At 37.7% G+C, this 57,671-nt stretch carries 53 protein-coding genes, 2 pseudogenes and 1 riboswitch (1 of these 56 running past the window's edge); of the genes and pseudogenes, 34 read left to right on the forward strand and 21 right to left on the reverse strand.

Annotation, left to right across the window (positions count from 1 at the left end; all coding sequences use genetic code 11):
• From FNN08_RS16550 to moeA, 3 genes are all read right to left on the reverse strand, one after another.
• Window positions 1-1,532: NmrA family NAD(P)-binding protein (locus FNN08_RS16550; RefSeq protein ID WP_260679347.1), on the reverse strand; the 1,532-nt coding region annotated here is incomplete at its 3' end.
• Between the two features lie 258 nt (window positions 1,533-1,790).
• On the reverse strand, window positions 1,791-2,321 hold the full coding sequence (locus FNN08_RS12690) for a hypothetical protein (protein ID WP_185962665.1): 531 nt from the start codon (window positions 2,319-2,321) through the stop codon (window positions 1,791-1,793).
• Between the two features lie 40 nt (window positions 2,322-2,361).
• Window positions 2,362-3,603 carry a molybdopterin molybdotransferase MoeA gene (gene moeA, locus FNN08_RS12695; RefSeq protein WP_143586368.1) on the reverse strand — a complete coding sequence of 414 codons (1,242 nt, stop codon included), beginning with the start codon at window positions 3,601-3,603 and terminating at the stop codon, window positions 2,362-2,364.
• Window positions 3,604-3,817: 214 nt separating this feature from the next.
• Here moeA and FNN08_RS12700 point away from each other — a divergent pair, with 214 nt between their 5' ends.
• The 11 genes from FNN08_RS12700 (at window position 3,818) to FNN08_RS12750 (ending at window position 11,915) form a co-directional block, all read left to right on the forward strand.
• Window positions 3,818-5,041 (forward strand): alginate export family protein, encoded by a 1,224-nt coding sequence (locus tag FNN08_RS12700; protein WP_143586370.1) that lies wholly within the window; start codon window positions 3,818-3,820, stop codon window positions 5,039-5,041.
• 62 nt (window positions 5,042-5,103) lie between these two features.
• Window positions 5,104-5,239, forward strand: a riboswitch (molybdenum cofactor riboswitch).
• On the forward strand, window positions 5,227-6,198 hold the full coding sequence (gene moaA / locus FNN08_RS12705) for a GTP 3',8-cyclase MoaA (protein WP_143586372.1): 972 nt from the start codon (window positions 5,227-5,229) through the stop codon (window positions 6,196-6,198). It overlaps the preceding riboswitch by 13 nt.
• Before the next feature lies 1 nt (window position 6,199).
• Complete coding sequence (locus FNN08_RS12710) at window positions 6,200-6,781, forward strand: molybdenum cofactor guanylyltransferase (protein ID WP_143586374.1); 582 nt, start codon at window positions 6,200-6,202, stop codon at window positions 6,779-6,781.
• The gene (gene moaB / locus FNN08_RS12715) at window positions 6,774-7,328 is read left to right on the forward strand and encodes a molybdenum cofactor biosynthesis protein B (protein WP_143586376.1); all 555 of its coding nucleotides are present in this window, start codon (window positions 6,774-6,776) and stop codon (window positions 7,326-7,328) included. The genes FNN08_RS12710 and moaB overlap by 8 nt, the downstream gene beginning before the upstream one ends.
• A gap of 4 nt (window positions 7,329-7,332) precedes the next feature.
• The gene (moaC, locus tag FNN08_RS12720) at window positions 7,333-7,833 is read left to right on the forward strand and encodes a cyclic pyranopterin monophosphate synthase MoaC (RefSeq protein WP_143586378.1); all 501 of its coding nucleotides are present in this window, start codon (window positions 7,333-7,335) and stop codon (window positions 7,831-7,833) included.
• Entirely contained in the window at window positions 7,833-8,084 is a 252-nt protein-coding gene (gene moaD, locus FNN08_RS12725) for a molybdopterin converting factor subunit 1 (protein ID WP_143586380.1), read from the forward strand. Before moaC ends, moaD begins: the two co-directional genes overlap by 1 nt.
• Window positions 8,085-8,552, forward strand: a complete 468-nt coding sequence (gene moaE / locus FNN08_RS12730) for a molybdopterin synthase catalytic subunit MoaE (RefSeq protein ID WP_143586382.1) — start codon at window positions 8,085-8,087, stop codon at window positions 8,550-8,552.
• Window positions 8,546-9,358, forward strand: coding sequence for a molybdate ABC transporter substrate-binding protein (gene modA, locus FNN08_RS12735; RefSeq protein WP_143586384.1), 813 nt, complete (start codon window positions 8,546-8,548; stop codon window positions 9,356-9,358). Before moaE ends, modA begins: the two co-directional genes overlap by 7 nt.
• Window positions 9,358-10,053 carry a molybdate ABC transporter permease subunit gene (gene modB / locus FNN08_RS12740; RefSeq protein ID WP_143586386.1) on the forward strand — a complete coding sequence of 232 codons (696 nt, stop codon included), beginning with the start codon at window positions 9,358-9,360 and terminating at the stop codon, window positions 10,051-10,053. The genes modA and modB overlap by 1 nt, the downstream gene beginning before the upstream one ends.
• Window positions 10,050-11,135 (forward strand): molybdenum ABC transporter ATP-binding protein, encoded by a 1,086-nt coding sequence (modC, locus tag FNN08_RS12745; RefSeq protein ID WP_143586388.1) that lies wholly within the window; start codon window positions 10,050-10,052, stop codon window positions 11,133-11,135. The genes modB and modC overlap by 4 nt, the downstream gene beginning before the upstream one ends.
• 36 nt (window positions 11,136-11,171) lie before the next feature.
• Window positions 11,172-11,915, forward strand: a complete 744-nt coding sequence (locus FNN08_RS12750) for a HesA/MoeB/ThiF family protein (protein ID WP_143586390.1) — start codon at window positions 11,172-11,174, stop codon at window positions 11,913-11,915.
• A gap of 72 nt (window positions 11,916-11,987) precedes the next feature.
• Here the strand turns inward: FNN08_RS12750 and rmf are convergent, their stop codons facing one another.
• Together rmf and FNN08_RS12760 are read right to left on the reverse strand one after the other, a co-directional pair.
• On the reverse strand, window positions 11,988-12,161 hold the full coding sequence (gene rmf, locus FNN08_RS12755) for a ribosome modulation factor (protein ID WP_143586392.1): 174 nt from the start codon (window positions 12,159-12,161) through the stop codon (window positions 11,988-11,990).
• Window positions 12,162-12,552: 391 nt separating this feature from the next.
• Window positions 12,553-12,765, reverse strand: coding sequence for a DUF3820 family protein (locus FNN08_RS12760; RefSeq protein ID WP_143586394.1), 213 nt, complete (start codon window positions 12,763-12,765; stop codon window positions 12,553-12,555).
• Between the two features lie 102 nt (window positions 12,766-12,867).
• On the opposite strand from FNN08_RS12760, the gene msrA reads away from it, so the two are divergent.
• Window positions 12,868-13,395, forward strand: coding sequence for a peptide-methionine (S)-S-oxide reductase MsrA (msrA, locus tag FNN08_RS12765; RefSeq protein ID WP_185962666.1), 528 nt, complete (start codon window positions 12,868-12,870; stop codon window positions 13,393-13,395).
• Between the two features lie 41 nt (window positions 13,396-13,436).
• Here the strand turns inward: msrA and FNN08_RS12770 are convergent, their stop codons facing one another.
• The 3 genes from FNN08_RS12770 to FNN08_RS12780 all read right to left on the reverse strand — a co-directional run bounded on the left by FNN08_RS12770 (window position 13,437) and on the right by FNN08_RS12780 (window position 15,281).
• On the reverse strand, window positions 13,437-14,285 hold the full coding sequence (locus tag FNN08_RS12770) for a tetratricopeptide repeat protein (RefSeq protein WP_260679348.1): 849 nt from the start codon (window positions 14,283-14,285) through the stop codon (window positions 13,437-13,439).
• Window positions 14,286-14,398: 113 nt separating this feature from the next.
• Window positions 14,399-14,902, reverse strand: a complete 504-nt coding sequence (locus FNN08_RS12775; RefSeq protein WP_143586398.1) for an LURP-one-related/scramblase family protein — start codon at window positions 14,900-14,902, stop codon at window positions 14,399-14,401.
• Window positions 14,903-14,951: 49 nt separating this feature from the next.
• On the reverse strand, window positions 14,952-15,281 hold the full coding sequence (locus FNN08_RS12780; protein ID WP_143586400.1) for a hypothetical protein: 330 nt from the start codon (window positions 15,279-15,281) through the stop codon (window positions 14,952-14,954).
• Between the two features lie 129 nt (window positions 15,282-15,410).
• Between FNN08_RS12780 and FNN08_RS12785 the strand changes: the two genes are divergently transcribed.
• The 7 genes from FNN08_RS12785 to FNN08_RS12815 all read left to right on the forward strand — a co-directional run bounded on the left by FNN08_RS12785 (window position 15,411) and on the right by FNN08_RS12815 (window position 25,035).
• Complete coding sequence (locus tag FNN08_RS12785) at window positions 15,411-15,758, forward strand: DUF2750 domain-containing protein (RefSeq protein ID WP_143586402.1); 348 nt, start codon at window positions 15,411-15,413, stop codon at window positions 15,756-15,758.
• Window positions 15,759-16,099: 341 nt separating this feature from the next.
• The gene (locus FNN08_RS12790) at window positions 16,100-19,150 is read left to right on the forward strand and encodes a TonB-dependent receptor (RefSeq protein ID WP_143586404.1); all 3,051 of its coding nucleotides are present in this window, start codon (window positions 16,100-16,102) and stop codon (window positions 19,148-19,150) included.
• Between the two features lie 303 nt (window positions 19,151-19,453).
• A complete protein-coding gene (locus FNN08_RS12795) occupies window positions 19,454-21,004 on the forward strand; it encodes a tryptophan halogenase family protein (protein WP_143586406.1) in 1,551 nt (516 codons plus the stop codon).
• Between the two features lie 40 nt (window positions 21,005-21,044).
• Entirely contained in the window at window positions 21,045-21,779 is a 735-nt protein-coding gene (locus FNN08_RS12800) for a SapC family protein (protein ID WP_143586408.1), read from the forward strand.
• 9 nt (window positions 21,780-21,788) lie between these two features.
• A complete protein-coding gene (locus FNN08_RS12805) occupies window positions 21,789-22,805 on the forward strand; it encodes a cupin-like domain-containing protein (protein WP_143586410.1) in 1,017 nt (338 codons plus the stop codon).
• Window positions 22,806-22,816: 11 nt separating this feature from the next.
• Entirely contained in the window at window positions 22,817-24,307 is a 1,491-nt protein-coding gene (locus FNN08_RS12810; protein ID WP_143586860.1) for a tryptophan halogenase family protein, read from the forward strand.
• A 20-nt stretch (window positions 24,308-24,327) separates the two neighbouring features.
• Window positions 24,328-25,035 carry a DUF6445 family protein gene (locus tag FNN08_RS12815; RefSeq protein WP_260679349.1) on the forward strand — a complete coding sequence of 236 codons (708 nt, stop codon included), beginning with the start codon at window positions 24,328-24,330 and terminating at the stop codon, window positions 25,033-25,035.
• A gap of 51 nt (window positions 25,036-25,086) precedes the next feature.
• Here the strand turns inward: FNN08_RS12815 and FNN08_RS12820 are convergent, their stop codons facing one another.
• The 3 genes from FNN08_RS12820 to FNN08_RS12830 form a co-directional block, all read right to left on the reverse strand.
• A complete protein-coding gene (locus tag FNN08_RS12820) occupies window positions 25,087-26,451 on the reverse strand; it encodes a family 16 glycosylhydrolase (RefSeq protein WP_185962667.1) in 1,365 nt (454 codons plus the stop codon).
• Window positions 26,452-26,558: 107 nt separating this feature from the next.
• Window positions 26,559-29,135 (reverse strand): glycoside hydrolase family 3 protein, encoded by a 2,577-nt coding sequence (locus FNN08_RS12825; protein WP_143586414.1) that lies wholly within the window; start codon window positions 29,133-29,135, stop codon window positions 26,559-26,561.
• Window positions 29,136-29,186: 51 nt separating this feature from the next.
• A complete protein-coding gene (locus tag FNN08_RS12830; protein WP_143586416.1) occupies window positions 29,187-30,440 on the reverse strand; it encodes a sugar MFS transporter in 1,254 nt (417 codons plus the stop codon).
• A gap of 291 nt (window positions 30,441-30,731) precedes the next feature.
• On the opposite strand from FNN08_RS12830, the pseudogene FNN08_RS16655 reads away from it, so the two are divergent.
• The 4 genes and pseudogenes from FNN08_RS16655 to FNN08_RS12850 all read left to right on the forward strand — a co-directional run.
• Window positions 30,732-30,920, forward strand: a pseudogene (locus tag FNN08_RS16655) (family 1 glycosylhydrolase); the annotation flags it as partial.
• Window positions 30,921-31,090: 170 nt separating this feature from the next.
• Window positions 31,091-32,263, forward strand: a pseudogene (locus FNN08_RS12840) (GH1 family beta-glucosidase); the annotation flags it as partial.
• A 54-nt stretch (window positions 32,264-32,317) separates the two neighbouring features.
• Window positions 32,318-33,841: an MFS transporter gene (locus tag FNN08_RS12845; RefSeq protein WP_143586422.1), complete on the forward strand. Its 1,524-nt coding sequence runs from the start codon at window positions 32,318-32,320 to the stop codon at window positions 33,839-33,841.
• A 12-nt stretch (window positions 33,842-33,853) separates the two neighbouring features.
• Complete coding sequence (locus FNN08_RS12850; RefSeq protein WP_143586424.1) at window positions 33,854-34,858, forward strand: LacI family DNA-binding transcriptional regulator; 1,005 nt, start codon at window positions 33,854-33,856, stop codon at window positions 34,856-34,858.
• 120 nt (window positions 34,859-34,978) lie between these two features.
• Here FNN08_RS12850 and FNN08_RS12855 read toward each other — a convergent pair whose 3' ends face one another.
• The 6 genes from FNN08_RS12855 to pdsO all read right to left on the reverse strand — a co-directional run bounded on the left by FNN08_RS12855 (window position 34,979) and on the right by pdsO (window position 44,005).
• Entirely contained in the window at window positions 34,979-35,755 is a 777-nt protein-coding gene (locus FNN08_RS12855) for a sugar-binding protein (protein WP_143586426.1), read from the reverse strand.
• The gene (locus tag FNN08_RS12860) at window positions 35,745-38,663 is read right to left on the reverse strand and encodes a gluconokinase, GntK/IdnK-type (protein ID WP_143586428.1); all 2,919 of its coding nucleotides are present in this window, start codon (window positions 38,661-38,663) and stop codon (window positions 35,745-35,747) included. The genes FNN08_RS12855 and FNN08_RS12860 overlap by 11 nt, the downstream gene beginning before the upstream one ends.
• A gap of 3 nt (window positions 38,664-38,666) precedes the next feature.
• Window positions 38,667-40,025, reverse strand: coding sequence for an MFS transporter (locus FNN08_RS12865; RefSeq protein ID WP_143586430.1), 1,359 nt, complete (start codon window positions 40,023-40,025; stop codon window positions 38,667-38,669).
• Between the two features lie 82 nt (window positions 40,026-40,107).
• Entirely contained in the window at window positions 40,108-40,818 is a 711-nt protein-coding gene (locus FNN08_RS12870) for a class GN sortase (protein WP_143586432.1), read from the reverse strand.
• On the reverse strand, window positions 40,808-43,003 hold the full coding sequence (locus FNN08_RS12875) for a marine proteobacterial sortase target protein (RefSeq protein ID WP_143586434.1): 2,196 nt from the start codon (window positions 43,001-43,003) through the stop codon (window positions 40,808-40,810). Before FNN08_RS12875 ends, FNN08_RS12870 begins: the two co-directional genes overlap by 11 nt.
• Window positions 43,004-43,228: 225 nt before the next feature.
• The gene (gene pdsO, locus FNN08_RS12880) at window positions 43,229-44,005 is read right to left on the reverse strand and encodes a sortase-associated OmpA-like protein PdsO (RefSeq protein WP_143586436.1); all 777 of its coding nucleotides are present in this window, start codon (window positions 44,003-44,005) and stop codon (window positions 43,229-43,231) included.
• Window positions 44,006-44,216: 211 nt separating this feature from the next.
• Between pdsO and pdsR the strand changes: the two genes are divergently transcribed.
• From pdsR to FNN08_RS12905, 5 genes are all read left to right on the forward strand, one after another.
• The gene (gene pdsR, locus FNN08_RS12885) at window positions 44,217-44,912 is read left to right on the forward strand and encodes a proteobacterial dedicated sortase system response regulator (protein ID WP_143586438.1); all 696 of its coding nucleotides are present in this window, start codon (window positions 44,217-44,219) and stop codon (window positions 44,910-44,912) included.
• Between the two features lie 12 nt (window positions 44,913-44,924).
• Window positions 44,925-47,111, forward strand: coding sequence for a proteobacterial dedicated sortase system histidine kinase (gene pdsS / locus FNN08_RS12890; RefSeq protein ID WP_143586440.1), 2,187 nt, complete (start codon window positions 44,925-44,927; stop codon window positions 47,109-47,111).
• 175 nt (window positions 47,112-47,286) lie between these two features.
• Window positions 47,287-47,580 (forward strand): isoamylase early set domain-containing protein, encoded by a 294-nt coding sequence (locus FNN08_RS12895; RefSeq protein ID WP_143586442.1) that lies wholly within the window; start codon window positions 47,287-47,289, stop codon window positions 47,578-47,580.
• A gap of 124 nt (window positions 47,581-47,704) precedes the next feature.
• Window positions 47,705-48,979 carry a glucose-1-phosphate adenylyltransferase gene (gene glgC, locus FNN08_RS12900; RefSeq protein WP_143586443.1) on the forward strand — a complete coding sequence of 425 codons (1,275 nt, stop codon included), beginning with the start codon at window positions 47,705-47,707 and terminating at the stop codon, window positions 48,977-48,979.
• 10 nt (window positions 48,980-48,989) lie between these two features.
• A complete protein-coding gene (locus FNN08_RS12905; protein WP_143586445.1) occupies window positions 48,990-50,546 on the forward strand; it encodes a glycogen synthase in 1,557 nt (518 codons plus the stop codon).
• A 33-nt stretch (window positions 50,547-50,579) separates the two neighbouring features.
• Here FNN08_RS12905 and FNN08_RS12910 read toward each other — a convergent pair whose 3' ends face one another.
• A complete protein-coding gene (locus tag FNN08_RS12910) occupies window positions 50,580-51,245 on the reverse strand; it encodes a GAF domain-containing protein (protein ID WP_143586447.1) in 666 nt (221 codons plus the stop codon).
• Window positions 51,246-51,522: 277 nt separating this feature from the next.
• Between FNN08_RS12910 and folX the strand changes: the two genes are divergently transcribed.
• Genes folX through FNN08_RS12930 form a run of 4 tightly spaced genes read left to right on the forward strand, consistent with a single transcriptional unit; the run spans window position 51,523 to window position 53,590 of the window.
• Window positions 51,523-51,882 (forward strand): dihydroneopterin triphosphate 2'-epimerase, encoded by a 360-nt coding sequence (gene folX, locus FNN08_RS12915; protein WP_143586864.1) that lies wholly within the window; start codon window positions 51,523-51,525, stop codon window positions 51,880-51,882.
• A gap of 1 nt (window position 51,883) precedes the next feature.
• Window positions 51,884-52,606 (forward strand): dihydromonapterin reductase, encoded by a 723-nt coding sequence (folM, locus tag FNN08_RS12920; RefSeq protein WP_143586449.1) that lies wholly within the window; start codon window positions 51,884-51,886, stop codon window positions 52,604-52,606.
• Window positions 52,607-52,627: 21 nt separating this feature from the next.
• A complete protein-coding gene (gene folE / locus FNN08_RS12925) occupies window positions 52,628-53,320 on the forward strand; it encodes a GTP cyclohydrolase I FolE (protein WP_143586451.1) in 693 nt (230 codons plus the stop codon).
• Between the two features lie 12 nt (window positions 53,321-53,332).
• A complete protein-coding gene (locus FNN08_RS12930) occupies window positions 53,333-53,590 on the forward strand; it encodes a DUF5062 family protein (RefSeq protein ID WP_143586453.1) in 258 nt (85 codons plus the stop codon).
• A 24-nt stretch (window positions 53,591-53,614) separates the two neighbouring features.
• Here the strand turns inward: FNN08_RS12930 and FNN08_RS12935 are convergent, their stop codons facing one another.
• Together FNN08_RS12935 and FNN08_RS12940 are read right to left on the reverse strand one after the other, a co-directional pair.
• Entirely contained in the window at window positions 53,615-54,424 is an 810-nt protein-coding gene (locus FNN08_RS12935; protein WP_143586455.1) for an acyl-CoA thioesterase, read from the reverse strand.
• 106 nt (window positions 54,425-54,530) lie between these two features.
• On the reverse strand, window positions 54,531-55,061 hold the full coding sequence (locus FNN08_RS12940; protein ID WP_143586457.1) for a DsrE family protein: 531 nt from the start codon (window positions 55,059-55,061) through the stop codon (window positions 54,531-54,533).
• Window positions 55,062-55,195: 134 nt separating this feature from the next.
• On the opposite strand from FNN08_RS12940, the gene FNN08_RS12945 reads away from it, so the two are divergent.
• Together FNN08_RS12945 and FNN08_RS12950 are read left to right on the forward strand one after the other, a co-directional pair.
• Window positions 55,196-55,822, forward strand: a complete 627-nt coding sequence (locus FNN08_RS12945; protein ID WP_143586459.1) for a DUF1326 domain-containing protein — start codon at window positions 55,196-55,198, stop codon at window positions 55,820-55,822.
• Window positions 55,823-55,955: 133 nt separating this feature from the next.
• A complete protein-coding gene (locus tag FNN08_RS12950; protein ID WP_143586461.1) occupies window positions 55,956-56,594 on the forward strand; it encodes a DUF2182 domain-containing protein in 639 nt (212 codons plus the stop codon).
• A 9-nt stretch (window positions 56,595-56,603) separates the two neighbouring features.
• Here the strand turns inward: FNN08_RS12950 and FNN08_RS12955 are convergent, their stop codons facing one another.
• Window positions 56,604-57,671: the 3' portion of an endo-1,4-beta-xylanase gene (locus FNN08_RS12955; protein ID WP_143586463.1), read on the reverse strand. 81 nt of this gene lie beyond the right edge of the window; 1,068 of the gene's 1,149 nt are visible here — the last part of the coding sequence; the start codon falls outside the window, past its right edge; it ends in the stop codon at window positions 56,604-56,606.

Here is a 57,671-nt window from a genome sequence, read left to right on the forward strand (position 1 = left end):
GCCATATCTTCACCCGTTAATAACTCTGGGCCTGTAATGTTGTAAGCTTTGTTGTCGTGACCTGATGTAGTTAATACATTAGCTGCCATTTCGCCGATATCAGCAACGTTTAATGGTGCTAAGCTACCTTCACGAATACCAAAGTATAAACCACCTTGTTTAACACCTTCAGCCCAGCCAAAGAAGTTGTCTTGGAAGAAGATAGTACGTAAGTGTGTCCAGTTAAGACCTGATTGCTCTAGGTACTTTTCACCCGCTCTAAATTGCTTACCGAATAAGATTGACTCATATTCAGAACCAAATACAGAGTAGAATAAAAATTGCTTAACAGAGCCTGCGTTTACTGCTGCATCGATTGCGTTTTTAGCATGTTGCTCTCTTTGCTCAACATTACCAGGGATCATAAATACTTTAGTAACGCCTTCATAAGCAGCAGTTAAAGTTTCAGCTTTATCAAGGTCGATTAATACAGTTTCAATTGCAGGGAATTTTGCTTTTAACTCAGCTGCTTTTTCAGAGCTGCGAACCGCTGCACGAATAGTTGCGTTAGTTTCTTTCTTAACTAAAGAATCGATAGTTGCAACACCGTTGTTACCAGCTGCGCCAATAATTAATACAGTTTCTTTTTCTGCTTCAAAAGCGGCTTTATTCGCTGTAACAAAATCTTTTAATGTTGTTAGAGGGCGACCTAATAATTTTTCACCATCAGGGCTAACCATAGCAGCTTGATTCGTTGCGAAAACTTCGAACAACTCTAACATGCCTTTTGCTTGCCACTCAGGCCAGCCTGTAGATAAAAGTGACTCTAATGTTTGCTCTGTTGTTGGTGAAACGTAAGCAACTTCTTTACCTGTAACATCAGTGAATACTTTAGCCATATCTTCACCCGTTAATAACTCTGGGCCTGTAATGTTGTAAGCTTTGTTGTCGTGACCTGATGTAGTTAATACATTAGCTGCCATTTCGCCGATATCAGCAACGTTTAATGGTGCTAAGCTACCTTCACGAATACCGAAGTATAAACCACCTTGTTTAACACCTTCTGCCCAGCCAAAGAAGTTGTCTTGGAAGAAGATAGTACGTAAGTGTGTCCAGTTAAGACCTGATTGCTCTAGGTACTTTTCACCCGCTCTAAATTGCTTACCGAATAAGATTGACTCATATTCAGAACCAAATACAGAGTAGAATAAAAATTGCTTAACAGAGCCTGCGTTTACTGCTGCATCGATTGCGTTTTTAGCATGTTGCTCTCTTTGCTCAACATTACCAGGGATCATAAATACTTTAGTAACGCCTTCATAAGCAGGAATTAATGATGCTGGCTTATCAAGATCGATAATCACAGTTTCAATTGAAGGAAATTGTTTCTTTAATTGTGCTGCTTTATCAGCACTACGAACTGCAGCTCGAATTGTTGCTTTAGTTTGTTTCTTTACTAAAGAATCGATAGTTGCAACGCCGTTATTACCAGCGGCACCAATAATTAAGATAGTTTGTTTGTTGGTTAATTTGTTCCAAAGTGTGTTTAGCATTCTATTCTCCAATATGACTTTTAGCCGTTGATTTATGGGATATCTATTTGATGGGAGAATAATAGAATAAAAATTGGACTAAAAATAACGGAATGATTTGACCGTTTAATTCAATTATTTTGAACTAAGTGTTTTTTGAATTGCTAAGCTTAACTTTAGCACTTGGCCTAGCGCTGATTGCACGCTGATAGCAGATAACAAGAAAGGTTTTGTAGTCTCGTATTTGCGAAGTGCTAAAGCTTATCTTGAGAAAGTTTTTTATTTAAAAATAACCTTACGCTCACTCGGTTTATAAGTACGTGATTCAGGTTTAGTCCATTCACCTTTTTTAAGGTAAGAGGTAGTTACGAGCATATTGCCATCAACTAAGGTGCTGGTTGACTTTACCTTGGTTATACCTTGCTGTGAGCCTTTCACATCTTCATAAGCAATGAAACTATTATCGCTAACAACCTCAATTGTACCTTTGGTATAAAAGTCTGCGGTAGTAAAATAGTAAAACACTAACGAGCTTTGAGCCTTATCCCAAAACAGCAACATTTCACCGCCGTACATGCCGTTATCGATAGAATGAGTTGAGCGAATGGCTTTGCCATTTAGCGCTCTTTCCCATAAAGCAACATCAGTTACCTTAGTTTTACCATCATCCATCAACATTTCAGACTGCCAGTTACCTAAAAAGCCTTGGAATTTCGCTAGAGGCTCAGCAAGTGGTTGTTCTGGAGTTTGCGCATTGGTATGCAAGCTTATCGATAGTAAACAAAAGACTATAATTGACAATATTTTCATGGCGTATTCCAAACGGTTGATTAAATTAAACCTAAGTTAGTTATTGAAAAACTGAAGTAAATGGCTCAACAATAACTGATTCTCCCGCTTCAACACTTCCTTGCTCAGCGGATAAAACAATAAAACAATTAGCTCGGCCTATACTTGATAGCACGCCAGAGCCTTGGCTACCTGTGCTAGTAACTTGTGCTAGACCTTGTTCATTATAGGACAATAAAGCTCGTTGGAAATCCATGCGTCCAGGTGATTTACGTAAAGGCGTTGTAGTTATAGCTGAAAATTGAGTGTTAGCTTTATAAGGCTGACCTTGCATTTTTTCGATACCAGGAACAGATAGTTTATAAAAGGTAACCAGTGCAGATACAGGATTACCCGGCAAACCAAAAAACACACTGTTAGGTAATTTACCAAAGGCAAAAGGTTTACCCGGTTTCATCGCTATTTTCCAAAAGTTAATGCTACCAAGTTCATCTAGAATATCTTTAGTGTAATCAGCTTCACCAACGGAAACACCGCCACTAGAAATAACCACATCAGCCTCTAAATCAGCTTTAATAAATGCATCTCGTATCGCTTGCTTGTCATCTGCAATAATGCCTAAATCCAGTACATTAACGTTTAAGCGAGCCAACAGCCCAAGTAAAGCAAAGCGATTACTTTCAAAGATGTCACCATCGGACAAGGTTTGCCCTGGGCTTTTTAATTCATCACCTGTAGAAAGGACTGCAACGGTGATCGGTGCAAACACTTCCACGTCAGCAATACCTAATGAAGCAAGCATGCCTAAATCAATCGCGCTAAGTTTATGACCTTTGCTAAAAACTGCCTCATTTTTGCTAATGTCTTCGCCACAATAGCGCACATTCGCCTGTGCTTTTGGTGCTTTTACTAATGCCATTGTGTTGTTATCAACACTGGTATTCTCTTGCATAACTACAGTGTCACAACACTCGGGAAGCTTAGCGCCAGTCATTATGCGGATACATTCTCCCACGTTAGTTTTGCCTGAGTAAGGCTCACCAGCAAAAGAGCGCCCTACAACTTGCATAGTTTGTTCGCCACCTAAGCTAAGAGATGATGAATGAAAAGCATAACCATCCATAGCAGAGTTATTATGAGGAGGGACATTTACCGGAGAAACTACATCGGCAGCCAAAACGCGATCGAGACAATCTTCAATTGCTAGCATTTGAGTTTTTGTCGCACTAGGCACGTTATCAAGTAACTGCTTTAAAGCAGTATTAAAGGGCATTAATCCAGGAGCAGAACAACAATCAGACATAAGAAGAAAATTTATTATTAAGTGATGAATGAATCCTAATAGATTGTCACTAAAAACTAAATTAATTTAAAAAAATAATAACTATTTATTTACAATTATATGATTTCAATCAATGTTAGTAGTCACAACTTGCAACATTATAACCACACTATAAAAACACAATTAAATAAAAACAAGCATAATACTTAAGCGAATAGAAGTATCTGGAGAGAAAATGAAAAGCGTAATTATAAATAATAACAATACCTTAAAATTAAGCTCGTTAGCTTTGGCCTTATTAGCGAGTTCTTCTGTAAATGCTAATGTTGGAGATGATTTATCCTCAGCAGTTAAATCATCGAAAGTTGATGTTTCATTGCGATACCGAGTAGAAGCAGTCGATCAAGACAGTCTACCCGAAGAAGCACTAGCATCTACATTAAAAAGTAGATTAACGGTAACTACAGGTAAAGTTTACAATTTTGGCGCTCAAGTTGAAGTCGATGATGTAACTTACCTAGGCAATGACAGTTTTAATAGCACAATCAATGGCAATACCGATCACCCAGTAGTGGCTGATCCTGAAGGTACTGAAGTTAATCAAGCATCGCTTAGTTATTTTGGTAAGTCATATACCGCAACAGCTGGTCGCCAACGCATTAATTTAGATGACCAACGCTTTATCGGTGGGGTTGCATGGCGTCAAAACGAGCAAACTTTTGATGGCTACCGTTTACAAATGACACCTACCAATAAAATCAGCTTAGACTTGAGCTATTTACATAACGTTAATCGCATTTTTGGTGAAGACAACCAAGCAAAATCTGATTTGCACGGTGCTGTAGCTTTAGTGAATGCAAAATATAAATTAAACAAAGAGCATGCTGTTACTGCATATTACTATGGTATGGAGTTTGATAGCGCAGCTACTATGTCAAATGACACTATTGGTGCAACATACAATGGTAACTTCCCAATTGGTGATAACAAACTCGTACTAAAAGTTGGAGTAGCTAGCCAATCAGATGCTGGTGATAATCCTAATTCTTACGATGCGACTTACAGTGTTGTAGATGCAACAGTGAAATTTGATAAGTTTAGTGTAGGCGCAGGTATTGAAACACTTGGTAGTGATAACGGCGTTGGTTTTCAAACACCTTTAGCAACCGCGCATAAATTCCAAGGTTTTAGCGATCAATTCTTAAGTACTCCTGGAGATGGTATTCAAGATACTTACATTAAAGGCGCAACTAAGTTAGGACCTGTTGCTTTATCTGCAGCGTATCATGTATTTTCAGCCGATGATGGTGATGCAGATTTCGGTGATGAAATTAATTTAGTCGCAGCTTACAAAGTAAACAAGCAAATATCTACTATGGTTAAAGCAGCCAGCTATAGCGCAGATGACCATAACAGCGATACGACTAAATTATGGTTTATGGTAAGCGCAAATTTTTAACCACTGCTTTACAATAACTTTACATTGCCAGTGGAGCTCACCTTAGTAAAGTGCTAAGGTTAGATACAATTAATCGCCGAGCTTTGTGTTTCTAAGCTTTTTTAGTATGAAACCTAAGCCGTGGCTATAAGCCACCAGGGCTAACAGGGAAACCGGTTAGCCTCCCCCTATTTGGAAAGGTGAACATGCTAGAAGATAAATTTGGTCGCAAGTTTTATTACTTGCGTCTATCTATTACCGACGTTTGTAATTTTCGTTGTAATTATTGCTTACCAAATGGTTATGAATGTGATCATGACCGCGACTTTTTAACTGTGCCTGAAATAAAGCGCATTGCTAAAGCGTTTGCAGAAATGGGCACGGAAAAAATTCGCATAACCGGCGGCGAGCCAGCTCTGCGCAAAGACTTACCTGAAATTATTCGTACTTGTAAACAAACTCCAGGCATAAAAACAGTCGCTTTAACAAGTAACGGTTTTAAATTACGAGAACATCTACCTCAATGGCTAGATGCAGGCTTAGATGCGCTTAATATCAGCATAGACTCTCTTGACCCAAGGCAATTTAATGCCATTACCGGTAAAGATAAACTCGATGAAATATTAGCCGGCATAGATATGGCATTTGCTCGCGGTTTTAATAACATCAAAGTAAATACCGTATTAATGCGCGAATATAATTTACATGAAATGCAGAGCTTTTTAGATTGGGTAAAAGTAACCCCTATTAGCTTACGCTTTATTGAGTTAATGCAAACAGGTGATAATAAAGAGTTTTACGATAAGCAGCATGTTAGCGGTCAATCGATAAAAGATCAGTTGTTAAAAACTGGTTGGTTACCAATTCATAGAGGCAAAACTGCAGGCCCTGCACAAGAGTTTGCACACCCTGACTATAAAGGCACGATTGGTTTAATCATGCCTTACTCGAAAGATTTCTGTAATACCTGTAATCGCCTGCGCGTTAGCTCATTAGGCAAACTGCATTTATGCTTATTTTCTGAACAAGGTTTATCACTTAAAGATCATTTACAAACAGATGATACCGAGGCGTTAAAACTACATATTAAGAGTTTAATGTTTGACAAAAAAGCAACTCACTTCTTACAAGATGGTTTTACTGGTGGGACCAAGCATTTATCTATGTTAGGAGGTTAGCATGAGCTGTATTGGTGTCGTACTCGCAGGTGGTTTATCAAGCAGAATGGGAACTGATAAAGCTAAGTTACAACTTGGTGAGCAAAGCATGCTTAGTTTCAGTCAAGATCTATTGCGCCGGGCAGGTGTAGATAAAGTGATCTGCAGTGGTGAAAATGTTGGCGGAATCAAAGATTTATACCAACAAGGTGGCCCTTTAGCGGGGATCTACTCAGTAATAAAAAGTGAACGACCACAAGCTATTTTAGCCATACCTGTTGATATGCCATTTTTAACCAGCAAACAACTAACCGAGTTAAAACTTAAAGGTGAACTAAGTCAAAGAGCGACTTATTTTAATGACAGCTCTTTACCAGTTTACCTACCGGTTAATGCGTTAGTTAGCCAATATCTAGAGCAAGAATTTAGCTCAAGCAAATTTTTAACTACTGGCAAAGGCCCTTCTTTTAAACAAGTTTTTAAACGTTGCAATGCCCTATCCTTGCCATTAAAAGATCAACAACAATTAATAAATACCAATACTCCTGAGCAATTTAAACAAGCTCAGCAGATATTAACAAAGACTAGGAGTAATTATGTCTAATAATAAAAATGGCGGTCATGGCGGCACTGTATTTCAACCATTGAATATTGCAGTATTAACTGTTTCAGATACGCGCACAGAAGAAAATGATACTTCAGGTCAAACTTTAGTTGAACGCGTACAAACTGCAGGGCATAAGGTGGCAGAAAAAGCTATTGTAATTGATGATGTTTATCAGCTGCGCGCTATTATTTCCCGTTGGATAGCTGATGATACTATCAATAGTGTTGTCGTTACCGGCGGTACCGGTTTTACTGCCCGCGATAATACGCCTGAAGCAATTATGCCTTTGTTTGATAAAAACGTAGAAGGTTTTGGAGAGCTATTTAGACATGTTTCGTATGGAGAAATTGGCACTTCAACGATTCAATCTCGTGCCTTTGCTGGCATGGCAAATAATACTGTAATTTTCTGTATGCCAGGCTCTACCAATGCTTGTAAAACCGCTTGGGATAAAATAATTAAAGAACAATTAGATGCCAGTCATCGCCCTTGTAATTTTGTGCCTCATTTAAATTTAGCGCAAAACTGTGATACTCGAGGTTAATGTTATGTCATTAACTAAAGAAGCAGATAATACTCAAGAGTTAACTCACTTAAACGCTAAAGGCGAAGCCAATATGGTCGATGTTACTGAAAAAGCAGTAACTTCACGAACAGCTCGCGCCGAAGGTTTTATCAGTATGAGCGATAAAACTTTCAGTATGATCGCCAGCGGTGAACATGCCAAAGGTGACGTTTTTGCCGTTGCTCGTATTGCCGGTATTCAAGCGGCTAAAAAATGTAGCGACTTAATTCCATTATGTCATCCTCTTATGCTTTCTAAAGTACAAGTAGACTTTGAATTAATTCACGAAACCAAACAAGTTCGTGTGATCAGCTTATGTAAATTAACTGGGCAAACTGGTGTTGAAATGGAAGCTCTAACCGCTGTTTCAGTTGCAACTTTAACCTTATTTGATATGTGTAAAGCGGTTGATCCATTGATGGTAATTTCTAATATTCGTGTATTAGAAAAACAAGGTGGAAAGTCAGGAGATTGGGTAGCGTAATGACTATTAATGTATTATTTTTCGCAGCCTTTAAAGAACAACTTGATTGTGCCGAGCTGCAAATTGAAGCAGCTACAGTGCAGACTGTTGCTGATTTACAAAGCATGCTTATTGCAAAAGGCGATACTTGGAACAAAGTACTAAATACCCCGTCATTATTAACCGCGGTTAATCACACCATGGTTGATAGCGAATATGAAATTAAAGCAGGTGATGAAGTTGCTTTTTTCCCTCCGGTAACAGGTGGATAAATGAGCATTCCATCTATCAGTACTAGCATAAAGGTTCAATTGGAAGACTTTGATTTTGCTCTGGAAGTTGATAATTTAGAAGCAAATAATAGCACCGATGGCGCTGTTGTTACTTTTATTGGTCGAGTTCGTGACAACAATGATGGTTTAAAGGTTGAACATTTATTTTTAGAACATTATTCTGGCATGACCGAAAAGTGCTTAGCTGACATAGTTGAACAAGCTAGAGCACAATGGCAAATAGGCAATGTTTGTGTCATTCACCGTTATGGCCAACTTAATATTGGCGATAAAATAGTGTTTGTTGGCGTTACCAGTAAACATCGCAAAGATGCTTTTTCAGCCGCTGAATTTATTATGGATTATTTAAAAGTCAGCGCACCATTTTGGAAAAAAGAACAAACCGAGCAAGGAGAGCGTTGGGTTGCAGCAAAACAAAACGATCAACTTGAGGCCAATAAGTGGTAAACCTGCGTTTAACAATAATAACTTTAGTCATTTTTTTAAGTATTTCTTTACCTAGCAATGCGCAAACTTTGCGTATTGCAGTATCAGCAAACTTCGCTAAGCCAGTAGAAAGACTGGCTCAGATATTTTCAAAATCAACTCCGATCAAGCCACAAATCACAGTGGCATCAACAGGCGTTTTGTACCAACAAATAAGGCATGGCGCACCATTTGATTTGTTTTTTGCTGCCGATATAAGACGCCCGCAATTACTGGAAGAGCAAGGCTTAGTCTTTGATGAATACCGTAAAACCTATGCTATCGGGCAAATAGCTTTATGGTCGGCAACAAGTAAAACCGAAATTCAATTAGAAGACTTAAGGCAATATAAGGGACGTATAGCTATAGCGGGACCGCATATTGCTCCTTATGGTTTAGCAGCCAAAGAGGCATTAATATCATCGAATTTATGGTCTAAATATGACGATCAATTAATCGTTGGCAATAATATCAATCAAACCTACCAACAAATTTTTACTGGAGCAGTTAAGTTTGGCTTTATTTCCTATAGCCAACTACTAGATTCAAAAGTAGGTAATGGTGTGTTAATCGACCAAACCTTGCACCATTCGTTAGAGCAGCAGATGGTGGTATTAAAAAATGCTGAAAATATCGATATAGCCGCAAAGTTTTTTGAGTTTGTTTTATCTAAACATGCACAAGAATTTTTAGCTACGCAAGGTTATTTGGCCGCTATTACAGTACCTAAAATAACAAATGAATCTACAACTAAGGCAAGTGATAGCTCACCGACAAAGGAAGGTTAGTGGAAAACTACAATGAATGGCTAGCACTGGCTACCACATTAAAATTAGCAGCAATAACAACCATTATTTTATTAATCATTGGCACCCCTCTGGCTTGGTATTTGAGTAAAATCAAAAGTCGCTTCAAAGTATTACTTGAAGCATTGGTTGCTCTGCCTTTGGTATTGCCCCCCACCGTATTAGGCTTTTATTTACTTATTTTATTTTCGCCAACTAGCATGCCAGGAAAGTTCTTTCAAGATGTTACAGGTTCATCATTAGCGTTTAGCTTTACCGGCATTTTAATTGGCTCGGTAATTTATTCACTACCATTTGTTGTGCAACCTCTGCAAAAAGCATTTGAACAACTTGGAGACAATTTATCTGAAGCGGGCTCTATGCTAGGCGCTAAAGGTTTAGATCGATTTTTTAATATTACAGTGCCGATGACTAAGGCTAGTTTTTTAACCGCAGCAAGCTTAGGGTTTGCCCATACCGTAGGTGAATTTGGTGTAGTGTTAATGATAGGCGGTAATATTCCTGGTGAAACACGAGTGCTATCTATCGCTTTATTTGATCATGTAGAGGCGCTAAATTACAGCACGGCTCATTGGCTAGCGGCAAGTTTACTTGTTGCTTCAGTGGCAATGTTAGCTCTGATTTATTTACTTAACTTTCAATCAGAAAAGAAAGTTAAAGCCAGAGGTATAATATGAGCCTCAAATTCAACATAGAGCTAAGTTATCCTAATTTTACCTTAGACTGTCAGCATGACCTTAACTTAGATGGGATCACAGGTATCCTTGGTCATTCTGGTTCAGGTAAAACAAGTTTATTGCGCATTATTGCCGGCCTTAATAGACACGCAACAGGCTCTATTTCACTAAAAGACACAGATTTACAAGACAGCGCCAACAAACATTTTATTAAGCCTGAGTTAAGAGACATAGGTTTTGTATTTCAAGATGCGCGCCTGTTTCCACATTTAAATGTGCTTGGTAATCTAGAGTTTGCAGCAAAACGATGCCCTTCATCTACTTTAACTATTGATGAAGTAATAGAGTTAACCCAGATAAAACACTTAGCTGTGCAACACGTTGAGTTATTATCCGCCGGTGAAAAACAACGAGTCGCACTAGCTAGAGCGCTTTTAGCTGAGCCGAAGCTATTACTACTAGATGAACCGCTAAGCGCCTTAGATAATAAAGCAAGAAGTGCAATGGTCAACTTACTACGAACCATTCATCAACGCTTAAATCTGCCGATGATTTACGTAAGTCACAGCATAATTGAAATTCAGCAACTAGCAGACGAAGTGTTGGTTATGGAAAATGGCAAAATAGTTCAGCATGGCCATGTTCATCAGGTAATAAATAATTTAAACGCCAACATTAGCGATGAATTTAGCACGCAAACCAGTTTAACTCTTAAAGTAAAACAGCATTTAATTAATTTCGGCTTAACCCAGCTCGACTTTGAAGCGCCGAGCTCAGGGCAAGTCAACTTATACAGTAACTTGCAACCGCAAGCATTAAACTCTTCTTTGCGTTGCTATATATTGGCAAGCGATATTAGTATTTCTCGGGAAGAGCCGGCAATGAGTTCCATTATGAATTCCTTAGCAGGAAAGATTACAGATATTACTCGCTTAAATAAAAATGCAGCGCTTGTTAAAGTCGATATTTTAAATCATATTTTTAGCGTTAATATTACCCGTTATTCAGTTGAACGTTTGCGCTTAGCCAAAGATGACAATGTTTTTATTCAGTTTAAAGCTAGTGCGATCCGCAGTTATTAATTGCTCGCGGCTTTATAAATAAAGTAAGAGATTTTTATGTTAACCAGTAATGAACAACTGCGCTATTCAAGACAATTACTACTAAAAGGCTTTAGCGAAACAGAGCAACTACAATTAAAACAGGCAAAAGTATTAGTTGTTGGATTGGGCGGCCTTGGCAATCCTGTTGCTATGTATTTAGCCGCAGCAGGCGTTGGCCAATTAATTTTAGCCGATGGCGACAGCATAGATATCACTAACTTACAAAGACAAGTAATGTTCCATAGTGCGCAAGTAGGAAAAAATAAAGCCGAAATAGCAAAAGAGCATTTAACTAATCTTAACCCTGAAATAGATATTGAAGTTATCGATGAAATGCTAGATTTCGAGCAACTTGATTACTACGCGAGCGAAGTGGATTTAATCATAGATTGTACCGACAACCTTAGCGCACGTTACGCCATTAATCTTGCTTGTGTTAATCATAAAACGCCTTTGATCAGCGGCGCAGCTATCCGCTTTGAAGGACAACTCTATATCGTTGATCCAAGGGTTGATAATTACACTTGCTACGAATGTTTTTATCCAAAAGATAAAGGTGAACCTGCCCTTAATTGCTCAACAGCCGGAGTACTAGGTCCCGTACTCGGCGTTATAGGAAGTATGCAAGCATTAGAGGCAATAAAGCTACTCACCAATAAACCAGTAAGTACCAATAAAATAAAAATTTTTGATGGCTTATCAGGACATTGGCAAGAATTTAACATAAGCAAACGCACTAACTGTATTTGCAAAAGTTAAACGCCTATAAACACAAAAGCCTTAACATATTAATGTTAAGGCTCTATTTTCTCATTACTTGATTTTTGTTAGCTATTTAAACAACCCTGAATTTCGGTCCGAAATGGCATCTCGCCACCCGCCTAGCCATTGTGATTTTACGTCAACATTTTGATATGGACATTGTTCTTTATTTTTACCACTTAAGCCTGCTTGATATCCCTTTGAATGCGCTCGTCCTAATGGATCACGTTTTTGTCTTTTCATAGATGAGTCTCCTATTGTGAGTAAGATAGCCGAAAAAACTGCATCGGTAGACAACATCAAATTAATCTTTAAAACTAAGATTTAGCTAGAAAATTAAATTAATGAAGTACATTTAATTTAAGACTAAGGTGACAGCTTAGCAACCTGTTTTTTGTAACCCTGAATGCATTTTAAGATGAAAATTAACGAGTGAAATGCAACTCACAAACGAGTAATTTAATGGAGATGTTTTTTTACTAAATAGATGAATAAAAATACAGACATTAATTGCTAATAAAAACATCATGTTATTATTTTAGGCTGAATCTGGGGTGGAAAAAACAAAGAAACAACTGTACGAAAATCAATCAATTATTTTTATCGAAACAAGGAATGTTAATCTAAAAAAACATTAATCTTGCACTAACGGCAACAACATATCTTCTAAACCATTAAGCTTAACTTCATACATAAGTGCTAACTGTTCACCTAGCTTGCCTGCGGGAAAGCCTTTACTGTGAAACCAGACTAAATAAGGCTCTGGCAAAAATAATAATTTTCTACCTGCGTATTTACCAAAAGGCATCACCATATTTACGGCTTCGAGAAGTTTTTGTTGATCCATGCTTTATCTAAAAATAACGATATAAATAATAAGACTATGTTCCCACATTTTGTTTTAGATGTTTATACTTAAACACTAATTAAATTAAATAAGATAAAAACAATGCAAACTGCAATATTAGGTGGTGGCTGCTTTTGGTGTTTAGAAGCGCCGTATCAAAGAGTAAAAGGTGTGATATCAGTTGTATCTGGTTATATCGGCGGTCATGTAGACAATCCGACTTATCAACAAATTTGCTCAGGAACTAGTGGTCATGCAGAAGTGGTAAAAATCGAGTTTGAGCCAAGTGTGATTAGTTTTAGCGAGCTGCTTGACGTGTTTTTTAACATTCACGATCCAACCCAATTAAATCGCCAAGGCAATGACAGCGGTACGCAATATCGCTCAGCTATTTTTTATCAAGATGAACAGCAACAACAGCTAGCTCAGCAGTACATATTACAATTATCTAAGCAGCAAGTTTGGTCACAGCCTATTGTGACCACCTTAGAGCCAAAGCAAACCTTTTATCCAGCAGAAGACTTTCATCAGAATTACTATGATAACAACCCTAATCAACCCTACTGCCAAATAATGATCAGCCCTAAATTGGCCAAACTAGAACACCTATTTGCAGACAAGCTTAAATAAAATCAAGAGGTGGATTATCAAGGTGTCTGACACCTTGATATTTAGTACATCATTGAGAAGAGTTTGCGGCGGTATTTGCTTGCTAGAGGATCACCGTCAGGTAGTGCGGCTAAAACGTCTAATAGCATTCTTTTACTATCGCTATCGTTTCTATCTTTTAGCATTAATCCATATAACAATACTAGGGCTTCTTCTTGACGGTTTACTTGGCTATATTGCACCGCTAACGATCTTGCCACCTCTGCGTTTTCTGGGTCACTTTGGTGTTGTTGCTCAAGCGCCTGGATTTCAGGAGAGTTAGATGCTTGTTGGGCTAACTCTAATTTAGCCATTAATGATTGATAATAGCTGTCTTGATCAACCATTAATATGGTTGCTAATAACTGCTCGGCATCATTTATCTTGCCAAGGCTAATGTAAGCATCAGCCAAGGCCAGTTTAATATCACTGCGTTCACTACTTAATTGCTGAGCTTGTAGTAATAAAGGTAGTGCCTCATTCGCATTTCCAGCTTCTAATAACTGTAGTGCTTGCATCAACAAACCGTCTTCGGCTTTTGGTAAATGCTTATCCAGAAACACAGATAATGTTTCGTCTGTTTGCGGACCTGAAATACCATCAACTGGCTGACCATCTTTAACTAAAACTGCAGTAGGTAAACTTTGAATACCAAATTGCTGGGCAATGGCTTGCTGAGATTGGCAATCAACCAAACCTAAGATTATTTGAGTACTGTGGGGCACGACAGCAGTAGCAAGTTTATCTCTTAACTGTACGCTTTCTGGGATTTGCTCTGCCCAAAAGGCAACTAAAATAGGCGTAGTTTTAGATTGTTCTAGGATCACCTGTTGAAAATTTTCGGGAGTGATATGGATAATATTGTCTGACATTTGCAAGCATCCTGATAATAAATGGAGATAAACGACTTATCGCTATGGCTAAGTTAATATGGGCTAACAGCCATAATTACAAGTCGATATTGGTAAAAGTGATATTTACTGGGTTAGTTTTTGTCATTACCGTGGTGAATGGCATCGATGACGATAAGTAAACTTACGATTATCTCATTTAAACTTTCATCATGTACCTCTAAGCCGTAGGTATCACGAAATGAAAACATCTCTTTACTTACTTGTGCTAGCACCTGACCATTCTCGGTAAAGCTGTATTCATGTGATAAAAAGTTACCGGTTATTTCCAGCTCCCTTGCTCCTGCTCCAGGTTGGTCAATGGTAACTAAAAAGCGGCTACTAAAAAGCGGTAGGAATGTTTTGATAATTTGCGCATGCGAACCATCATTCAATAGAATATGAAATTGTGGTCTAAAGCTGAGTAACTTTTGCTTTATTTCAGCTAAAACGTTTTCTTTATTATCAAACAAAGTAAAGCGTTTACCGATACTAAAAAACTTACCTTCAACGAGATAAACAATTTCGTCTTGTTCATTTTTTATTTCAAACTTTTCGGTGATTGATAAAAATTTTTGCTTTAACTTGAATGTTGCCATTTATTTTTCCAACTTATTATTATTCTACGCTTATTGTTCAAAGCTAAAATTAATTATGCTCGCTAGTGATTTTATCATCTATGTATTCACACCAAGCGCGACTCTCAAGATCTGGGACTTGTTCATTGTCACGTAAACCTAATTTAAATTCAATCACCGACTTCCACTCTAAACTACCTAAGTCAGGACCATGCCCTGCACCGTCACTGGTACTTATATAATCTTCAACATAAACAAACCATTGCTGTGAACAGGGCTCTAGCACAACAAGAGAGTTAAGTTCATCTTGAGTTTTACCCGGTAGGTTATCAGATGAGCATGCCGATAAATAAAACGATATCAAACAAATAGTCAAACCACGCCAAAAAGAACACTGCATATAATGCCTCTAGAATTTAAAATCACTTTAATTTTAGCAAGTTATTTTACTTAGACTAAATAATAAACGGTATAAAATTCGATTTTAGTTATATAATAAGTGCAATGAATTTTAATCTAGGAATAGTTAATGAGCGAAGTTAACCAAGATTTATCTGCTTTTGTAGCGGCAGTTAATGAAGAAGAAAAAGTGTGGGCACTACAAAATGCCGATGGTGATTGGGTTGTATGTGACTCAGCAGAATTTGAAGGCGCTGATGTTATGCCAATTTGGTCTAATGCTGAAGCTGCTAAGAAATTTTGCGTAGATGAATGGCACGATTACAATGCTGCAAGCATCATGTTAGAAGAGTTTTTAGAAGATTGGATTAGCGATCTTAACGAAGACGGTGTTTTACTTGGCGCAGAATGGCAAATCCAAGGCGAATGCCCTGAACTTGATGCCATTGAACTTGCTAAGTTAGTTGTTAATGCTTAAAAACCTTAAATATTAATAAACAAGCAAAGGCTGAAATATTTTTCAGCCTTTTTTATATTCTATAAAATACTATCCCTATCTATAAAAATGTAAGCAATGAAACATTGCTCTACCTGATAAAAACTCATTAGATACATATCAATAGCGCGTACAAATTCGAACAAACCTGTAACTTTGTGCAATCTGGTTGTAAATTTATTGTTGACCTAAAAGCCATTTTAAATTACCTTAATGGAAGCGCTTACATTTTTTCACACATAAAAATGTAAGCGCTTACAAAAAAATATACTTACATTAAACGTCACTACATAAATAATAAAACTAATCTTGGGGAGAGAAAAGTGGATTACAAAACGTTTAACAAATCAAAATTAGCGACAAGCTTGTCACTAATTTTAGGCGCTTCAGCAATGAACGTAGCCTACGCTGCAGAAGAAACAACAGCTGTAGAGCAAGATGTAGAAGTTATTGAAGTAACGGGTATCCGTGGTTCATTAACAAAAGCAATGGATATTAAACGCAGTAGTTCTGGTATTGTTGAAGCGATCAACGCTGAAGATATCGGTAAATTTCCAGACTCAAACTTAGCTGAATCACTACAACGTATTTCTGGTGTTGCTATTGACCGTAACAACGGTGAAGGTAGTAAAGTAACCGTTCGTGGTTTTGGTCCAGATCGTAACTTAGTTTTATTAAACGGTCGTCAAATGCCAACAACAACGGGTGATCGTTCGTTTGATTTTGCTAACATTGCTTCTGAAGGTGTTAGTGGTGCTGAAATTTACAAAACTAGTGATGCATCAATCGCAACTGGTGGTATTGGTGCAACGATTAACATTTTAACGCATCGCCCTATGAACAACCCAGGTATGGTTGCTACATTTGGCGTTAAAGCTGTTGATGATACTTCTGCTGATGATGGTGATCTTACTCCTGAACTTTCAGGCTTGTACTCAAATACATTTGCTGATGATAAATTTGGTATTTCAATTTCAGGTTCTTACTCAGAGCGTGAAAGTGGTAACCAACAAGCAGAAGTAGGAACAGGTTGGCGTTCATTTACCGCCCCTACTGACCAAGATTGGTCAGGAGCTCCAGGCTCTCAACCTGAATGGGGTGGCGTACCAAAAGATGGTCAAGTAAACCGCCCTACTGGCGTTGATGAGATTTACTCGGTTCCACAAACAACTATTTACAAATTTGAAGAACAACAACGTGAACGTATTAACGGTCAGGTTGTTTTCCAATACGCTCCTACAGATAATTTTAAAGCGACTTTAGATGTTACTCATATGAGTAATGAAATTGATCGTCAATACAATGATGTTTCAGCTTGGTATACGTTTGCTCCTTCTGAAAACGTATGGACTGATGGCCCGGTTTCATCACCTCTTTATTACTCAGAAAACTATGGTGCTGATAATAAGCAAGATTTATCTATGGGTGCTGGTATGTCTGGTACTAAAGCAGAATCAAACTCAATCGGTATCAATTTAGAATGGCAAGTAAACGATAACTTATGGTTAGAGCTTGATCACCACTCTTCTGAAGCTGAAGAAACACCAAACAGTCCTTACGGTAGCTCAAACGTAATATCAACGGCTGGTTTTATTCGTGAAGCAGCAGCAACTGATTTCACTGGTGACTTACCAATTTTAGCTGTACGTGGCGCAAATGGCGTAACAAAAGCGGATATGTTAGTAACAGGTTCTTGGTTTAGAAACGACGATAACCGCTCTGAAATCGACCAAACACAAATTAACGGTAAGTACGAGTTAGATGAGTACGGCAGCATTGACTTTGGTGTTGGCTTACTTACATCTAACAAGCACAATCGTGCAGTACAAGTTCAACGTAACGATTGGGGTGGTGTTGGCGCTGCAGGTGATTTAGCTGGTATTGGCGGTGATATTGATAGCGTTCAAAATCAATTTGATGATGTTGATGGTGGTAATTTTGAAAATCACCCTGATGGTCCAGACGGTTTTGAAATCGTTGATACAATTTTCATGTGGGACTTTGCCGAGCTTCGTGATTTCGCTGAAGCAAACTACACACCAGACAATGTTGTTGGTGGCGGTGATTGTGGTACATTATTCTGCCCATCTTCAGATTACAGCCGCGACACTGACCGTTTTGTAGAAGAAGAAGTAACTTCTATTTACGCACAGTGGAATTACGAGGGTGAAATTGGCGATATGCCATTTGAAGTACAAGTAGGTATTCGCTATGAAGAAACTGAGATTGATTCAACTTCTGTAGTACCTGATTACACAGGTAATAGAACAACTTGGGTTGGTGATACTGAATTTGTTATCGCACCATCGGAGTTAACTTCGGCACAGTCTAAATCAGGCTCATACGATCATACTTTACCTAACTTCAACTTCAACTTAGAAGTTACCGACGATATTATCTTACGTGCTGCGTATAGTGAAACTATTGGCCGTGCTTGGTACGGCGATTTACAAGGTGGTACAACAATTGGTACAACCTTTAATAAGTCAGGTGCAAGTGGTAGTTCAGGTAATCCTAACTTAGAACCTTTAGAATCGACTAACTATGATTTAGAAGCTTCATGGTTTTACAGTGATTCAAGCTATGTTTCTCTAGGTTGGTTCCAAAAAGACGTAACAAATTGGATACAAGCAGGCACAATTAACGATACTTTATTCGATTTACGCCATCCTGGTGACGGTCCAAAGCTTCAAGCTGCATTAGCTGCAGGTATTACTGATGCTGGTCAACAAAAAGAATGGATCTTTGATAACTACGGAGATAACCCTGAAGTATATAAAGATGAAAATGGTAACATTTTAATCGATGGTATTGCTGAAGATGAATTAGTTGAGTTTTTAATTGGCGTTAAAGTTAACGATGATATTGAAAACACTTTTGATGGTATAGAGTTTGCTGTACAACACATCTTTGGTGATACAGGTTTTGGTACGTTTGCTAACTATACAATGGTTGATGCGGGTGATGATTACAATAACCTATTATTAACAGGTGGCACTGCTACAACTGGTAACCAAGACATTATCGGTGGTTCAAATGATGGCGTGCAAACAGGTATATCAGATACGGCTAACTTAGTATTTTTCTATGAAAACTACGGTATTTCAGCTCGTATCGCTTATAACTGGCGTGATGAATACCTAGAAGCTACTTACCAAGGTACAGGTGGTAACCCAGTTTATGTTGAAGAATATGAGCAAATCGATTTTAACGTAAACTACACCTTCCAAAGTATGGAACAATTATCGATATTTGTTGAAGGTATCAACATCACTGATGAGTTCCGCCGTAAACATGGTCGTAGCTCTACTGAAGTACTTAACGTAACTCAGCAAGGCGCACGTTACAGTGTTGGTGCACGTTATACTTTCTAAGCAGTTAAAGGCTTGATTTTATAACAATAGAAATAAAGCCGCTGATATTTAACAGCGGCTTTTTATTTTCTTTTTTAATCAAACTCTATGATTTTTTAAAGGGAACTATGTGCTCAATACTAAGCAAAAATATATCGTTAAATTCATAATATTTCCTACCCTGAACATTTATGTATAGATAGATATAACAAAGCCATATATAGTATTTATAAGCCATGTAGGCCCTTTTAAAAAATCATATTAAGTAATAAAGAAGTTATCTCATCGCTTGCTAGCAATTAGGTAATTTGCGAGATAAGTTGTATGGATCGCCCAATAAAAAAAATAGTCATTGTTGGTGGAGGCTCAGCCGGTTGGTTAAGTGCAGGTATTATTGCTGCAGAGCACCAGACAGAGGGCGAACATGGTATTGAAATAACTTTAATCGAATCACCAGATGTTGCAACGATAGGAGTGGGTGAAGGCTCTTGGCCATCGATGCGTCAAACCCTTAAAGCTATTGGCATTAGTGAAACCGAATTTTTATTACAATGTGATGCAACCTTTAAACAAGCATCAAAGTTCGATAATTGGATATCTGGCGCAAATGACAGCTATTTTCATCCTTTTTCTCTGCCTAATGGCTTTTTTGAAGCTAACATTGCCGAATTTTGGCAAGCACATAGTCAACAAGTCACATTTGCCGATGCTACAACCGCACAAAGCCACCTCTGTAAGCAAGGCTTAGCTCCGAAACAAATTACTTCCCCTGAGTACGCATTTGCTTGTAATTATGGTTATCACTTAGATGCCGGTAAATTTAGCCAATTTTTACAAAAACACTGCTGTGAAAAATTAGGCGTTAACCATGTATTAGATCATGTGGTTAATATCAACAACCACGAAAATGGTGATATTGCCTCAGTTTCCACTAAACAAAATGGCGACATTGCAGGTGATTTGTTTATTGATTGCACGGGTTTCAAGTCACTCCTATTAGGGGAGCATTACAACATTGACTTTATCAGTCAAAAACATGTGTTATTTAACGATACTGCATTAGCAGTACATGTACCTTACCCTGAAGAAAATAGCCCAATTGCTTCTCATACCATATCAACAGCACAAACGAGCGGTTGGATTTGGGATATTGGTTTACCTTCTCGTCGTGGTGTTGGCCATGTTTATTCTAGCTCGCACATATCTGATGATGAAGCCGAGCAGCAATTACGCTCTTATATTGCGCCAACAATGTGCTCTGACCATAACCTCACTGAGATAAGAAAAATATCAATAAATCCAGGTTATAGAAGTAAGTTTTGGCATAAAAACTGTGTCGCAATAGGCATGTCTTCAGGCTTTATCGAGCCGTTAGAGGCATCTGCATTAGCCATGATAGAGCTTTCTGCCAAAATGGTTGCAGAGCAGTTACCAGCAAATAGACAAGTAATGGATATTACCGCGAAACGTTATAACGAAAAATTTAGTTATCGTTGGCAACGTATTATTGAGTTTTTAAAACTGCATTATGTATTATCTAATCGTACTGAGCCTTACTGGCAAGATAACAAACATTCTGAAAGCATTCCTGAGCATTTAGCTGAGTTACTTACTCTGTGGAAATATCAAACGCCATATAGCTACGATACACATCACACCGAAGAGTTATTCCCTGCGGCCAGTTTTCAATATATTCTTTACGGTATGGGATTTAAAACACAACTTCCAGAGCGTGCAAAAAGAGAAGATAAAAGTTTGATCGCAAACAAGATATTTAACGACAATATTGCGCATACTCATAAATTAATCAATGCTCTATCAACTAATAGAGAGCTACTGAACAAGATAAAACAATATGGGCTAAGTAAGGTTTAACCTTACTTGTCGATATTAAATAATAATTACGGAGATCAACATGGCAAATCATGCATTAGTTAACCCAGTTGCACATAAAGACATTAAAATCATTACCGACCGAAGTGCAAAGTATGGCGACAACCTTTGGTATGCACTAACTTTCCCTAGAGAATTTCGTAGTGCGCAAGCTCATTACCCAATCTTTTTTAATAAAGATCCTAATACAGGTAAATTTGTAGCAGTAGCATTGTTTGGTTTTAAAGATAAAGAAAATTTATTTTTAGATGATGATGGCTGGCATGCTAGCTATATACCAGCATCTGTACAACGCCATCCTTTTTTAATTGCAAATCAAACAGTTACTGAAGATGGTGTAGAGCACAAAAAACGTATGCTTACTTTAGATATGGACAGCCCAAGAGTAAGCCATGTTGAAGGTGAGCCTTTATTCTTACCTTTTGGCGGTAATTCAGATTTCCTAGATAAAACCGCAAGCATGATGGAAGCGTTACATTTAGGCGCTATTGATGGTCAAAAATTTACCCAAACATTAGCTGATCTCGACTTACTCGAACCATTTACATTGGATGTCACTTTAAATAATGGTAGCCAACACCAAATGATTGGTTTTTATACCATAAATGAAGATAAGTTAGATGCCTTAGATATTGAGCAATTACAAGCATTAAAAGATGCTAAATACTTACAAGCGATTTATATGGCTATTGCTTCGCAAAGTAATATCCGCTCACTTATCGACAAGAAAAATGCTTTAGTCGCAGCTCAGGCATAATAACACCCTATGTTGAATATAAGCCAACAAGTTGAAGAACTTCATGATATCAAAGCAGACAATATACCTGATTGGATTTTTTCAGCTGATAAGCCTTTAATACTGCGTAATTTTGCAAGTGACTGGCCATTAGTAAAAGCAGGCCTTGAATCGAATGAAGCTGCTTGTGATTTACTTCGAGGCTATTACCAGGGCGTACCGGTAAATGCTTGTTATGGCGCGCCTGAAATCAACGGGCGAGTATTTTACAACGAACATGCTAATGGCTTTAACTACTCGGTAAGCAAGGCTGACTTAAACCTTGTGTTAGATAAACTTTTAGCTCATCAAGATGATAACCAGTCACCTACAATGTATGTTGGCTCAACAGAAGTTAATAGCTTTTTACCTGGGTTTAAACAGCAACACAGTACATCTATCGATCAATTTAGGCCATTAACCAGTATCTGGATTGGCAATCAGAGCAGAATAGCCGCTCATTATGATTTCCCGCTAAACTTGGCTTGTTCGGTCGTCGGTAGACGTCGGTTTACCCTATTTCCACCTGAGCAGATAGAAAATTTATATGTTGGCCCTATGGAGTTAGCTCCTGGTGGACAAGATATTTCAATGGTTGATTTTGACAACCCAGATTTTGATAAATTCCCTAAATTCAAACAAGCAATAGCTAACGCCCAAGTTGCAGAGTTAAATGCAGGCGATGCCCTATTTTTGCCGAGCATGTGGTGGCATCATGTACAAGGTTTAGATGCAATAAATATGTTAGTCACCCATTGGTGGCGAGACACGCCCGCATTTATGGGCCGCCCAAACAATGCACTACTAATGGCAATGCTAAGCTTACGAAACTTACCAAAATCCCAACGTAAAGCATGGAAAAGTATATTTAACCATTATATTTTTGACCACGACGAACAACAAATTGACCATATACCCGAAAATGCGCAAGGTATGTTAAAAAAACCAATGGATGAATTAACTGCCCGTAAAATACGTGCTGAATTAATAGAGAAATTAAAGCGATGAACGATACTCAAATGAATAACAAAGCAATTAAAAATGTCGTTATTGCTGGTGGTGGAACCGCCGGTTGGATGGCTGCGGCCTCTTTAAGTAAATTACTAGGTAAAACAATAAATGTCACTCTAGTTGAATCTGATGATATTCCAACCGTTGGTGTTGGTGAAGCAACAATTCCTACCCTACATATTTTTCATAGTTTATTAGGTATTAATGAAGCCGAGTTTATGGCAGCAACAAATGCTACTTTCAAACTTGGCATCTCATTTGAAAATTGGCGAGATGTAAATAAAGACTATATCCATTCTTTTGGCTTTTTAGGGCAAGATTGTTGGGCTTGTGGTTTCCAGCATTTTTGGCTTAAAGGCTTACAAAAAGGTATGGTTTCAGAAATAGGTGATTACTGTCCTGAGCACCTTGCTAGCCGTGAAGGTCGATTCGCTGTACTTGCTAACCAAGATCTTAACCATGCCTACCACCTTGATGCCGGTTTATACGCTAAGTTTTTACAAAAAATAGCGTTTGACCATGGTTGTACTCGTGTTGAAGGAAAAATAGATAAAGTTAATTTAGATGAGCAAACAGGCTACATAACGAGCTTAAACCTAGGCAATGGTAAAGTGGTCGAAGGTGACTTATTTATCGACTGTACTGGGTTTAGAGGTTTACTTATTGAAGACGCCTTACATACTGGCTATGACGATTGGAGCCATTATTTACCTTGTGATAGTGCTATTGCAGTACAAACAGAAACAGTAGGAAAACCTGTACCGTATACACGTTCTATTGCTCGTGATGCAGGCTGGCAATGGCGCATACCTTTACAAAATAGAACAGGTAATGGCTTTGTTTTTTGCAGTAAATACATGAGCGATGAAGAAGCAAAGCAAACATTGCTTGAAAATATCGAAGGCAAGTTATTGAACGAGCCTCGTGTGATAAAGTATAAAACCGGTGCTCGTCGTAAGCACTGGAATAAAAACTGTATCGCAGTTGGCTTAGCATCTGGCTTTATTGAGCCGTTAGAATCAACTGGAATTCATTTGTTCCAAAAGGCGGTTGTACGCTTATTACAACTATTTCCATCTCAAGGCATTAACCAAGCTGACGTTGATGAATACAATGAGCAAACTAAAAGAGAAGCGGATAACATTCGTGACTTTATTATTCTGCACTACCACTTAACAGAACGTCGTGATTCTCCATTTTGGCGCTATTGCGCAACTATGCCAATCCCTGAATCATTAGCTCATAGAATGAAATTATTTAAAGAATCTGGGCGAGTATTTAAGAAGACTGATGACTTATTTGGTGAGACATCCTGGGTACAAGTAATGATGGGACAAGGCTTAATGCCTGAGCAATATCACCCAATCGTAGATATGATGTCTGATGATGAGCTGCAAGGTTTCTTAAATAAAATAAAAAACGGTGTGCAAAAACGCGTTGCTAATTGGCCTGATCATAATGACTTTATTGCTCATTACTGTAAGGCAAAAACTAATTAAGACTCAGCCAGAATTACATGATGAGTGAATTTAGTATTAATCCTAGCATTAAACCTATGATTAAGTTGGTAGGTAAGGAAAAAACACCTGTAATCGTTATTGATGATTTCGCTACCGATCTATCTGAAATAGTAGATGATGCGGTAAATAATCAAACTTTTGTTAGCGATCCAAACTCTTATTACCCTGGAGTAAGGAGTCGCGTACCACAAGAGTATGTATTAGCAATATTAAAAACTGTTTATCAGGGTATATATAAAGTTTATGATATCCCTCGGTCGCTTAAGCTTAAATTAATGCTAAATTATTTTTCACTGATCAACACCCCAGAAGAAGAGCTAAGTTTATTACAGCGTATTCCTCATTTTGATACTCCTCGTCCTTATTACTTTGCTATTTTGCACTATTTAAACCCAGGCCAACATGGTGGTACTGGGTTATTTAGGCATACGCTGAGTGATTTTGAACGTATTAATGACGAACGAGTTGATGGTTATATGCAATCAACAGAGCAATACATGCAAGAACATGGCGAACTACCACCTAAATACCATAATACCAGCTCAAAGCTTTACCAGCTCTATGAAGAAATTCCTTACAAACCTAATCGCTTAGTTATTTACCCGGGAAATTTATTACATTCAACTATTGTTGATTTAAAAAATGATATTGATGGCGATCCAAGAACCGGTCGCCTGACATCAAATATATTTGTAGAATTTAAATAAATCAGTTCCATTAAGGCATTAATGGGTTTAATGGAACTGTACTTGTTTTAGCTACTTTTGATAGATACGCACGTAATCAACTTCCATACGAACCGGAAAGATAGAGTCATCAATTGGACCGCCTGCTCGTCCCCACATTCCACCGATAGCAAGATTTAAAATGATGTGATAAGGGTGATCGTATGGCCACGCTTGCCAACCAGCATGCTCATTTTTGTAATAAAAATAAGGGGTATCATCAAAGAATATTTCAATATGTTCAGGACTCCATTCAATGGCATAACGATGAAACACTTTATCAACATTAACCCCCTCTACGCTTGATTTACGCTGTTGCCAATTTACCCAATAATACGCTTTATTATGTACCGTGCCATGAATGGTCTGCATGTCATAACCAACGTGTTCCATAATGTCTATTTCACCCGAATTAGGCCAAGCATCACAGCCTTGATGCCCATCGGTGCTGGCATCACAGTTAGTTGCGTATTTAAAAAAGTCGGTTGGTAACATCCAGATTGCAGGCCAAGTACCCTGCCCAGCAGGAATTTTGGCGCGGATCTCAGCTCGCCCATATAGAAAGTCGCCTTTGCCGGATGACTGTAATCGAGCTGAAGTATATTGAGCGTTATTGTATTGCTCTTTGTGCGCCTCAATGATCAATTTACCCTGTTCAACTCTGGCATTTTTTAACCGGTCAGTATAGGTTTGATCTTCATCATTTACTTTACGCGCAGGCCAAATATCATAGTTCCATTTATTAGCATCAGGTTTACCATCGATATTAAATTCATCTTGCCATACTAAGCGCCAATCGCTATCTAAGGTGTGTTTTTTACGTACAACAATGGCATTTAAAACAGGCATCCCAACTTTGCCTTTAAAAGACAGTTCTAACTGAGAATTGGTAACGGCTATATCTGTTACTGCGCGAACAAGTGCCGATTTACTTTTGCCATCTCTAGCCCTACGAATATCAAGATCAGCTATCACTTTGTTTTGCTGTGCATAAACATCAAAAACTCTCTCCCCACTTGCAACATCATTGGGCTCAGCAAATTTAAAAATAATATCGTATAAGCCATTAGGTAGTTTTTTGTTAATGTCAAAATCCCCCTGACGATAGGTTTGAAACACAAACGGGTCTTGGCTTCCTAGTACATTATCAATTACACCAGTGTTTGTAGATAGAGGTAATGTATCTGCCTGATAATTTATATTATCGATACTCAAGTGCTTGTTGCCACCAATATTTATGGCCCAAACCACTCTGTTGTCAGTTTTAATATTTACTTTATCTGATGAATATTCTAATGCTTTTTCAGGCTTGTTTTTTAATTCATTCTCATTTGAGCAGGCCGCTAAAGTGCAGACTAACCAGCACATAATTAAAATTTTTAAAGGATTATTTTTCATTTTAATACCTAATTAAACTAAATTAAGGTGAAAAAAAACTGATGCTCCATAATAGTTCTATTATGGATAACATCAGTTTCATTGTTAAGTCTGCCAATTAGCTATTTTTATTGACAGCTAACCGTTGCATTGTCTGCTTTGTTTGGTTGCAATTTAATTGTCGAGAATGACAATTGGCCGCTACCTGAGGTTGCAATACCAAATGGTAAAGTAACTCGCGCAGGATTTAACCCTTGCTCGACAAAACAATTTAAATCAACACTAAGCTCTTGCCATTCATTGTCTGTAAAACCTTGCATAGCGCTAGTAACATCAATGCTGTATTGGCAATTAGCTTCATCACAATGCATTTCTAAAAAGACTTTATCTGAGAAGCTTTGCTCTTTACGAACGAGCACAGTTAAAGCTGATTTATTTTCAATTTGTGCACGTAAGTCTTCAACAAAAGTACTGCGTAAACTAACCATGGCTTTTTCAGTACCTTTAAAGGTAATAGTACGAGCATCTTCTTGCACGTCTTTATCCATAGTTTTTAGTTTGATACTTGCAAGTTCAACAATAGAGCTGTCAACGCCTGATGATTTATCGCCAGAGATTAAGTTCATTGCCCAAGGAGCTTTAGCAGCATGCTCAAACAATACCATAGCTTTATCTGCATCAGCTGATTTAGCAACAGTCTCATCTAAATCATCCGCTAGTACATTTTTATCGCCATAGCTCAAACCAAAGCCGTATGGTAGTAATGGCGCATAATTAGCGTCATTACGGTTAACCACAGCTTGGGTGGCTGTTTTTGGCCATGAGAATGATAACTTACCAGTAAAGTCGTAGTTAATAGAACCATCAGCTTTAGTAAATAGCACTTCACTTACGCCATTACCTTCACTGCCCGGCAACCATGCGGCAACAAATGCATCAGAAGCATTTAGCTCCGCATTAACCCACATAGGTCTACCTGAGATAAATACAGATACAACAGGAATACCTTGCGCTTTAAGTTTATTTAATAGGGCTAAATCTTTTTTATTACCACGCTGATAATCTAAGTTATCAATGTCACCAATGCCTTCTGCATAAGGTTCTTCACCAAATACCACAACCGCAACATCTGGTTTAGCCTTATACTCACCAGCAACTGATAATTCAATGTTACCGCCAGCAGCATTCACTACATCCTTAAAACCATCATAAATAGACGTGCCACCAGGGAAGTCTGCGTTTGTATTACCTGTACCTTGCCAAGTAATTGACCAACCACCAGATTGCTTACCAATATTATCAGCGCCGTCACCAGCAACTAAAATATTCGCTTTCGGATTTAATGGTAGAATATTATCTTTGTTTTTAAGTAGTACTAACGACTCACGTACGGCTTGGCGCGCAACATCTCTATGAGCTTGAGCACCAATTAATTCTGTTTTACCAGATAATGCACGCTTAGCTGGGCTTGGCTTATCAAATATGCCAGCACGTAGTTTCACTCGTAATATACGACTTACTGCATCATCAATTCGCGCTTGCGAAATTTCACCTGATTTAACTTGGGCAATAGTATTTTCATAAAGAGGTTTCCAAGCATCGGTTGGAACCATAAAAATATCTAATCCAGCATTAACCGTTTGTGCACAATTATCATTAGTACAGCCTGGAATTTGTCCATGACCATTCCAGTCACCAACAACAAAACCATCAAAGCCCATCTTATCTTTTAACACAGTAGTTAATAGGTATTCATTGCCATGGTTTTTCTCGCCATGCCAGCTGTTAAATGATGCCATAACCGATTGAGCACCAGCAGATAAACCGCCAACATAACCTTGACCATGAATATCAAATAACTCTTGCTCTGAGGCAATATTATTACCTTGGTCATCACCATCAATCGTACCGCCATCGCCTAAAAAGTGCTTAACAGTTGAGATAACGCGAGTGTCACCTAAAAAGTCCTGATCAGCAGGACCTTGTAAACCTTTAACAATTGAAGCTGAGTATTCACGTACGATTTCAGGATCTTCAGAGTAACCTTCATAGGTACGGCCCCAACGATCATCACGAACGACAGCAACCGTCGGTGCAAACACCCAGTCGATACCAGTAACCATAACCTCAGTGGCAGTTATGGCGGCGATTTCTTCAATTAAATCAGGGTTATTAGCCGCACCTAGGCCAATGTTGTGCGGGAACAAAGTAGCACCAATAACATTGTTATGGCCGTGTACTGCATCTGTACCCCAAATCGTTGGGATAGTCGAACCATCAATTGAATCATCAATTGATGCTTGGTATAAATCTTCAGCTAGTTTGATCCAATCAGCAGGAGTTGCATGCTTATTATTTTCAGGAAAAGCACCGCCACCATTTAAAAATGAACCAAAGCCATATTTACGCATGTCTTCAACCGTAATGTCTCTTATTTCCGGTTGGATCATTTGTGCGACTTTTTGTTCAAGCGTCATACCAGATAAAATATCTGCGATTTTTTTCTCAAGTACCGCATCTTTTTTAACTGGCAACTCTAATGTTGGCCAAATATCAATATTATGCTGCAATTTTTGTTCAACTGCTGTTACGTCATGATCATTAGCAACTTGTTCTTGCGAACAGCCAAGAGTTGCAAGAGTGATACTCGATAACATCAAATACTTAGCATGTTTAGCTAAATAATTTGTTTTAAAGGTTTGCATGTGTTTTCCTGATTATCTAATAATTTTTTTAATATTTAATGCTTGTAAAAATTAGTTTTTTGGTTTTGAACCAACTAAGCCATAGTATGCAATGAATACATAACAAATAACTGGTAAAAAGAACGAAGCTTGTACGCCCATTGAATCTGCTAAGAATCCTTGTAATACAGGCACTAAAGCACCACCAACAATGGCCATACATAAAATGCCTGAACCCTGAGAGGTATGTTTTCCTAAGCCAATAACAGCTAGACTGAAAATAGTTGGGAACATAATTGAGTTAGCTAAACCAACTAATAAAATTGACCACATTGCCACTGAGCCTGAGCCAAAGATTGCAACTAAAATCAGAATAGATGCAGCAACAGCATTAAATGCTAATACCTTACCTGCAGCAATTTTTTGCATAACAGCTGCGCCAATAAAGCGACCAACCATAGCCCCGCCCCAGTAGTAAGTTAAATAAGTTGCGGCTTCTGATTCAGCTAAACCAGCAATATCTGGGTCACCAAAGAAGTTAACTAAAAAACTACCAATTGAAACTTCCGCGCCAACATAAACAAAAATACCAACAGCACCTAAAACTAAGTGAGAGTAATTCCAAGCACTACCATCTACTTGTTGTTTTTCTTCTTCAGTTTCATCTTCAGCTGCAATGTGAGGTAATTTCATCCAAGCAAAAATAGCAGCTAAAACTAATAACATTGCTGCTAACATAACGTATGGCATTTGTACTGATGCTGCTTTTTCTTGAGCAGATAGGCCTTCTACCGCTTCATTTAAGATAAACAAAGCACCTAGATAAGGAGCTACTGTTGTACCTAATGAGTTAAATGCTTGGGTCATTGTTAATCTTGAAGATGCAGTAGCTGGATTACCAAGGCTACTTACATAAGGGTTAGCTGATACTTGTAATAAAGTAATACCCGATGCTAATACAAATAAAGAGACTAAGAATACTGGGTAACTATGCATTGACGCTGCCGGGTAAAAACCTAAACAACCAATAGCAGCAATAACTAAACCGATTACGATACCGCGCTGAAAGCCAAAGTTTTTAACAACCTTACCCGCAGGGATTGAAACAATAAAATAAGCGCCAAAAAAACAAAACTGAACTAGCATTGCTTGTGCGTAAGTTAGGTCAAAAATCCCTTTTAAATGAGGGATAAGAATATCGTTTAAGCAGGTAATAAACCCCCACATAAAAAATAGCGATGTTAACGAGGTTAACGCAAAAGTATAATTGTCAGATGGATCTGAACCAGTAGAGCTATGTTGTTGAGCTAAGTTTGCACCAGCCATAATTTTTCCTCAGTGTGTTAGGTAATACTTTATAAAACGCGTTTATAAATGTACGAACTTAAATATCATTTAGTCAGATGTATATTTTAGTTACCTTAAAATTATTTTCTGTTGTTTTTATGTATTATTATTGTTGTCCAATATCGCCTATTTTGTTGACCTTTAAACAATTTAACGTTAACCTGCCAATGTAAGCGCTTACATTTATACCATATAATGGCTATAGAGCAAGAAAAATATATAATGCAGCGCATAAAAAACACTACAGATTAATGGGATTAGTCGTCTGATATGAAAATTACATTACCAAGCAACTCTAAAATGTTGCAAAAGGACTTTCTTTATGGAGTCGCTACGGCGTCATTTCAAATAGAAGGAGGCATCAACGATCGCTTACCTTGTATTTGGGATACTTTCTGTGGGACAGATGGAAAAATTTTAGATAAAAGCGATGGTAGTGTCGCTTGTGATCATTACTCATTATGGCAACAAGATATTGAATTAATCGACTCTTTGGGCGTTGATGCTTATCGACTTTCTATTTCATGGCCACGTGTGATGAATCAAGATGGCAGTGCCAATCAGCAAGGTATCGATTTTTACATCAACTTATTAGATGGCCTAATTGCCAAAGGCATTAAACCTTTTGTAACTCTTTNAGTGTCGCTTGTGATCATTACTCATTATGGCAACAAGATATTGAATTAATCGACTCTTTGGGCGTTGATGCTTATCGACTTTCTATTTCATGGCCACGTGTGATGAATCAAGATGGCAGTGCCAATCAGCAAGGTATCGATTTTTACATCAACTTATTAGATGGCCTAATTGCCAAAGGCATTAAACCTTTTGTAACTCTTTATCATTGGGATTTACCACAACACCTTGAAGATAAAGGTGGTTGGTTAAATCGAGAAACAGCTTATAAGTTTAAAGAATATGCCGACTTAATCACCAAAGCATTAGGTAATAGAGTTCACTCATATGCAACGTTTAACGAACCATTTTGTAGTGCTTATTTAGGTTATGAAGTTGGTGTACATGCACCAGGGTTGGTTGGTAAAGAAAATGGCCGTAAAGCGGCTCATCACATTTTATTAGCTCATGGTTTAGCCATGGATGTATTAAATAAAAATGCACCAAATAGCATGAATGGTATCGTTCTTAACTTTACCCCTGCTTATCCTCTTACCAATTCAGCAGCAGATTTAGCCGCAACCAAGTTTGCTGATGATTATAATAACCAGTGGTATATCAAGCCATTATTTGATGGTTGTTACCCTGATACCATTAAGCTTTTAGACGATGCTCACAAACCAGATATTGTTGCAGGTGATATGGAGATTATCTGTAAGCCAATGGACTTTTTAGGTATTAACTTTTATACCCGTGAAATTTTCCGTAGCGATAATATTGAGCCATTCATGGTTGTACCACCAAACAATGTACCGGTAACCGATATGGGTTGGGAAATTTATCCGCAAGCATTTACCGAACTATTGACTAAATTAAATAATCTTTATAATTTACCTCCGGTTTACATCACTGAAAATGGCTGTGCGATGCCAGACACAATTAGTGATGGACAAGTTAATGATACAAACCGTATCAATTATTATAATAGTCACCTTAATGCCTTAAATGATGCCATTGAACAAGGTGTTGATGTAAGAGGTTATTTTGCCTGGAGCTTAATGGACAATTTTGAATGGGCGCTAGGTTATAGCAAACGTTTTGGCATTGTTTATGTAGACTATGAAACACAACAGCGTACAATCAAGGCCAGTGGTGAAAGCTATCGAGAATTAATTACCAATCGATAAACAGCATTAAGATTTAACCGTTCACACTATAATAATATAAAGACGATAATCAATATGACTAAACTTCCATTTTATGAAAAAGTTGGCTATGCCATGGGTGATGCAGCAGCCAACTTAGTTTGGCGCGGTGCCTTAGCCTATTTAGCTGTATTTTATACCGACACCTTTGGTATAAGTGCAGCAGCTGCGGCCATGCTATTTTTAGTTGTGCGTTTATCTGACGGTGTTACCGATATAATCATGGGCATGATTGCCGATAGAACATCGACACGTTGGGGCAAATTTCGCCCATGGATATTATGGTCTACTCCTTTCCTTGCGCTATTTATGGTGCTTTGTTTTACCACACCAGATCTTAGCGAAACCAATAAACTAATTTATGCCTATGCCACTTATATAGGTTTAACCTTGGCTTATACCGTTAATAATGTTCCCTACTCTGCTCTTATGGGAGTTATGACACCAAGCGATACCGAACGCACCAGTTTATCTGGCTTTAGGTTTGCCGGAGCCTTCGCTGGTGGACTATTAGTTATGGGCTTTTTGCCTGATTTAGTTGCTTACTTAGGTAATGGTAACGATGCTGTAGGCTATCAATATACTATGTATGTGTTTGCCGCCTTATTAATCGTGTTAATGTTAATTACCTTTTTTACAACCAAAGAAAGAGTTGTACCAACAATCGATGATAAAAGTAACTTAAAAAGTGAGATAAAAGACCTAACCAAAAACTTACCTTTTATCATTATCCCTCTGCTTTCAATCACCCTCTTCTTTTATTATCGAGAGCTTTATAGTGGTCTATTTTTTACTTTAGTCATGATTACTATGTGGCTTTTAATCAAACGCCTATTAGCCAACCCTTCAGATAAACTAACCGGCACGCAACGGGACATGGTTGACTTATTAACCAATAAACCTTGGCTTATATTATTGGGTATTGGCTTTTTAACCATGATGTTTAATGGTATTAAATACGGCGTTATTGCCTATTATTTCAAATACCATGTGGGTGATGAATTAATGGCCGGTAAATATTTTATTGGCTTACTCATTGTTTCTATTTTAGGGGCGCTATCAACTAGCTATTTATCGGAAAAGTTCGGTAAAAAACCTCTATTTATTGTCGCACTTTTAATTAGTGCAATTCTAACCATTGCCTTTTACTGGGTACCACAAGGAAATATTGCCGCGATTTTCATTTTAGGTTGTACTACCGAGTTTTTCTCTGCCATTATGCCTACCTTATTTTTTACCATGTTGGGTGATTCAGCCGATTATTCTGAATGGAAAAATGGCCGCAGAGCTACAGGTTTAATCTATAGTGCTGGTACTTTTATTCAAAAAACAGGCGGTGGTTTTGCCGGAGCATTAGTGTTAATCGTTTTAGCTGGCTATGGCTATGATGGCATGGACGAAAGTACAATTGCAGCATCATTACCAGGCATGCAATTATTAATGAGCTGGATACCTGCAAGCTTTGCTATTTTAGCGGCAATATTGATGATGTATTACCCATTATCAACAAAGCAAAATAAACAAATGAGTGATGATTTAGTACAACGCCGAAGCGCTTAATACAGGAATATTATGGCTACTATTTATGAAGTTTCTAAACTAGCTGGTGTATCGTTAGCAACAGTCTCTAGGGTTATGAATAATAACGCTAAAGTGAGCGATAAAACTCGCACCAAAGTATTAGAAGCAATGGAACAATTAGGTTACCGTCCTAATTCAATAGCCCAATCACTTGCATCAAATCGTACCAATAGCGTTGGTGTTTTAGTGTCAGAATTACACGGTGGTTTCTTCGGTTTAGTAATGAACGGTATTGAAACTGAATTACGACTCGCCGATAAACACATCATTATCACCACAGGTCACAGTGACGAAGCACAAGAAAAGTCAGCGATTGATTTTTTAATTGGGCGCAAGTGTGATGCCCTAATACTGTTAGTTGACTCGGTAAGTGATGAATATTTAATTCAAGTATCTAAAACTATCCCTACTGTTTTAATCAACCGTAAAGTTGATGAAATTAGCGATAACTGTATAAGTTTAGATAACCAATATGGTGGCTATTTAGCAGCTAAACATCTGTTAGAACAAGGCCATAGAGATATTGCTTATATTGCAGGCCCTGACTGGAAAGTCGACTCTTATGATCGCTTTGTTGGTCATAAAAAAGCATTAGCCGAGTATAATATTGATTTAAATGACAGCTATTATTTTGAAGGTGACTTCAATGAAAACAGTGGTTATAAATGCTTTCATAAAATAAATAACAGTGGTATTAACTTTACTGCTATTGCTTGTGGTAATGATGAAATGGCATCAGGTGCAATGAAAGCGGCAAGAGAGAGTGGATATATATTGCCGAAAGATTTGTCTATTATCGGCTTTGATAATAATATGTTTGCCAGTTATCTTTATCCTGAGTTGACCACCATTGATAACTCAGCCTATCAAATGGGTAAAATGGCAACCGACATTATCTTAAAAGATGTTTATAAACATAAAGATCTTAATATAGCTAAGATTGTTAATATATTTGAACCTAAGTTAGTTAAGCGCAATTCGGTAAATTCAATTTAATTGATCTAGATTGAATTTATACCTATGCCATTAAGTTTCTGCTCATTGAGTAGCATTTATAAAAAACAAAAATGCTACCCTGTGAGAATAGTATTACCTGCCTACATAATATTGTTATAGCTATTTCACTAACTTGATCTTGCCAAAAACACTAGCATCAATATAACCTAAGTTTTTATCACCATTTACCGGAGTTATCTTGTGTGAACCAAGAAAGTGTTCACGCTCAACACTGGCATCATTATCACAATAAGCCAACATAAAGCCCATAGTTTTATCTGCGCTGAGTTTTACCGGAATATTTTCAGGGTTATTAGATGGTAAGGTAAAACTGTCATCAAAAATTTTAATCGCTAATTCCCAATAAACTTTATGGGGCGCGTTAGTATCCCTTTTCCAAACACTGTTTACATGATCATTTAGTAAAATAAAGTTAGTACTACCATCAGTATTATTAGGGCCAATATCTGCCACTTGGTTATCAAGAGCAACATGGTAAGCAAAGGCGTTAAAGTCAAATTGATGATTACCACCAGATGCGTCTTCATCAAGAAATATCTCTAAGCAATCATCATCCCAATACCTATCTAATGGGTCGGCTATTTTATCTATAAGAACATCATCGGTGATTTCAGCTAATAGATATAAATAATCCTTATCCCAGAGTAATTTAAATCGACCTGAAAAGTCTTCCTTACTCGGATATTCACCTATCATATGTTGATCAATTGGCAGCCAAGTACTTGCACTCCATGCGCTATCATTAGCAATGCCATCAATAGTGATTGCTTGTGTTGCAACGGGTACAGAAATAACATCTTCGTTACTGTTTGCGGAGGTTGCGCACAATAGCGCAGCCGGTATTAATGTTGATAATAATTTTTTGCTAAACGCCATTCGTTTGATTTTCCTTAGTAACGCTATTAGAAATTGCCTTGATAATTTGCTGACAAAGTGGTGCTACGGCTTGGTTAGCATTGAATGTTAACACATCCGCTTCACCTTCAGGTGATTGCAAGCTAGCAAATTGACTCGCCAACAATGTCGGATTAAAGAAGTGTGATTCTCGCTCTGTTAAACGTGTTGCAATAACATCTTGCTCCGCTTTTAAATAAATAAACTGACAGTTAAAACCTAACTGTTTAAATTTTTCTCTATGCTCGGCCCTTAAACCTGAATAGGCTAAAACACAGTCATTGCCAAGTTCATATTGCGCTTTTAAAGCACTACAAATTAATTCAATCCAAGGCAGTCTTTGCTCATCGGTTAAAGCAACGCCTTGCTGCATATAAGCTTTAGCTTGCTCTGAATGAAAATCATCCGCCTCGACGAAGTGATAATTAAAATGCTGGCTTAATGTTTTAGCAACCGTTGTTTTACCACAGCCGCTAACTCCCATCACTATATAAAGATTCTTTTGTTCAGCCCTAACTTTATTCTCAGGAATTAACACCTGTACATTATATTGTTTATTTGGCTGTATATTATTAATTTCATTACTTGCTAAAGCCTCACCATCTACTTCGATAGTTAGCTTAGTCACCTTCGATGTTTTTTGATAATCGACATTAAATGTGGCGCCAAGGTATTCACGTTTTACCGATAACTTTTGCCAATCGCTTGGCAGTTGTGGTTTTATTGTTAAGCTAGCATTTTGTCCCTGCAATCCGGCAAGGCCTTCAATAATGCATCGATATACCCAAGACACTGTTCCGGTGTTAAAAAGCTGACTTGAACGACCAGCACGCTCTGGGTGTTGATAATAGGCGCCGCGATAATAATTAGGAATAAAGTTAGGTAACTGGCCTCGTTTGCCAAGGTCATCGTCAGGTAGCATTTTACGCAATACTTGATAAGCTTTTTCGCCTTCCCCTATTTGGTAAAGACTGTAAGCGTAAAACACCGCAGCATGGTTATATATAGAGCCATTTTCAGCTGTACCAGGGAACTTTTGGGTAACTCGGCCGACATCTTCACGCATCTTGGTATAACTTGGCGCTAGCATCATAGTGCCAAAAGGCGTATCGAGTTGCTGTTGTATTTGCCCTAAAATTTCACCTTGCTGTTGCTTATTAGCAGCTCCTGCGAGCAATGCCCAAGACTGAGGGTTTAAGAAAATACGCCCTTCATGATCAGCCCTTATACCGAAACTAATGTTATCGTCAGTGATGCCTCGGCTGTACCACTGCCCGTCCCAACAATGCTTATTAACCGCAGCATTTAATGCTGCAGCCGCTGTTGAGTATTTTTCATCACAATCTAAGTTGTATAAGCGGCATATATTCAGCCAGCAATTTATGGCATAGGCACTGGCTAAAGTAAGCCAAGTAGAGACGCCCTTACCTTTGTAGCCCACCATATTCATTGGATCGCACCAATCCCCTTGGGCAATGTAACTAAGCCCCCGCTGATCACAAGCGTTAATCAGCCAATCCAGAGCTAATTCAACATGCTCTTTAAGGGATACCTTTTGCTCACTATCAGCAAATTTAATGGATTCTGTTAGTAAGCTACTATCATTGGTTTCATTAAAATAAGCTTGCAGACAAATTGGCAACCACACACAGTGGTCGGCATGTGGCACTTGATTGATATATTTTAAGCTTGCTTCTGGGTGGATTAAAATACCATCAGGCATAGAGCCATTAATGCTTTGCTGACCTAATGCTGTAATAAAGGCAGCTCTAGCTTTAGCCGAGTTGATATAGCTCATGCCTAAAGCATCTTGTAAATAATTTCGAGTTTGTGGGTCGGTGGTTAAACGGTTTACGTCACCATGATAATATACCTGCCTTGGCAGCCAATGATTCACATATTCATCAAAAACAGTGTCACCTGAGTCTATATTTAAAACCCCCTGCCCCTTGGCAATATAGTTTTGATAAGCTGTTTTTTCAGCGCAAAATTTATCTTGGCTAAAGTATTTTTGCTTAACACTTACGACTTGCTCATTATCTTTAGCTGGGCCAAATAAAAATCGGTAAGTTTTGCTTGCTCCTGCTACAAGTTTTTCACGATACTGCATGACAGCGCTAGGCACTTCATAGAGCGCGTTCATATTATCTAGGCTAGCGCAATTAATACCATCCGGATTAGCAATACCACCTTCACCTGTAAAGCTGTTTTGATTACAGCACCATGCAAATGGCGGTGTTTCTGCAATTAAATAGGTTTTATCGTTTAACTCACCACGTTTAAAGTATTCTTCGACCTTTTGGTAGGGAGAGATACAGGTTGCAACAATCGTATTATGCTCTGCTAAAAATTCGGCGGATTGATTCATCCAAGACATATAACCTATGGTGAAATATGGATAAATGCTTATATTTCTTGGTTTATCATCTAAATTAGTAACCGCTAGCTGCCACATTTCAATGGCATCATCTTCGGCTAAATTAAGAGTTAAATCTATTTGTATATTTAAGTTTTCAATATGCCATTTAATATCGGCTTGCCCGGCGCAAAACTCAAACTTGTCTAATTTAGCTCGAGTTGGCTCAAAAGGGGCTGAAAATATTTGTCCTGAATCTTCATCTTTAATATAAAAAAATCGTCCAGGGTGATCAGCATAGTAATTATGCTCAGGTTGCATAAAAGTTTTTGCTTCAATGTTTGGTGCAAATGAGTATTTACTAGGCTCTGGTTGCATAAATTGCCCTACCGCATAACCCCGACAATTCATTTGTAGCATCATCACTTTATTCCACAAAAAGCTTCCTGCTTGTGGCAATTGCGTTGCTGAATTTAAGATAAAACTATGCTGTTCTCTATCAACCGATAACAGTTCTTTATTAAGGTTTTCCATCAACTAAACTTCCTGCTTTTTAAGTTCAAGCTGTGCCTGTAACTTGGCAACGTCAGTATCGGCTAAAGGATACAAGCGAATGATAAATACCGAAATTAAAGCGAATACCGCAGGTAACAAAGTCATCAGCAAAACTATACCATTTTGCGACTCAAGCGACTGCGCTTGATTGGCAATATAACCAAGGCTTGCAAGCACCCAGCCCATCATAGCCCCAGCTAACGCACCACCTAGCTTTTGTGCAAAAGCCGCGGCAGAAAAAATCATTGCTGTAGCTCTGCGCCCAGTTTGCCACTCGGAGTAATCGGCAGTATCGGCATACATAGAAAAAACTAAAGGAGATTTAGGGCCAAGGCAAAAACCTATGGCTATCTGCAAAGCAAAAATAAGCCATAATTGCTCAGGTTCAACAAAATAAAAAACGCTTGATAAAACCGTTACACAAGACATTAAAATAAAGAGTAATTTACGCTTATCACAGAATTTAGTTAATATCGGCGTACAAGCAGCGCCAACACCTAATGACAGCATGTAAGCAAGGCTAAAACTACCAATCAAGTCTTCACGCTCAACAAAATATTTAAAATAAAATGTGCCCGAGCTTCCTCTCAAGGTGATTGTCATCATAATGATGAGCGCAAGTGAGAACAAAATTAACCAAGGTTTGTTACTAAACAAGTCTTTAATATCTTGCTTTACTGGGGTTTTGCTCTCGCTGATCGGTTGGATACGCTCTGTGGTTGCAGCAAAACTTATAAAAAATAATAACCCAGCAACAAGGCCATAAGTAAGCATAGTAAGTTGCCAGCCTAATACTTCATTATCTCCCCCATACCACAGCACCAACTCTGGTGTAAGGTAAGCCACTAAACTACCGCCGGAAAACGCTCCGATAAATCGGAAACTAGTTAATAATGTACGTTGTTGACTATTACCGGTGATAACACCTAATAAAGCACCATAAGGTACATTAATAAAGGTGTAAGCTAGCATCATGAAAATATAAGTTGCATAAGCCCAGACCAGTTTTCCAGTATCGTCTAAATCGGGTACGGTAAAGGTTAAAACACCCGCCGCAATAATAGGAATGATCCCCCACAACAAATAAGGCCTAAATTTACCCCAGCGCGTTTTAGTTCTGTCGGCTAAGGCGCCCATAAGAGGGTCAGAAAAGGCATCAATTAAACGAGTAACTAGCATCATTGTACCTACTGCTGCAGCAGATAAGCCGAATACATCGGTATAAAAGATAAATAGAAATACGTCGAATACACGCCAATAAAAATTAGAGGCTACGTCACCACAGGCGTAGCCAACACTTTCTTTAGTACTAAATGGTTTTATCGTTTTTGTTATGGTCATATTGTTCACTGGATACAATGTAAGCGCTTACACAAAGTTAGCAACTAACCATAAAAAACACAATAAAAATCACTTTTAGCAATTAAAAGTTAAAAGTCACCCCTTGATTAAAAACATTGTGGCTTTCTTGCGCTAAATATTGATAATTTTTTGATGACTTTACCGGTAATGCTTCAATAATATAGCGCAGTGGGGTTTGACTTTGTGTTTGCTCAAATGGATAGCAAGTTACTAACAATAAGCGCTCAAAATCAGTTTGAGTGATTTGTTGTTCATTAATATCAATAACTTCAATATTAATGATTTCATAAGTAAATAAATTACCTTCGCTATCTTCGATAACAATTTCTTCAGTAGGATTCAAATGCTGTAAAATAGAAAAATGAGTATCTCTGTGACCAGAGATAACTACAGTTCCCTCCTGCCCTGGAGCAACACTTGCATAGCTTACCCCAGGAGCAAAAGCCAATGCATTACCCGAGTCGCCCGCAAGTACAATTTGCTTTTCATCAACACTTGGAAAACCTAACTTTAATACCGGCCATGTATCAGCCCATGGCCAAGGTTTAACGTTTTTATCCACTTTGGTTTCTTGCCATGCTTGTTTCAATAAATATTGGGCTGCATATGCCTTAAAATGGATAAAGGCACTGTTAAACACCAACAACACAGCTATTGTGATTAAAATTTTACGCAGCCAAGCTTTAACTTGCTTATGGGCTAACTTAGCTTTTGGCTTTGTTTCGCAAGTTGGGAATGCCTGTTCGATAGAGTTTCGAGTATTATTCATCATTACCTAGCTCCGCTTTATTTTTAAAGATAAGTCGCTCAACAAGAATATAAATTGCGGTCATTAGCATTAAGATTAAGCCCACCAATAATTGCATTTTGGCACTAGTTGCAGTTTGCGCTAAAGGAATGCTCTGCAGTGAACCTTTCGGCATAGCGTTGGCAACAGATTGCTGTTTTAAGTATTCATTCACCTTTCTGCTTGGTTGTTTTTCAACGGCCACTAAGCTGGTGTATTTCGATAAAATATTATGTTCAAGAGCAACCAATGTTATCGAATCAATAAGTTGCTGCTTTTGTTCAAGATCATTGCTTTTATGAAGCTTGTAATTAAGCTGCTTTATTTTTTGTCTTGCCCACCAAGTAGCAATTCCAGAGTGTTGATTTACTTGGTTTAATGCTAGTGATTGCTGCCACTGTCGCTTAATTATATTACCTTTGATAACAACCTCACCTTGGCTAGTACTTGGCCAACGAGCACTAATCATTAAAGGCTCGCCAGCATATAGATCGGCTATTCTTTGGGGTAATAACTCAACATTTTTACTCGGCCAGTTAACTTTGATATCGGTTAATAACGGTTGATTAATTTTGCTAAACAGCTCTGTCATTTTTGTTCTAACTTCACTGACATCACCTATGTAGCTAAATGTACCTCTGCCAAGCTGTGCACTGCGTTGCATAAAGTGGCTATTAGGAGCTGAGCCAATTCCTACTGTGTGCAATCTAGAATTAAATAGTTTGTTATTAATTACCGTAAATAACTCTGTTTCATTGCCCACACTACCGTCAGTAATAAACACCACCTGACGAATAAAGCCTGGCTTTGAGTGATGACCTAATGCCGCATTTAAAGCCGGTAACATTTCAGTGCCGCCATCTGCCCGTAACTGATTTATCCAATGGATACTTTGTGCAACATTAGCAGCACTTGCCAATTGAGGTTGTGAATAAAGGGTTGAGTAAGTGCTATTAAACTCAATGATATTAAATAAATCTTGTGGCTCTAATTGCTTTATTGCAAAGTCTAATGCCCGCTTGGCTTGGCGTATAGCTTCACCTGCCATAGAGCCAGAAGTATCAATGATATAAATCATCTCCTTTGGCATTTTAGCCGCGGTTCTCGCTAACTTAGGTGGGTTTAACATAACTAAACCGTAATCATAACCATCTTTAGTTTCTTTAAAAAATGCACCATTAGGAATAGACTCATTGGCAATAGACCAAGTTAAAACAAAGTCACGATCCATTGCTATGTGCTTACTGGCAAGCATTACTTTATTGGCTTGGCGTTTAACCTGATGGTACAAACTTTTGACATCTGTTATCGCTAGCCCAACATTTAAATTTACTCGAATACTCGCTTGCTGAGCTTGTTGTTGATGTATCTGAGGGGGAGTTATTCTTGATGCATCTACTACTTTTTTAGTGTTTACAGACCAACCAGTACCTTGGTTAATATTAATGTTTTCATTGTTTGCTTCGACTAGTTTAGTAACTTGCTCTGCGCGCAGAACTTGTTGTTTTTGTCTGCTTAGTTCAACACTCTCTTTGGGTATATATCTAGGGGTAATAGTCAACGGCAAACGTAAGCTGAACTGGCCATCAATTAAAGGCAGGGCGTGCAGGTAACTTATCTTAATTTTTACCGTTTCACCCGGAGGAATATTAGCAATTGAAGTAGTAAAAAGATTGCTTCGTTCTTGCTCAAGTAAACTTGCTTTTTTGCCAGCAGATTTAGCTTTTTGATAAATTTTCTTTGCTTGTTTGCGCTCTTTTATTTCGCCAACAATAATCTGTTCACCAATATGCATCTCTAAAGCATCAACGGCAACACCTTCTGTTAAAGGGAATACATATACTCCCTCCATCCAATCATTCGAAGTATTTTTAAACGACTGAACTAAATTGGTTCGAGCCATTAAACCGTTAACGTCAACGCTATAATCAGTACTTAAGACTAAGCTATTTTGATAACCTTGCTGGTTTTTTAAAAATAAACTGCCAGAGCTTACCCCTGATAATTCAATTTTTTGTGGTAATGGCTCTGAGCTGAAATCACTGGCATTAGCATATAACATAAAGCTCATTAACAGCGATTGACCTAAGGCTAAATAACATAGCCATGGAAAAATAATGGTAAAATTTTTCTTTATTAAAATAGTTTTTGGAATGGGGGTTAATGACATAACAATTCTCCTTGGTTATGACACTATTTAAACCAAACAAAATGACATTCATTATCTGTTAATCTGACAAAGCAAAGAGCAATAATGATCAATTATGACTCTACTGTTCATTAGTAAAAAAATGGTTGCTGTTAAATAACGAAAACAGAGCTATTTTCAAAGAAAATAGCTCTAATGAACGAAATATTTATTTAATACCAATCCTCATAACTAACTGGTATAAGTTTATAAGTTTGCTTGTTTAGCCACCTCCTCACTATTAACTAATAATTTAAGTTCAACGCGACGGTCAAAGTAATTAACTTCAGATGTTAAGGTGTTATCAATAGGTTCAAGTTCACCAAATGCATTTTCAATAATTCTTCCCTCAGCAATACCTTGCGCAACAAGAATTTGTTTAACATTAGCCACTCGCTCCTTGGCTAATTTATTATTTAGCTCTTCATCACCTTGCTTATCGGTATAACCTGAAAGATCAATATTAAGGTGCGGAGAACGTTTAAGTACTTGTGCTAGTGCTTCTACTTGTTGTTGATAATGAGGTTCAATTTGCGAAGAACCGGTGCGAAACATCAGGCTTACTAAAATATTTTCCACTTGTGCTTTTTCACTATTCTCGTAAGTACTCGCAATGGTCATTACTTCTTGTTGATACTGCTGCTCAAGCCTTTTTATTTCTGCTTGATGCTTGTTGTGCTGATTTTTAGCATAAAGATCTTTATTGCTTAGTTCTGATTCAAGCTTTACTACTTGCTCTTCGTAATCAACGTTCTTAGCAAAAAAATCGCCGGTTAAGGCACCGACTATAGCGCCAACAGGTCCAGCAAAAATACCACCAACAATTGCGCCGGCACTGATGCCGATTGTTTCATTGGTCGATATTTGCTCATCAAGTTCGTCTGTTGAGGCCATTGACGTCGGGCTTAATAAAATAGTTGAAAATACTGCTGCTGTTATTGCCGCATTTACTCGAGTCTTTTTAGTTAATTTTGCTTGTTTCATAATGTTCACCTTAATGTTGTTTCGGTTGTTGTTTTTGATGACTTAATTAAACCGAATAAAAATGACAATAAAATAGGAGAAAAATGAAGAGTTAACGCGCAATTATGACGAATTATGATTGTTTGCCTGTTATGATAAAACTATGAAAGATTTTCGATATAGTAAGCAAATCGTTAAGCACAGAATAAAGAATAAGACGGATATATAGCCAATGACAAAACGAATTGCCATAGTAGAAGATGATGAAGCTATCAGAGAAAATTATGCCGATGCTTTACGCAGCCAAGGCTTTATCGTACAAACTTACCGTAATAAACAACAAGCAATCAATGCCTTCGATCTAGCTCTACCGCACTTAGCTATTTTAGATATAGGTTTAGAAGAAGATTTTGACGGTGGCTTTGATTTATGCCGTTACCTGCGAGAAAAATCGGCAACCTTACCTATTATATTTTTAACGGCTCGCGATAGCGATGCCGACATCATCAGCGGCCTTAGATTAGGGGCAAATGATTACGTCAGTAAAACCATGAGTTTTGCTAACCTAAGTGCTCGTATTCATACCATTTTTAAATTTTTAGATGCGATGAGTAACCCACAACCGGTAGATAAACTGATTGAACGTGGTGAGTTAACTATCAACTTAGACAGGTTAAACGTACACTGGAAAAAGACTTTGGTGAACAGCACCATCACTGAATTTTGGATGATCCATTCACTTGCTTTAAACCCTGGTCATGTTAAGAGTAAACAGCAACTTATGGATGATGCCAAAATTTTTGTCGATGACAATACCGTTACCGCCCATATAAAACGCATTCGTAAAAAGTTTAATGCGCTAGATATAGAATTTAACTGCATCGAAACAGTCTATGGCATGGGCTATCGTTGGAATGATGGTAAATAGAGTAGCAAGTTAATGAAAAAGTTACGCCTTAATCTGACGGTAAAATTAATGCTAGTTGCTAGTCTGCTTTTGGCTATTCCTTTTGTTGGCTATTATTACGTCGATGATATGGAAGAGCTATTAAGGAAAGGCCAAGAGCAAAACTTAATGGGTAATGCTCGAGGTTTAGCAACTGCTTTGCACGAAAGGCCAAACTTATTTAATAAGCATGCAAGCTTTCTTGATAAGCTCACCACAGGTAAAGACTTTTTCCCAACCGAAATCAATACCGCGATCAAACTCGATGGCAAAAGAGATGATTGGCAAAACTTTATCACCTCAGAAAATAGCAATCATTACGATGGTCAAAATCAAATAAAGAAATTTGCGCAAGTTGAATTTGAATTATTAAATCCCGATTCGGTTAGTTTATCTTATGAAACTCATATTGGTCGCTATAAAGAGTTTGTCTACGCATTTTTTAAAGTAACAGATGAACGTGTTATTTTTCGCGCCAGCAATGCCCTTTCTGTCACAGATAATGATCACTTAGAAGTCGCTACTATCAATCAAGATAATCAATTAGTACGCTATGTTTTTAGTAACTTTAAGCCAGGCTGGAATAGCGCATATTTAATGCCTAATTCGAGCAATAAGTTGGCCTTTCCCAAACCAGAAAACCGCTTTCAAGGGGTAATGCATTTAACGCCAGATGGTTATAATTTAGAATTGCGCATCGCCAAAGATCTGGTTGGCGAGAAGTTTTCATTTCATATAAGCGATGTGGACAGCTCAACTAAACCCATTAAAGCGGTCAATATTGGTACTAGCAGCAGTGAAACTATAGAGTCACTGGGCACATTTACCGTACCTTCAAAAACAATCGAAAATATAATAACCGCAAGTAAACGAACGCATTCAACAATCCGAGTTATGGATCAACATAACCGCGTCTTATTTAAAAAAGGTACGTTAGAGAATGCTACTGGTGAGTGGTTAAACGAAGATATTTCAAAAAAAGAACTGTCGCGTTTCGAACAAATTAAAAACATTTTATTAGAGCCTCTTTATAAATTGTATTTAGTTAAGCCAGCTAAGCAATTTACCACCGAAGACTTTGCCAATCGCAAACAGCAAGATTACATTAATAACGCTTTACAAGGCACTCCTGACTCTCATTGGTGGCGCTCTAAAGATAATAAAGCCGTGATACTATCGGCAGCCCACCCTATTTATTTAGACAATAAAGTTAAGGGAGTGGTGATTGTTGAAGAAACCACCCATGCGGTTCGAAGTATTCGTAACAAAGCAATTGAAGGGATAGTGATCACCAGTGCTTTGATTGCTTTTAGCGTAATATTCTTATTTATCTATTCGCTTTGGACATCTCTAAAAATTCGTCGCTTACGTAACCAAGTAGAAGCAGCAGTTGACGATAAAGGCGAGATCAGCGCCAATATAACACCGTTTAAAAGCAACGATGAAATAGGCGATGTATCACGCAGTATGCATAAAATTATTGGCGAACTTGGCCAGTATAATGATTACTTAAAAAATATGTCTTCAAGGCTATCGCATGAATTAAAAACACCTATTTCAGTAGTGCGTTCTTCATTAGAAATGATGGAAAATGATAACTTAGCTGATGCAACCAAACCTTATATGCAGCGGGCTAAAAATGGCATAAATAGGTTGAACTCAATGCTGATGGCGATGAGTGAAGCCAGTCATTTAGAGCAGGCTTTGCAAACATCATTATTAGAAAAATTTGATTTGGCGGCATTAGTTGAGGGCTGTAGTTTGAGCTATCAACAAATTTATCAACCGCAACTTTTTAGCGTCAATATTGCAACCCAGCCTTTATATATCAAGGGAAGCGATGAGCATATAGCGCAATTATTTGACAAACTCATTGCCAATGCTGTTGAGTTTAGTTTAGATAAAGACGCTATTGTTATTTGTTTACATAGCAATAGTAAAAACAATAGTGCGACCTTATCGGTAACCAATAAAGGCGCATTGCTGCCAGAAGGGATGGAAAATAATATATTTGATGCCATGGTTTCATTAAGATCAGAAGAGCAAAAACAACAGCCTCATTTAGGCATTGGTTTGTATATTTGCCGTTTGATCAGCGAGTTTCATAATGGTGAGCTAGAAGCCAAAAATCTTGATGATAACAGTGGAGTTGAGTTCACTCTTACCCTACCGATGAAATAATTTAACTAGCTTTTATATTTTTTGGAACAGTTTATGCTTACTTATAGTTTGGTAATTCAATTTACTAAACTATAAGCTTATTTGCATTTAGACTGTGCAAAAATCACATGAGATGCACCTTAGTTGCGCAATCTTGAGCTTATAAAATTTTTTAATAATTTTTGTAGGAACAATTATGATTACTAAGAAGTTTTTTAAAACCAAAGATGAAGCAGAAGTTACCTTTGAATTTCAACGTGACGATATAAATAAAATTGAACTTGTGGCTGATTTTAATGAATGGCAGCCAGTTGCAATGAAATATAATAAAGCCAGTAAAGCATTTAAAACTAAGGTTCGTTTACCCAAGAATGAAACTTTCCAGTTTCGTTATTTAATCAATGATAATGAATGGGAAAATGACTATAAAGCGGATCTTTATCTCGCCAATGAATTTGGTAGTGATAATAGCATTGTCATAACTACTTAAGACTAGTTCAAATTAACCTAACACTTTACATTAATTCGATATTAGTTCTTATCATTAGTACTAATATCGGATATAACAGTATTATCTCAATACAAACAATCAGATACCGCATTACGAGGACGCTATGCCAATTACTTCAAATCGCTATATAAGTAACTTAACTCGAGATACCTACGCACTTATTCTAGCTGGTGGGCGTGGCTCTCGTTTACATGAATTAACCGATTGGCGAGCAAAACCTGCAACATTTTTTGGTGGTAAATTTAGGATTATTGACTTCCCTCTTTCTAATTGCATAAATTCAGGAATTCGTAAAGTCGGCGTAGCAACGCAATACAAGTCACATTCACTTATTCGTCATATTAATCGAGCGTGGGGACATTTTAAAAAAGAAATGGGTGAATCGGTAGAAATTTTACCGGCTTCGCAGCGCTATGGTGAAGGGTGGTACGAAGGCACTGCTGATGCGGTTTTTCAAAATATTGATATTATCCGTCACGAATTGCCAAAGTACGTAATGATTTTATCTGGCGATCATATATATCGTATGGACTATGGTGCCTTGATAGCCAAACACGTAGAAACTGGCGCCGATATGACAGTTTGTTGTATTGAAGTACCAACAGAAGAAGCCGCAGGAGCCTTTGGTGTAATGACGGTTGATGAAAATAATAAAGTTTGCCGCTTTGATGAAAAGCCAGAGCAACCTTCGCAAGTACCAGGAAAGCCAGGCGTTACTTTAGCTTCAATGGGCAACTATGTTTTTAATACCGAATTTTTATTTGAACAACTAAAACGTGACCATGAAAAAGAAGCCTCAAGTGGCGACTTTGGTCACGATATTATCCCTGAGATTATAAAATCGCATAATGTGTTTGCTTTTCCTTTTCAAGATCCGGAAACAGGTGGCCAGCCATACTGGCGTGATGTAGGTACATTGGATTCATTTTGGCAAGCCAATATGGAACTTGTGTCTGCCGAACCGCAGCTAAATATGTATGATCCTAAATGGCCTATTTGGACTTATCAAGAGCAAACTGCACCAGCTAAATTTGTTTGGGACGAGGAAAACCGCCGAGGTACAGCAGTTAACTCAACAGTTTCCGGGGGTTGTATTGTATCTGGTGCGACAGTAAAAGAATCGCTACTGTTTTCACAAGTTAGGGTTAATTCTTTTAGTTACATTGAAAAGTCAGTAATACTGCCGGGAGCCAAAATTGGCCGTAATACTAAAATTTTCAAAGCCATAATTGATCGAAGTGTTAGTATACCTGAAAACATGCATATCGGTGTCAACCATGAAGAAGATAGAGCAAATGGTTTCCGTGTTACTGACAAAGGCGTTGTCCTAGTTACTCGTGAAATGATCCAAGCTTACTTAAATAAACAAGCACTCTAGGGGCGATATTTTGTTAAAAGTATTAATGGCTGCCTCGGAGAACGATGCTCTGCCAAAAGGAAAAGTAGGTGGCATAGGCGATGTTATTCGTGATATTCCCAAGTTCTTAGCTCAACAAGATGTACATGTTGATGTACTTATCCCAAGCTATCAATACCAGTCAGTGGTAAATGATTGCGAATTAGTACTTACATTAGACGTACCATTTCAGGGCGAAATTAAACATGTAGAACTTTTTAAAGTAAATAATATAACCAATAAAAATGTGACGCAGTGGGTATTTGAGCATCGAAATTTTTGTGTTGGCGAGCCAGGACAAATATATTTTGATGATGGACCTCACAAACCTTTTTGCAGTGACTCAAATAAATTTGCCCTATTTTCAGCGGCAGTTTGTGAATTAATTTGTGGTGCTTGGTTCGATAAAATTGATGTATTACATTTGCATGACTGGCATACGGCTTTCATACCTATGCTGCGTGAATATGAGCCAAGATACAATAAATTGAAACATAAAAAGCTCGTTTACAGTATTCACAACTTAGCTATTCAAGGTACACGTCCGTTAGAAGGTGATGAAGCATCTTTGCATTCTTGGTTCCCGACCTTAAATTACGATGTCGATGTTATTAACGATCCCCGCTACACACACTGTATAAACCCAACTCGTACAGCAATTAATCTAGCTGATGCGGTGCATGTTGTATCACCGAATTATGCCAAAGAAGTTATGCAACCGAGTGACCATGAAAATGGTTTTGTCGGTGGTGAGTGGTTAGAGCAAGATTTAATCAAAGCAAATAAGCAAGGTCGATTATTCGGTTTTATCAATGGTTGTGACTATGATTTTGTACAACCAAACCCTATTTCTAATGCTGAATTATTAACTAAAATAGCAGATAAAATAACTGTCTTACAGAGCCATGAAAAACGCGAGAGACAGGTTCATAACATTGCTAATGAACGTTTGTTATATTGGTCTAAAACTCCCAGTAATGGGCCTTCTTTGGTTAGTATTGGACGTCTGACCGAGCAGAAAGTAAAACTATTATTATTACCCGAAGGTGAGCAACTTGTCCTCGATAGCTTGTTACAGCAACTCGATGAAAATGATGCAAGAATGATCATTTTAGGATCTGGTGATCCTATGCTTGAAGATATTGTTACACAAGTTATGGCGAGGAATAAAAATTTACTTTTTATAAATGGTTACTGTGATAATTTATCGCAAAATTTATATGTAAATGGCGATTTATTTGTGATGCCAAGCTCTTTTGAGCCTTGTGGGATTTCACAGATGTTAGCTATGCGTGCCGGCCAGCCTTGTATCGCACATAAAATTGGTGGTTTAGCAGATACTATAGAGCATTTAGAGTCTGGGTATTTATTTTCTGGTTCAACATTTAACGCTCAAATAGCTGACTTTAAAAAGCAGCTAGCGATTGCTTTACAAGATATACAAGATAACTCAAAACAATGGCAGCATATTCAAAAATCAGCAAAGGCTAAACGCTTTTATTGGCAAGATAGCATTAAAGGTTATATTGATAAACTATATAAAAATTAAGGATTTAGACCAATAAAAACAATCAAATTGGTCTTATATTTTTTGTGCGTATTTGTCTTCAGCGATATCAAACTCTTTTGAATTGGTAATATAAGGGTGATCTTCGAGAAATATTTCAATCGCCCTTTTCACTTTATTACTTATGAAGTCAATTTTATCATCGAAGAAATGTTTACGATGATCTTCAGAATCAAAAATACCAATCACATCACCACTTGGCCCAAAGATAGGGCAGCATAATTCTGACTTCACTTTCGCATCACAACGATAATATGGACCATCATGGTTATCTACATCAGGAATATAATGTTGCTGTTTTTCCATGATCACACGAGTGTTAATTGACTTTTTTAAGTTCTCTTCTGAAATTTCAAACTCAGCTTTTGACATTTCACCGTTATAAACGTACTTCACTAACTTGTCGCCATGGCGCAAGTAAATACCAAACCAAAGCACATCAGTTTTAAGGTGGATCCAGCGTACTAAGCGGTTTAAGCGAGCAAGTAAATCTAACAAATTCTTTTTTTGTTCTTCACTATCTACGTATTGTAATAAGTCATAGGTATTGCCAGGGACTTTATAAATAGGGCAAGTGCCGTCGTCATTTAATTGTGGCTCTACATAGCTAAGCAAATGATCATGATTGTCTAAAGTGTTAATTGGCTCATAAAGAACCCCTAATATGTCAAATAAACGCATTTTCTCTACCTATTGGCTAATACAACATGATATTAATGATAACTAAATGTAAATTTAGATGTTTAGACGTCTAAACATCTTTTAAGCATTATACACAAGTTAACTTTAATGCCAATATTTAAATATAAAGTTTGTATAACTTTGTAAACTTTTTATTGGGGATAAGCGTATTAATTAGTTAAACCCTTGTTATACTAAATTTAATCGCCCGTAGCTGTTATCGAGAAGTGGAATGCAAAACGTTGAAAATATTAATCGCAGTAATAGTTCGCTAATAATTGAAGAAGCGACCATAAATATAATAAATTTACGATTAAGAACTTATATTGGTTTTAATCCTGAAGAGCTAACCAAACAACAAGATATTGTGATTAATGCACAAATAACTTATCCAGCAGGTAACGCCTGTAGTACTGATGAAGAGACACAAGCGTTAAACTATAAAACCATCACTAAAAAAATGATCGCTCACGTTGAAGATGGCCACTTTAAGTTGTTAGAGAAACTTACCTCTGATTTATTAGAAATTGCAATGGCATCAGAATTAGTAACTTTTGCTAAAGTGACGGTAGAAAAGCCACATGCCCTTCGCTTTGCTGACTCAGTATCTTTAACACTTAGTGCCAAGCGAAATTAATATGTTAGCCAACGCAATCCTTATTACAGGGGCAAGTCAAAGGCTTGGCTTTGAGTTAGCTAAAGCATTACACACTGACAACACACCTGTTATTGTGAGCTATAGAACCGAGCGTGAGAGCATAAAAGAATTACGCAGCTTAGGCATTTTTTGTATCCAAGCTGACTTTTCAAATAATGGCGCCATCGAGGTTTTTGCCAACCAGATACATGCTAAGTGTTCATCACTAAAAGCCATTATCCATAACGCTTCAGATTGGCTTGCTGAAAGTGATGAAATAAAGCCAAGCGACATCATGAATACAATGCTGCAAATTCATGTGCAGACACCTTATCAACTCAATTTATCACTGGAAAAATTGCTGTTAACTTACGCTCAGCAAAATAAAATAGCTGCAGATATAATCCATTTTACCGATTACATCGTAGATAAAGGTAGTAAAAAGCACATAGCTTATGCAGCAAGTAAAGCAGGATTAGCAAATTTAACCTTATCATTTTCTGCAAAATTAGCGCCACAGGTTAAGGTAAATTCTATTGCGCCATCGTTATTAATGTTTAATGAAAATGATAGTGCAGCTTATCAGCAAAAAACCTTAAAAAAATCGTTAATGCAAATAGCTCCAGGAGCTATTGAAGGCATAGAAGCCGTGCGGTATTTACTGAAAAGTAGGTATATAACAGGACATACTCTACACTTAAATGGTGGTAGAGCTTTAGTCTAACAGTTACTGATTGGGAACTTTATGAATACAGCACAAGCAAAAAAATTAGCATCAATAGCAAATAATACGGCCACGAGCGCAGAAGCCAAGTTGGTACAACAAGCTCTCATAAGTGCTGGTTTAGAAACGCCTATGCACAAAGGCTCTTCATTATCTAGCGATGAAAAGTATCAAAAGATCAAACACGCTTTTACTGAGATCAGTGAGGCTTTAGGTTTAGACTTAACTGACGATAGCTTACAAGAAACGCCACATCGTATTGCCAAAATGTATGTTCAGGAAATATTTTCCGGCTTAGATTACAGTAACTTTCCTAAAATAACGGTTATTGATAATAAGATGGCCAATGATGAAATGATCATGGTCAAAGACATTAACTTAACTAGCACTTGTGAACATCATTTTGTTACTATTGATGGCTTAGCTAAAGTTGCTTATATTCCCAATAAAACCATTATTGGTTTATCTAAAATTAATCGTTTAGTACGTTTTTTTGCCCAACGCCCGCAGGTACAAGAACGTCTTACCAAGCAAATATTAATCGCATTAAAGGCGCTTTTGGCAACAGAACATGTTGCCGTTACCATAAATGCCGTGCATTATTGTGTAAAAGCACGTGGTGTTATGGATTCAAATTCATCAACCACCACCACAGCACTTAGCGGCTGCTTCAAAACTAATTCAGCCAGCCGAGCTGAATTCATCAGTAATTAGAAAGCGAATCAAATGAAAAAATTAAAAAATGAATCAGCGTTATTAAAAATAGCATTAAGTGTTGGTGAAAAGTACGCCATAAATAGGGGCTATAGTAGTTTTAAAGCAACCGACGCATCAAAGCAAAAAATTGAGGCTTTGTATCGATTACTGGTACAAGACAAGATGGTTCACCCTTTGCCAGAAGACCAAGAAGGCTTGCTTGATATGAAACACAAGTTAGCTTTATGGATCCAAAAGAAATTACCCGAAGGTCATGAATTACTTTAATTTAGCTTTTAATTAAAGCCTAAATTAATCAAAAATTGCCACAGTTTGACGACTGATGGCAACCAATTCACCAGCGCTATCCCAAACATTAGCTTCGGTGTGACCATAACCGTCTGCAGCTTGTCGGGTTTTTACTTGAAAAGCGAACCAATCGGTCGGTTCAACTACTTGATGCGGGTGAATAAATTCGACATTCCAACTTACGCTACTTACAGGAGCGGGCCAACTCATCATTTGCATTACCGGCGGCGCCCAACCATCAATTAAAGCAATAAGGTGAGCGTCAGTTATTTGCTCAGGTGGTTTAGTAAAACGCATCCATCCCTGGCCTCTAGACATTTTGCTACCTGAAAACGGTAAGCTTCCTTCAACCACATTTAAATCGATATGTTGTAAAAATTTAGGTACTAACTTAGGTATTTGCGGTATGTACTTAGCTTTCTTAGGTTTGGGCATATTGTGAAAATCAAGATTTGTTACTGCAATTTTAGACGATCTTGCCACGCCAAAAGTCGCTTGTGTCATTACGCAGACTTTGTCATCTTGCATTGCTTTAGCGATAACTTGGCTTACATTTTTACCCTCTCGCAATATTTCAACTTCAATCGTTAATGTGCAGTCTACGGCTATTGGCCCAACAAAATTAGTGGTTAAAGAGCGTAATACTCTATCTTCACTTACTTTTCTGCGTATTGCCTGATAAACCAAAGCAGCCGATATGCCGCCAAAAACAGTGCGACCTTGTGCCCAGCTTTTATTAATAGTGACTTGTGCTGTATTACACTCAGAAGATATTTGCTGATTAACTTGTTGTAGAAGATTGTCGATATGCATGGCTAATTCACAATGAAAAAATACCGAGTTAGTATATCAATATAAACCTATTTTACTAGCATATCGCGACATAATAGGCGAAGTTAGCTTAAATTTATTCAAACAATTAAAACGGGTTTAGTGTATAGCCTTGCTGTTGCAATAAAGCATTGGCTGTCATAGCTGACAGCGCAAGTTTAACCTCAGGATTAACCATATTTTGAGTTATGCCTAAATAACTTGCTGACTGGCCACATAAATAGATATCTACATTGGCTTTAAATAACTCATTTACCAAATCGGCACTTTTATTTGCTTTAGCGAATAACTTTTTATATTCAGTCGGTGTTAATAAATCAAAGCCAGCTTTACCATGAACAACTAAAGCGACCTCAATATTCTCAATAGGCACACCTGCCCTAACGTGCATATTAATAAAACGAGCAACCGTGTTAAAGCTGCCATTGACTTCACCTTGCTCGTTTACCTTTGATACGTCAAAAACCACCTTAAACTTTTGTTGTTCAGGATCCATTAGGCCATTTTCAACGACTACATTTTTACCATAGCTTTTGATCACCGGCCCAGTTTTAAATTCAGCACTTTGAGCTGTTAAAGACAGTATAAAGATCAAGATAAAGGTAAAAGATTTAAGCATTTCAACAACCTGTAATGATTCAGTTAAATATTAAGATAATCAGCTATTACAGTAACAAGAAATCGTATCAAGGGTAAACCGGAAAGTTCATGGATCTAGTCTATAATTAAGGATCCTTATAGGAGGTGTATATTATGTCTAATGATTATTCTTGGGCATTATCCATGCACCAAATTGAAAGTTGTAGCTGCAGTCATGGCTGTGGTTGTCAGTTTGGCGGTTTTCCCGATAGTGCTAACGGTGGCTGCGAAGCCATTCTAGGTTTTCAAGTGATTAAAGGCCACTTTAATGACCTTGATTTGAGCGGTTGTAAAATGGTGTTTGTTGCCATGTGGCCAAAAGCCATGCATGACGGTAATGGCAAAGGGGCATTATTTATCGATAGAAGTGCCTCTACTGAACAAGTTACCGCCTTAGCCACCATAATGTCTGGTCAAGCAGGTGGTATGCCAGTTGAAGCAATAGCCAGTTTATTTACTGAATTTGAAGGCCCTATTATTAGTGATATCGTTATGGATCCACAAGATCATACTTCAACAGTATCTATTTCAGGTGTATTAGCAACAGGGCAAACACCGCACATCAATCCGGTAACAGGTTTAGAAAACAAGGTTCATATCACCTACCCTGAAGGCGGATTTATGTGGAATGATGGTTTTATCGGCAAAACCACGGAGCTTAAAGTTAACCATGGTAATTTAGCCTTTGACTACAAAGATACTTTTGCCGCAAAAGCAATTGTAAATTGGCCTAACGCTTAGCTATCAATAATTGATACAAACATTACTTGCTTGGGAGCAACTGTTTTTGTTGGCATTATACTTAAAAAGATTATTTAACTTATTTACTTTAGTTTTTATCATCTTTTTAAGTTGGTATTACATGGTTTATGGCATGACTATGAATATGGAGCCAGTGGCAACATGGACAAGTGTGGATATTGCCTTATTGTTTATGATGTGGGCCATAATGATGGCAGGCATGATGTTGCCTTCAATAATACCGGTAATGCTATTAATTGATAAAATTAATGCCACTAGCAAACAACAAACCAACGCCTATACACCTACTTTATTTTTCGCTTTTGGCTATACCATTGTTTGGATCATTTATAGTTTAGCGATAACTTTAATTCAGTGGTGGCTACATCAATTAGCCTTATTAAGCCCGATGATGGTGAGCAATAATATAACATTTAGTGGTTTAATTTTAATCATTGCCGGAATTTATCAGTTTACCCCATTAAAACAACAATGCTTGAAACTGTGTCGCTCACCACTATCGGTTATTAGCCAAGAACTAATCCCTGGTAAAATTAATGCCATCAAATTTGGCTTCAAACATGGCCAGTTTTGTGTTGGCTGTTGTTGGTCTTTAATGGCGGTATTATTTGTAACCGGGGTAATGAACCTACACTGGATTTTACTGCTTACCTTGATGGTAATCATTGAAAAGTCGCTACCCAAAGGAGAGTTATTTAGTAAGGTTTTTGGTGTGTTATTAATTTTACTGGGTTGCAGCTATTTGATTTAATCACTTAATTTATTTAGTAGAGCTTGCAACAGGCTGTTTTTTCAAACCAATAACTTGCTGATAAGCCGCCTTAGCTTGACCATGGCGATTAAATAATAAAGGGTAACTTGTTCTGCCTTTTATTGGCCAATTATTTAACCAAGAGTCTTGGTCCGTTACGCCCCAAAAAGTTACTCGTTTAATCGACTTTTTATGTTTTAAAAACAGCTCAAATATATCTTTATAACGCTGAGCTAAGGCCATATCTACAGCTTGCGGTAACCCATCGGCGTAGGGGTTGTTGTGCTTTGTCATCGGCAACTTTAATTTGGTATTAGCACCAAATTGAGATTTTTCTCTTGGCAGCACATCAATATCTAATTCAGTAATGTGGACATCAACGCCAGTATTAGCAAAAGCCACAATGCTTTTCTCTATTTCCGCAATTGATGGAGAATTTAATGACCAATGAGCCTGCATGCCTATTCCATCAACTCTTATGCCTTTGGCTTTCATCTGTTTAACCATTTTGACTACTGCATCTCGCCTACCCGGAGCTGTCATACCAAAATCGTTGTATATAAGCTCGGTGCTTTTAGGGAGATGTTTGTCAGCAATAATAAAGGCTTGCTCAGCAAAGTCTTCACCTATAATTTCAATCCACTTTGAATTACGCCATTGGCCATTGCTTAAAATGGTTTCATTAACAACATCCCATGCATGGATTTCATTCGTGTACCTTTTCGATAAGAGTTTTACCCTTTCATTCATTCGCGCAAGTAACTGCTCACGATTTAGCAACTTGTGTTTATTGTGTTGAAACACCCATTTAGGCGTTTGGTTATGCCAAAACAACACATGACCAACAACGTAATGATTATTTAAAGCACCAAATTCAACAAAATTATCAGCGGAGTTAAAATTAAAGGTATTAGCTTTTGGGTTCAATGGCCCCCATTTAAGCATATTTGCCGAAGTTACACTGTTAAACTCTCGATTAATAAGTTGCTTATTAGCGTGATTAGAAGTGTCGACAAACTCAGCTTTTAAAGAGGCGCCTATATAAAAGTCGTTACTAAAAGCTTGTTTTAGTGAAAG

The sequence above is a fragment of the Thalassomonas sp. M1454 genome (genome assembly GCF_007097525.1).
GTDB lineage: Bacteria > Pseudomonadota > Gammaproteobacteria > Enterobacterales > Alteromonadaceae > Thalassotalea_A.

Bases quoted from the DNA above. Each gene is read 5' to 3' on its own strand.
- FNN08_RS12690 (WP_185962665.1), bottom strand. From the start codon at position 2,321: ATGAAAATATTGTCAATTATAGTCTTTTGTTTACTATCGATAAGCTTG.
- moeA (WP_143586368.1), bottom strand. From the start codon at position 3,603: ATGTCTGATTGTTGTTCTGCTCCTGGATTAATGCCCTTTAATACTGCT.
- FNN08_RS12700 (WP_143586370.1), top strand. From the start codon at position 3,818: ATGAAAAGCGTAATTATAAATAATAACAATACCTTAAAATTAAGCTCG.
- moaA (WP_143586372.1), top strand. From the start codon at position 5,227: ATGCTAGAAGATAAATTTGGTCGCAAGTTTTATTACTTGCGTCTATCT.
- FNN08_RS12710 (WP_143586374.1), top strand. From the start codon at position 6,200: ATGAGCTGTATTGGTGTCGTACTCGCAGGTGGTTTATCAAGCAGAATG.
- moaB (WP_143586376.1), top strand. From the start codon at position 6,774: ATGTCTAATAATAAAAATGGCGGTCATGGCGGCACTGTATTTCAACCA.
- moaC (WP_143586378.1), top strand. From the start codon at position 7,333: ATGTCATTAACTAAAGAAGCAGATAATACTCAAGAGTTAACTCACTTA.
- moaD (WP_143586380.1), top strand. From the start codon at position 7,833: ATGACTATTAATGTATTATTTTTCGCAGCCTTTAAAGAACAACTTGAT.
- moaE (WP_143586382.1), top strand. From the start codon at position 8,085: ATGAGCATTCCATCTATCAGTACTAGCATAAAGGTTCAATTGGAAGAC.
- modC (WP_143586388.1), top strand. From the start codon at position 10,050: ATGAGCCTCAAATTCAACATAGAGCTAAGTTATCCTAATTTTACCTTA.
- FNN08_RS12750 (WP_143586390.1), top strand. From the start codon at position 11,172: ATGTTAACCAGTAATGAACAACTGCGCTATTCAAGACAATTACTACTA.
- rmf (WP_143586392.1), bottom strand. From the start codon at position 12,161: ATGAAAAGACAAAAACGTGATCCATTAGGACGAGCGCATTCAAAGGGA.
- FNN08_RS12760 (WP_143586394.1), bottom strand. From the start codon at position 12,765: ATGGATCAACAAAAACTTCTCGAAGCCGTAAATATGGTGATGCCTTTT.
- msrA (WP_185962666.1), top strand. From the start codon at position 12,868: ATGCAAACTGCAATATTAGGTGGTGGCTGCTTTTGGTGTTTAGAAGCG.
- FNN08_RS12770 (WP_260679348.1), bottom strand. From the start codon at position 14,285: ATGTCAGACAATATTATCCATATCACTCCCGAAAATTTTCAACAGGTG.
- FNN08_RS12775 (WP_143586398.1), bottom strand. From the start codon at position 14,902: ATGGCAACATTCAAGTTAAAGCAAAAATTTTTATCAATCACCGAAAAG.
- FNN08_RS12780 (WP_143586400.1), bottom strand. From the start codon at position 15,281: ATGCAGTGTTCTTTTTGGCGTGGTTTGACTATTTGTTTGATATCGTTT.
- FNN08_RS12785 (WP_143586402.1), top strand. From the start codon at position 15,411: ATGAGCGAAGTTAACCAAGATTTATCTGCTTTTGTAGCGGCAGTTAAT.
- FNN08_RS12795 (WP_143586406.1), top strand. From the start codon at position 19,454: ATGGATCGCCCAATAAAAAAAATAGTCATTGTTGGTGGAGGCTCAGCC.
- FNN08_RS12800 (WP_143586408.1), top strand. From the start codon at position 21,045: ATGGCAAATCATGCATTAGTTAACCCAGTTGCACATAAAGACATTAAA.
- FNN08_RS12805 (WP_143586410.1), top strand. From the start codon at position 21,789: ATGTTGAATATAAGCCAACAAGTTGAAGAACTTCATGATATCAAAGCA.
- FNN08_RS12810 (WP_143586860.1), top strand. From the start codon at position 22,817: ATGAATAACAAAGCAATTAAAAATGTCGTTATTGCTGGTGGTGGAACC.
- FNN08_RS12815 (WP_260679349.1), top strand. From the start codon at position 24,328: ATGAGTGAATTTAGTATTAATCCTAGCATTAAACCTATGATTAAGTTG.
- FNN08_RS12820 (WP_185962667.1), bottom strand. From the start codon at position 26,451: ATGAAAAATAATCCTTTAAAAATTTTAATTATGTGCTGGTTAGTCTGC.
- FNN08_RS12825 (WP_143586414.1), bottom strand. From the start codon at position 29,135: ATGCAAACCTTTAAAACAAATTATTTAGCTAAACATGCTAAGTATTTG.
- FNN08_RS12830 (WP_143586416.1), bottom strand. From the start codon at position 30,440: ATGGCTGGTGCAAACTTAGCTCAACAACATAGCTCTACTGGTTCAGAT.
- FNN08_RS12845 (WP_143586422.1), top strand. From the start codon at position 32,318: ATGACTAAACTTCCATTTTATGAAAAAGTTGGCTATGCCATGGGTGAT.
- FNN08_RS12850 (WP_143586424.1), top strand. From the start codon at position 33,854: ATGGCTACTATTTATGAAGTTTCTAAACTAGCTGGTGTATCGTTAGCA.
- FNN08_RS12855 (WP_143586426.1), bottom strand. From the start codon at position 35,755: ATGGCGTTTAGCAAAAAATTATTATCAACATTAATACCGGCTGCGCTA.
- FNN08_RS12860 (WP_143586428.1), bottom strand. From the start codon at position 38,663: ATGGAAAACCTTAATAAAGAACTGTTATCGGTTGATAGAGAACAGCAT.
- FNN08_RS12865 (WP_143586430.1), bottom strand. From the start codon at position 40,025: ATGACCATAACAAAAACGATAAAACCATTTAGTACTAAAGAAAGTGTT.
- FNN08_RS12870 (WP_143586432.1), bottom strand. From the start codon at position 40,818: ATGATGAATAATACTCGAAACTCTATCGAACAGGCATTCCCAACTTGC.
- FNN08_RS12875 (WP_143586434.1), bottom strand. From the start codon at position 43,003: ATGTCATTAACCCCCATTCCAAAAACTATTTTAATAAAGAAAAATTTT.
- pdsO (WP_143586436.1), bottom strand. From the start codon at position 44,005: ATGAAACAAGCAAAATTAACTAAAAAGACTCGAGTAAATGCGGCAATA.
- pdsR (WP_143586438.1), top strand. From the start codon at position 44,217: ATGACAAAACGAATTGCCATAGTAGAAGATGATGAAGCTATCAGAGAA.
- pdsS (WP_143586440.1), top strand. From the start codon at position 44,925: ATGAAAAAGTTACGCCTTAATCTGACGGTAAAATTAATGCTAGTTGCT.
- FNN08_RS12895 (WP_143586442.1), top strand. From the start codon at position 47,287: ATGATTACTAAGAAGTTTTTTAAAACCAAAGATGAAGCAGAAGTTACC.
- glgC (WP_143586443.1), top strand. From the start codon at position 47,705: ATGCCAATTACTTCAAATCGCTATATAAGTAACTTAACTCGAGATACC.
- FNN08_RS12910 (WP_143586447.1), bottom strand. From the start codon at position 51,245: ATGCGTTTATTTGACATATTAGGGGTTCTTTATGAGCCAATTAACACT.
- folM (WP_143586449.1), top strand. From the start codon at position 51,884: ATGTTAGCCAACGCAATCCTTATTACAGGGGCAAGTCAAAGGCTTGGC.
- folE (WP_143586451.1), top strand. From the start codon at position 52,628: ATGAATACAGCACAAGCAAAAAAATTAGCATCAATAGCAAATAATACG.
- FNN08_RS12930 (WP_143586453.1), top strand. From the start codon at position 53,333: ATGAAAAAATTAAAAAATGAATCAGCGTTATTAAAAATAGCATTAAGT.
- FNN08_RS12935 (WP_143586455.1), bottom strand. From the start codon at position 54,424: ATGCATATCGACAATCTTCTACAACAAGTTAATCAGCAAATATCTTCT.
- FNN08_RS12940 (WP_143586457.1), bottom strand. From the start codon at position 55,061: ATGCTTAAATCTTTTACCTTTATCTTGATCTTTATACTGTCTTTAACA.
- FNN08_RS12945 (WP_143586459.1), top strand. From the start codon at position 55,196: ATGTCTAATGATTATTCTTGGGCATTATCCATGCACCAAATTGAAAGT.
- FNN08_RS12950 (WP_143586461.1), top strand. From the start codon at position 55,956: ATGACTATGAATATGGAGCCAGTGGCAACATGGACAAGTGTGGATATT.